This is a genomic window from Stappia indica (assembly GCF_001696535.1).
Taxonomy (GTDB): Bacteria; Pseudomonadota; Alphaproteobacteria; order Rhizobiales; family Stappiaceae; genus Stappia; species Stappia indica.
This window is the reverse complement of record NZ_MBQE01000002.1, coordinates 513,929-567,874: the sequence shown is the minus strand read 5'-3', so window position 1 is coordinate 567,874 and position 53,946 is coordinate 513,929. Positions and strand designations below refer to the sequence as shown.

Annotated in this window: 59 protein-coding genes (1 of these 59 running past the window's edge); 23 read left to right on the top strand and 36 right to left on the bottom strand. The window is 68.2% G+C overall.

What is annotated here, in order from left to right; translation table 11 throughout:
* Positions 1–261 precede the first annotated feature (261 nt).
* The 3 genes from BBX35_RS10545 to BBX35_RS10535 are packed head-to-tail and all read right to left on the bottom strand — an operon-like array spanning position 262 to position 5,145.
* Positions 262–1,617, bottom strand: a complete 1,356-nt coding sequence (locus BBX35_RS10545) for a sigma-54-dependent transcriptional regulator (protein WP_208979813.1) — start codon at positions 1,615–1,617, stop codon at positions 262–264.
* Positions 1,604–3,739 carry an ATP-binding protein gene (locus BBX35_RS10540; RefSeq protein ID WP_083206193.1) on the bottom strand — a complete coding sequence of 712 codons (2,136 nt, stop codon included), beginning with the start codon at positions 3,737–3,739 and terminating at the stop codon, positions 1,604–1,606. The genes BBX35_RS10545 and BBX35_RS10540 overlap by 14 nt, the downstream gene beginning before the upstream one ends.
* 2 nt (positions 3,740–3,741) lie before the next feature.
* Positions 3,742–5,145 (bottom strand): ABC transporter substrate-binding protein, encoded by a 1,404-nt coding sequence (locus BBX35_RS10535; RefSeq protein ID WP_171901431.1) that lies wholly within the window; start codon positions 5,143–5,145, stop codon positions 3,742–3,744.
* Positions 5,146–5,425: 280 nt separating this feature from the next.
* Between BBX35_RS10535 and BBX35_RS10530 the strand changes: the two genes are divergently transcribed.
* The 5 genes from BBX35_RS10530 (at position 5,426) to BBX35_RS10510 (ending at position 10,704) form a co-directional block, all read left to right on the top strand.
* Complete coding sequence (locus BBX35_RS10530; RefSeq protein ID WP_067219543.1) at positions 5,426–6,205, top strand: DeoR/GlpR family DNA-binding transcription regulator; 780 nt, start codon at positions 5,426–5,428, stop codon at positions 6,203–6,205.
* 136 nt (positions 6,206–6,341) lie between these two features.
* Positions 6,342–7,349, top strand: coding sequence for an ABC transporter substrate-binding protein (locus tag BBX35_RS10525; RefSeq protein ID WP_067219542.1), 1,008 nt, complete (start codon positions 6,342–6,344; stop codon positions 7,347–7,349).
* Between the two features lie 170 nt (positions 7,350–7,519).
* Positions 7,520–8,578: a putative 2-aminoethylphosphonate ABC transporter ATP-binding protein gene (locus BBX35_RS10520; protein ID WP_067219539.1), complete on the top strand. Its 1,059-nt coding sequence runs from the start codon at positions 7,520–7,522 to the stop codon at positions 8,576–8,578.
* The gene (locus tag BBX35_RS10515; protein ID WP_067219537.1) at positions 8,575–10,263 is read left to right on the top strand and encodes an ABC transporter permease subunit; all 1,689 of its coding nucleotides are present in this window, start codon (positions 8,575–8,577) and stop codon (positions 10,261–10,263) included. Before BBX35_RS10520 ends, BBX35_RS10515 begins: the two co-directional genes overlap by 4 nt.
* Before the next feature lie 249 nt (positions 10,264–10,512).
* Complete coding sequence (locus tag BBX35_RS10510) at positions 10,513–10,704, top strand: LapA family protein (RefSeq protein WP_067219535.1); 192 nt, start codon at positions 10,513–10,515, stop codon at positions 10,702–10,704.
* Positions 10,705–10,800: 96 nt separating this feature from the next.
* Here the strand turns inward: BBX35_RS10510 and BBX35_RS10505 are convergent, their stop codons facing one another.
* Positions 10,801–11,802, bottom strand: a complete 1,002-nt coding sequence (locus BBX35_RS10505; RefSeq protein ID WP_067219532.1) for a DNA topoisomerase IB — start codon at positions 11,800–11,802, stop codon at positions 10,801–10,803.
* Positions 11,803–11,896: 94 nt separating this feature from the next.
* Positions 11,897–13,540: a sensor histidine kinase gene (locus BBX35_RS10500; RefSeq protein WP_171901430.1), complete on the bottom strand. Its 1,644-nt coding sequence runs from the start codon at positions 13,538–13,540 to the stop codon at positions 11,897–11,899.
* Positions 13,541–13,838: 298 nt separating this feature from the next.
* Here BBX35_RS10500 and BBX35_RS10495 point away from each other — a divergent pair, with 298 nt between their 5' ends.
* On the top strand, positions 13,839–14,810 hold the full coding sequence (locus BBX35_RS10495) for an SDR family oxidoreductase (RefSeq protein ID WP_067219528.1): 972 nt from the start codon (positions 13,839–13,841) through the stop codon (positions 14,808–14,810).
* Positions 14,811–14,880: 70 nt separating this feature from the next.
* Here the strand turns inward: BBX35_RS10495 and BBX35_RS10490 are convergent, their stop codons facing one another.
* The gene (locus BBX35_RS10490; protein ID WP_067219526.1) at positions 14,881–15,315 is read right to left on the bottom strand and encodes a CBS domain-containing protein; all 435 of its coding nucleotides are present in this window, start codon (positions 15,313–15,315) and stop codon (positions 14,881–14,883) included.
* Between the two features lie 253 nt (positions 15,316–15,568).
* Here BBX35_RS10490 and BBX35_RS10485 point away from each other — a divergent pair, with 253 nt between their 5' ends.
* Complete coding sequence (locus BBX35_RS10485; RefSeq protein ID WP_067219524.1) at positions 15,569–16,201, top strand: BON domain-containing protein; 633 nt, start codon at positions 15,569–15,571, stop codon at positions 16,199–16,201.
* 90 nt (positions 16,202–16,291) lie between these two features.
* On the opposite strand, the gene BBX35_RS10480 is transcribed toward BBX35_RS10485, so the two are convergent.
* From BBX35_RS10480 to BBX35_RS10465, 4 genes are all read right to left on the bottom strand, one after another.
* Complete coding sequence (locus BBX35_RS10480) at positions 16,292–17,005, bottom strand: endonuclease/exonuclease/phosphatase family protein (protein ID WP_067219521.1); 714 nt, start codon at positions 17,003–17,005, stop codon at positions 16,292–16,294.
* A 10-nt stretch (positions 17,006–17,015) separates the two neighbouring features.
* Complete coding sequence (locus BBX35_RS10475; protein ID WP_067219518.1) at positions 17,016–18,500, bottom strand: phospholipase D-like domain-containing protein; 1,485 nt, start codon at positions 18,498–18,500, stop codon at positions 17,016–17,018.
* A 148-nt stretch (positions 18,501–18,648) separates the two neighbouring features.
* Positions 18,649–18,870, bottom strand: coding sequence for a hypothetical protein (locus BBX35_RS10470; protein ID WP_067219515.1), 222 nt, complete (start codon positions 18,868–18,870; stop codon positions 18,649–18,651).
* 113 nt (positions 18,871–18,983) lie between these two features.
* Positions 18,984–19,559, bottom strand: a complete 576-nt coding sequence (locus BBX35_RS10465) for a sigma-70 family RNA polymerase sigma factor (RefSeq protein WP_067219513.1) — start codon at positions 19,557–19,559, stop codon at positions 18,984–18,986.
* Positions 19,560–20,004: 445 nt separating this feature from the next.
* Here BBX35_RS10465 and BBX35_RS10460 point away from each other — a divergent pair, with 445 nt between their 5' ends.
* Complete coding sequence (locus tag BBX35_RS10460) at positions 20,005–20,331, top strand: hypothetical protein (RefSeq protein WP_067219511.1); 327 nt, start codon at positions 20,005–20,007, stop codon at positions 20,329–20,331.
* A gap of 7 nt (positions 20,332–20,338) precedes the next feature.
* Positions 20,339–20,602 carry a hypothetical protein gene (locus tag BBX35_RS10455; RefSeq protein WP_067219509.1) on the top strand — a complete coding sequence of 88 codons (264 nt, stop codon included), beginning with the start codon at positions 20,339–20,341 and terminating at the stop codon, positions 20,600–20,602.
* A 71-nt stretch (positions 20,603–20,673) separates the two neighbouring features.
* Here the strand turns inward: BBX35_RS10455 and BBX35_RS10450 are convergent, their stop codons facing one another.
* Positions 20,674–21,189 carry a superoxide dismutase family protein gene (locus BBX35_RS10450; protein ID WP_067219506.1) on the bottom strand — a complete coding sequence of 172 codons (516 nt, stop codon included), beginning with the start codon at positions 21,187–21,189 and terminating at the stop codon, positions 20,674–20,676.
* 210 nt (positions 21,190–21,399) lie between these two features.
* On the opposite strand from BBX35_RS10450, the gene BBX35_RS10445 reads away from it, so the two are divergent.
* Positions 21,400–21,738 carry a hypothetical protein gene (locus tag BBX35_RS10445; RefSeq protein ID WP_067219503.1) on the top strand — a complete coding sequence of 113 codons (339 nt, stop codon included), beginning with the start codon at positions 21,400–21,402 and terminating at the stop codon, positions 21,736–21,738.
* A 44-nt stretch (positions 21,739–21,782) separates the two neighbouring features.
* Complete coding sequence (locus tag BBX35_RS10440; protein WP_067219500.1) at positions 21,783–22,094, top strand: hypothetical protein; 312 nt, start codon at positions 21,783–21,785, stop codon at positions 22,092–22,094.
* 43 nt (positions 22,095–22,137) lie between these two features.
* Here the strand turns inward: BBX35_RS10440 and BBX35_RS10435 are convergent, their stop codons facing one another.
* The 8 genes from BBX35_RS10435 to coxB all read right to left on the bottom strand — a co-directional run bounded on the left by BBX35_RS10435 (position 22,138) and on the right by coxB (position 29,448).
* Positions 22,138–22,377: a DUF2188 domain-containing protein gene (locus BBX35_RS10435; protein WP_067219497.1), complete on the bottom strand. Its 240-nt coding sequence runs from the start codon at positions 22,375–22,377 to the stop codon at positions 22,138–22,140.
* A 32-nt stretch (positions 22,378–22,409) separates the two neighbouring features.
* A complete protein-coding gene (locus tag BBX35_RS10430) occupies positions 22,410–23,138 on the bottom strand; it encodes an alpha/beta hydrolase family protein (protein ID WP_067219496.1) in 729 nt (242 codons plus the stop codon).
* Positions 23,135–24,256, bottom strand: a complete 1,122-nt coding sequence (locus BBX35_RS10425; RefSeq protein WP_067219493.1) for a DUF3182 family protein — start codon at positions 24,254–24,256, stop codon at positions 23,135–23,137. The genes BBX35_RS10430 and BBX35_RS10425 overlap by 4 nt, the downstream gene beginning before the upstream one ends.
* 115 nt (positions 24,257–24,371) lie before the next feature.
* The gene (locus tag BBX35_RS23900; protein WP_244271606.1) at positions 24,372–25,100 is read right to left on the bottom strand and encodes a BON domain-containing protein; all 729 of its coding nucleotides are present in this window, start codon (positions 25,098–25,100) and stop codon (positions 24,372–24,374) included.
* Between the two features lie 236 nt (positions 25,101–25,336).
* Positions 25,337–25,771 (bottom strand): hypothetical protein, encoded by a 435-nt coding sequence (locus BBX35_RS10415; protein ID WP_067219488.1) that lies wholly within the window; start codon positions 25,769–25,771, stop codon positions 25,337–25,339.
* Between the two features lie 103 nt (positions 25,772–25,874).
* Complete coding sequence (locus BBX35_RS10410; RefSeq protein WP_067219486.1) at positions 25,875–26,204, bottom strand: hypothetical protein; 330 nt, start codon at positions 26,202–26,204, stop codon at positions 25,875–25,877.
* Positions 26,201–28,753 carry a cytochrome c oxidase subunit I gene (gene ctaD, locus BBX35_RS10405; RefSeq protein ID WP_067219484.1) on the bottom strand — a complete coding sequence of 851 codons (2,553 nt, stop codon included), beginning with the start codon at positions 28,751–28,753 and terminating at the stop codon, positions 26,201–26,203. The genes BBX35_RS10410 and ctaD overlap by 4 nt, the downstream gene beginning before the upstream one ends.
* Positions 28,750–29,448: a cytochrome c oxidase subunit II gene (coxB, locus tag BBX35_RS10400; RefSeq protein WP_244271605.1), complete on the bottom strand. Its 699-nt coding sequence runs from the start codon at positions 29,446–29,448 to the stop codon at positions 28,750–28,752. The genes ctaD and coxB overlap by 4 nt, the downstream gene beginning before the upstream one ends.
* A gap of 42 nt (positions 29,449–29,490) precedes the next feature.
* Between coxB and BBX35_RS10395 the strand changes: the two genes are divergently transcribed.
* Positions 29,491–29,991 (top strand): DUF2231 domain-containing protein, encoded by a 501-nt coding sequence (locus BBX35_RS10395; protein WP_067219481.1) that lies wholly within the window; start codon positions 29,491–29,493, stop codon positions 29,989–29,991.
* Here the strand turns inward: BBX35_RS10395 and BBX35_RS10390 are convergent.
* The 4 genes from BBX35_RS10390 to BBX35_RS10375 form a co-directional block, all read right to left on the bottom strand.
* Positions 29,972–30,472 carry a CopD family protein gene (locus BBX35_RS10390; protein ID WP_067219478.1) on the bottom strand — a complete coding sequence of 167 codons (501 nt, stop codon included), beginning with the start codon at positions 30,470–30,472 and terminating at the stop codon, positions 29,972–29,974. The genes BBX35_RS10395 and BBX35_RS10390 overlap by 20 nt on opposite strands.
* Positions 30,472–31,065, bottom strand: a complete 594-nt coding sequence (locus BBX35_RS10385; RefSeq protein WP_323133734.1) for a cytochrome c oxidase assembly protein — start codon at positions 31,063–31,065, stop codon at positions 30,472–30,474. Before BBX35_RS10385 ends, BBX35_RS10390 begins: the two co-directional genes overlap by 1 nt.
* A gap of 260 nt (positions 31,066–31,325) precedes the next feature.
* Positions 31,326–31,559 carry a hypothetical protein gene (locus BBX35_RS10380; RefSeq protein ID WP_067219473.1) on the bottom strand — a complete coding sequence of 78 codons (234 nt, stop codon included), beginning with the start codon at positions 31,557–31,559 and terminating at the stop codon, positions 31,326–31,328.
* Positions 31,560–31,930: 371 nt separating this feature from the next.
* Positions 31,931–32,974, bottom strand: a complete 1,044-nt coding sequence (locus BBX35_RS10375) for an AI-2E family transporter (protein WP_083206190.1) — start codon at positions 32,972–32,974, stop codon at positions 31,931–31,933.
* Between the two features lie 258 nt (positions 32,975–33,232).
* On the opposite strand from BBX35_RS10375, the gene BBX35_RS10370 reads away from it, so the two are divergent.
* Together BBX35_RS10370 and BBX35_RS10365 are read left to right on the top strand one after the other, a co-directional pair.
* Positions 33,233–33,421 (top strand): DUF3008 family protein, encoded by a 189-nt coding sequence (locus BBX35_RS10370; protein WP_067219471.1) that lies wholly within the window; start codon positions 33,233–33,235, stop codon positions 33,419–33,421.
* 10 nt (positions 33,422–33,431) lie between these two features.
* Positions 33,432–33,710: a BON domain-containing protein gene (locus BBX35_RS10365; RefSeq protein WP_067219469.1), complete on the top strand. Its 279-nt coding sequence runs from the start codon at positions 33,432–33,434 to the stop codon at positions 33,708–33,710.
* 54 nt (positions 33,711–33,764) lie between these two features.
* Here the strand turns inward: BBX35_RS10365 and BBX35_RS10360 are convergent, their stop codons facing one another.
* Positions 33,765–34,067 (bottom strand): hypothetical protein, encoded by a 303-nt coding sequence (locus BBX35_RS10360; RefSeq protein ID WP_067219466.1) that lies wholly within the window; start codon positions 34,065–34,067, stop codon positions 33,765–33,767.
* A 212-nt stretch (positions 34,068–34,279) separates the two neighbouring features.
* Entirely contained in the window at positions 34,280–34,582 is a 303-nt protein-coding gene (locus BBX35_RS23210) for a hypothetical protein (RefSeq protein WP_067219465.1), read from the bottom strand.
* 189 nt (positions 34,583–34,771) lie between these two features.
* Between BBX35_RS23210 and BBX35_RS10350 the strand changes: the two genes are divergently transcribed.
* From BBX35_RS10350 to ligD, 4 genes are all read left to right on the top strand, one after another.
* Complete coding sequence (locus BBX35_RS10350; protein WP_067219462.1) at positions 34,772–35,008, top strand: hypothetical protein; 237 nt, start codon at positions 34,772–34,774, stop codon at positions 35,006–35,008.
* Between the two features lie 112 nt (positions 35,009–35,120).
* Positions 35,121–36,647: an alpha,alpha-trehalose-phosphate synthase (UDP-forming) gene (locus BBX35_RS10345; protein ID WP_083206189.1), complete on the top strand. Its 1,527-nt coding sequence runs from the start codon at positions 35,121–35,123 to the stop codon at positions 36,645–36,647.
* 31 nt (positions 36,648–36,678) lie between these two features.
* On the top strand, positions 36,679–37,539 hold the full coding sequence (ku, locus tag BBX35_RS10340; RefSeq protein ID WP_067219457.1) for a non-homologous end joining protein Ku: 861 nt from the start codon (positions 36,679–36,681) through the stop codon (positions 37,537–37,539).
* A 3-nt stretch (positions 37,540–37,542) separates the two neighbouring features.
* Positions 37,543–39,999, top strand: coding sequence for a DNA ligase D (gene ligD / locus BBX35_RS10335; RefSeq protein WP_067219455.1), 2,457 nt, complete (start codon positions 37,543–37,545; stop codon positions 39,997–39,999).
* On the opposite strand, the gene ku (BBX35_RS10330) is transcribed toward ligD, so the two are convergent.
* On the bottom strand, positions 39,996–40,844 hold the full coding sequence (gene ku, locus BBX35_RS10330) for a non-homologous end joining protein Ku (protein WP_067219452.1): 849 nt from the start codon (positions 40,842–40,844) through the stop codon (positions 39,996–39,998). The two genes, ligD and ku (BBX35_RS10330), sit on opposite strands and share 4 nt — an antisense overlap.
* A 365-nt stretch (positions 40,845–41,209) precedes the next feature.
* Here ku (BBX35_RS10330) and BBX35_RS10320 point away from each other — a divergent pair, with 365 nt between their 5' ends.
* From BBX35_RS10320 to BBX35_RS10310, 3 genes are read left to right on the top strand one after another with little or no spacing between them, the layout of a single operon-like run.
* A complete protein-coding gene (locus BBX35_RS10320; protein WP_067219447.1) occupies positions 41,210–41,419 on the top strand; it encodes a hypothetical protein in 210 nt (69 codons plus the stop codon).
* A 25-nt stretch (positions 41,420–41,444) separates the two neighbouring features.
* Positions 41,445–41,981, top strand: a complete 537-nt coding sequence (locus tag BBX35_RS10315) for a DUF305 domain-containing protein (RefSeq protein WP_067219439.1) — start codon at positions 41,445–41,447, stop codon at positions 41,979–41,981.
* Between the two features lie 10 nt (positions 41,982–41,991).
* Positions 41,992–42,201, top strand: a complete 210-nt coding sequence (locus BBX35_RS10310) for a hypothetical protein (RefSeq protein ID WP_244271604.1) — start codon at positions 41,992–41,994, stop codon at positions 42,199–42,201.
* A 16-nt stretch (positions 42,202–42,217) separates the two neighbouring features.
* On the opposite strand, the gene BBX35_RS10305 is transcribed toward BBX35_RS10310, so the two are convergent.
* The 5 genes from BBX35_RS10305 to BBX35_RS10285 form a co-directional block, all read right to left on the bottom strand.
* Entirely contained in the window at positions 42,218–42,754 is a 537-nt protein-coding gene (locus BBX35_RS10305) for a hypothetical protein (protein WP_067219437.1), read from the bottom strand.
* Positions 42,755–42,762: 8 nt separating this feature from the next.
* Positions 42,763–44,004, bottom strand: coding sequence for a c-type cytochrome (locus BBX35_RS10300; RefSeq protein WP_067219436.1), 1,242 nt, complete (start codon positions 44,002–44,004; stop codon positions 42,763–42,765).
* Entirely contained in the window at positions 44,001–45,761 is a 1,761-nt protein-coding gene (locus BBX35_RS10295; RefSeq protein ID WP_067219435.1) for a GMC family oxidoreductase, read from the bottom strand. Before BBX35_RS10295 ends, BBX35_RS10300 begins: the two co-directional genes overlap by 4 nt.
* A gap of 23 nt (positions 45,762–45,784) precedes the next feature.
* Complete coding sequence (locus tag BBX35_RS10290) at positions 45,785–46,519, bottom strand: gluconate 2-dehydrogenase subunit 3 family protein (protein WP_171901429.1); 735 nt, start codon at positions 46,517–46,519, stop codon at positions 45,785–45,787.
* A 190-nt stretch (positions 46,520–46,709) separates the two neighbouring features.
* Positions 46,710–47,720, bottom strand: a complete 1,011-nt coding sequence (locus BBX35_RS10285; protein ID WP_067219430.1) for a PRC-barrel domain-containing protein — start codon at positions 47,718–47,720, stop codon at positions 46,710–46,712.
* Positions 47,721–47,934: 214 nt separating this feature from the next.
* On the opposite strand from BBX35_RS10285, the gene BBX35_RS10280 reads away from it, so the two are divergent.
* On the top strand, positions 47,935–48,432 hold the full coding sequence (locus tag BBX35_RS10280; protein ID WP_067219428.1) for a YciE/YciF ferroxidase family protein: 498 nt from the start codon (positions 47,935–47,937) through the stop codon (positions 48,430–48,432).
* Positions 48,433–48,656: 224 nt separating this feature from the next.
* Positions 48,657–49,652, top strand: coding sequence for a lysylphosphatidylglycerol synthase domain-containing protein (locus tag BBX35_RS10275; RefSeq protein ID WP_067219425.1), 996 nt, complete (start codon positions 48,657–48,659; stop codon positions 49,650–49,652).
* Between the two features lie 61 nt (positions 49,653–49,713).
* Here the strand turns inward: BBX35_RS10275 and BBX35_RS10270 are convergent, their stop codons facing one another.
* The 5 genes in view from BBX35_RS10270 to BBX35_RS10250 are tightly spaced (at most 45 nt apart) and all read right to left on the bottom strand, a layout consistent with a single transcriptional unit that may run on beyond the window.
* Positions 49,714–50,028 carry a hypothetical protein gene (locus BBX35_RS10270; protein WP_067219423.1) on the bottom strand — a complete coding sequence of 105 codons (315 nt, stop codon included), beginning with the start codon at positions 50,026–50,028 and terminating at the stop codon, positions 49,714–49,716.
* A 45-nt stretch (positions 50,029–50,073) separates the two neighbouring features.
* Positions 50,074–51,123, bottom strand: a complete 1,050-nt coding sequence (pyrC, locus tag BBX35_RS10265) for a dihydroorotase (RefSeq protein WP_067219421.1) — start codon at positions 51,121–51,123, stop codon at positions 50,074–50,076.
* Entirely contained in the window at positions 51,120–52,403 is a 1,284-nt protein-coding gene (locus BBX35_RS10260) for a Zn-dependent hydrolase (RefSeq protein WP_067219419.1), read from the bottom strand. The genes pyrC and BBX35_RS10260 overlap by 4 nt, the downstream gene beginning before the upstream one ends.
* Positions 52,400–53,344: a dihydroorotate dehydrogenase gene (locus BBX35_RS10255; RefSeq protein WP_067219416.1), complete on the bottom strand. Its 945-nt coding sequence runs from the start codon at positions 53,342–53,344 to the stop codon at positions 52,400–52,402. Before BBX35_RS10255 ends, BBX35_RS10260 begins: the two co-directional genes overlap by 4 nt.
* A protein-coding gene (locus BBX35_RS10250) for a dihydroorotate dehydrogenase electron transfer subunit (RefSeq protein ID WP_067219409.1) crosses the window boundary here: on the bottom strand, positions 53,338–53,946 show its 3' portion. The gene runs 243 nt beyond the window's last position; 609 of the gene's 852 nt are visible here — the last part of the coding sequence; its start codon lies beyond the right edge, outside the window; its stop codon occupies positions 53,338–53,340. Before BBX35_RS10250 ends, BBX35_RS10255 begins: the two co-directional genes overlap by 7 nt.

Below are 53,946 nucleotides of genomic sequence, written 5' to 3'. Positions count from 1 at the left end.
GGACACGCTCGCGAACAGAGCGGCCGCTCCCGCGGCTGCTTTCAGGGCAAAAGAGCTCACTTGTATTCCTCCCAATGGATCCGGCCTTTGCCGGCCGGTGCCCTTTCCCCTCTCAAATGCCGTGCCAGAACCGGAAGTCCGGCCGAGAAATCCGATAATTCAATGATTTCAACCGAATAGAAAAACAATCCGCCGAGGACCGCAGCCAGGACTGTTCCGGAAATGACTCAGCCGGGCGTCAGCAGTTGAGTCGAAATCGACTCAACTGCTGATGCCGCGCTCGGGCAGTTCGATGCCGAGCTTTTCCATCCTGAGATAGAGCTTCTTGCGCGGGATGCCGAGCTGTCGGGCGACCGCCGACAGGTTGCCGGACGAGGCCTCGATGGCCTCGCGGATCGCCGCTTCCTCGAAACTGTCGAGCCGCTCCGGCAGGCTGGCCGCCGCCCCGCTTCCGCCTGCCGGCTGGCGGGAGCCGAGGCCCAGCGCCAGCCGTTCGGCCCGGTTGCGCAGCTCGCGCACATTGCCCCGCCAGCGCTCGCCGATCAGCCCGGCCATCACCGCCGGCGCGATTGCCGGGCATTCGCGCTGGCGCGCGGCCGCCGCCTCGCCCGCGAAATGGCGGAAGAGGACGGGAATGTCCTCCGCCCGCTCGCGCAAGGGCGGGATGCGGATCTCCGCCATGTTGAGGCGATAGAACAGGTCCTCGCGGAACGTGCCCGCATCGGCCGCCTCGCGCAGGTCGACCTTGGTCGCCGCCACCACCTTGACGTCGATGGGCACCGGCTCGTTGCTGCCGACCCGCTCGATGGCCCGCTCCTGCAACGCGCGCAGGAGCTGGGTCTGCAGGTGCAGCGGCATGCTCTCGATCTCGTCGAGAAACAGCGTTCCCCCCGAGGCATGCTCGAACCGGCCGATCCGCCGCTTCACCGCGCCGGTGAAGGCGCCCGCCTCGTGGCCGAACAGCTCGCTGGCGATCAGGTTCTCCGGCAGCGCGCCGCAGTTGATCGCGACGAACTGGCCCTGCCCGCGCGGGCTGAAGCGGTGCAGGCACCGCGCCACCAGCTCCTTGCCCGTGCCGGTCTCGCCGTGGATCAGCGTGTCGACATCGGCCGCCGCCACCGCCAGCACCTCGTCGCGCAGCAGCGCCATCGCCCGCGAGATGCCGATGAGAACGCCGGAGATCTCGCGATCCGCCGCGCGTTCGCCGCGCAGGCGCCGGTTGTCGAGCTCCAGCGCCCTCAGCCGCAGGGCATTGGCGGCGAGCGCGATCAGGTAGTCGGGATCGGCCGGTTTTTCCAGAAAGTCGAAGGCGCCCGAGCGCATCGCCTCGACCGCGCGCGGCACGTCGCCATGGCCGGTCACCAGGATGAAGGGGATCGCCGGATCGATGGCATGCACCCGTGCCATCAGCTCCAGCCCGTCCATTTCGGGCATGCGCAGATCCGAGATCACGACGCCGGCAAAGCGGCTGTCGAGCCCGGCAAGCGCCGACAGCGGCTCGCCATGGGCACGCACGGTGTAGCCCTCCAGCACCAGCGTCTCGCGCATGGCCTCGAGCACCGCCGGATCGTCGTCGACCAGCACCACTGTGCCGCCAATGTCCCTAGATCCCGCCATTCGCCGCGTCCCTTGCCTCCTGCCCTTCGTCCGCCCGGTGCAATTCCAAGATCGCACGCGTGCCGCCGCCCTCGGCGGGAGCAAAGCGCAGGCTCCCATCGAAATCGCGGACGATGTTGTAGGAGATCGACAGGCCGAGACCAAGCCCCCGGCCCGGCCCCTTGGTGGTGAAGAACGGGTCGAACACCTTGGCGAGCACACCTTCGGGAATGCCGCAGCCATTGTCCGCGACCTCGATCTCCACCCGGTCTCCGGCCGCCCGCACCGCGACGGCGACCCGCGGCGCCTCGCTGGCCTCCACCGCGTCGACCGCGTTGCCGATGAGGTTGATCAGCACCTGTTCCAGCCGGTTGGCATCGGCCCGCACCATCGGCCCGCCCGCCTCCTGCGGCAGGTCGAAGGCGATGCGCGCCGCGCCGGGCTGCATGCGGAACAGCTCCGCTGCCCGCAACACGATGGGCGCCGGATCGCAGCTTGCCGCCTCGCGGGTGCGCCGGCGCGCCAGCGTCTTCAGGTGGTTGGACGTGTCGGCCAGTCGCAGCACCAGGCCCGAGACCTGCTCCAGCTTCTCCTGCACCTTGCCCGTGTTGGCCTGATCGAGATAGCGCCGCGCATTGTGCAGGTAGGAGCGCATGGCGGCGAGCGGCTGGTTGAACTCGTGCGCGATGCCCGCCGACAGCTGGCCGAGCGCGGCCATCTTGCCCGCCTGCACCAGTTCCTCCTGGGTCTCCAGCAGCTTGGCCTCCACCTGCCGGCGCTCGCCGATCTCGTGGGTCAGCCGCTCGTTGATCTCCACCAGCTCCAGCCGCCGCCGCCGGGCGAGCTGGCTGCGCCCCTGCAGCGTGCGCAGCGCATCGGCGAGCTGGCCCATCTCGTCCCGCCCGGTGACGTTGACCGGCGCGTCGAGCTCGCCTTCCGCGATGGCCCGCATGGATTTCAGCAGACTGGACAGGCGCGGGATGAACTGCCGGCCGACCGTCAGCCAGCCGACCACCAGCGCCACCACCGCCAGCAAGCCGCCGAGCCCGAGCAGCAGCACCGTGCCGCGCGCCAGCGCATCGCGCGCGGACGCCGCCGCCTCGACCGAACGCCGGCCGGCGGAGGCAACCGCCCCGCTGACGAGGCGCGACAGCCGGTCGAGCTTGTCGCCGGCCTCGTCGACGATCACCGCGCTCTCGCCCGCCAGCGCCGCCTCGCTCAGCTTCAGGTCGAACAGCTCGCCCCCCGGCGCGCCGAGCCTTGCGATATCCGCCAGCGCCTGGCGCAGGGTCACGGTGCTTGCCGCCTGCGCCAGCAGCGAGACCATGTCGCCGGTGCCGGCCACCGCCTCGCCGACGTCCTGGCGCAGCAGCTCGATCACGTCGCGGTCCTGCGCCTGGGCAACGCGCAACAGCTTGCCGATCAGCAGGTTCACGTGGGCATGCGCGCTCCACAGCGTCTCGGCAAAGCTCAGCTCGCCTTCCAGCAGCTCGGTCTGCGGGGCCGCGCCTTCGGCGGCCGGTGCCGCGCCCTCCATCGCGTCCAGCGCAACGCGGATGTTGAAGTCGGTGTCGACGATCAGCGGCTCGATCTCGCGCAGGGCCTCGTCGTGCAGGCGGTTGAGCCGCACGACCAGCGCATCCACCTGCTGGCGGATCTCCAGATGCCGGGCGACATTCCCGTCGATCCGGGCGATGTCGGCGGCGAGCGCCTGCGGCAGGTCGGCGGCCAGGTCCGCACTGCCCGGCAATTCGTCGCTCAGCGTGCGGCCGATGCGCTCCAGCAGATCGGCAAGGCTCGCCACCGCCGCCTCGAGCCGCGCCCGGCTTTCCTGCCGGGTTTCCGTACTGCGGGCGAAAACGAGGCGCGGCATGTCGGCGCGAATGCCCGTCGCCACCTCGGCGAAGCGCGAAATGTCGGCCTGCCGCCCGCTTTCGATGGCGACGAGATCGCTCACCGTCTCGCCGTAGCTGGAAAAGACGTAGACCGAGAGCGCCGCCGTGCCGATGCCGACCGTCGCGATGATCGCCAGCGCCGCGATCAGGCGGAAGCCGATGAAGGAATGCAGCCGCTCCGGCCGCGGGGAAACGCGGTCCTGCCGACCGTCCTGCCCGCCGTCCTGCCCACCGTCCTGCATAGCCATCGTCACTGCTGTGCCGGCGAAACGGCGACAGCGGCCGCCATGCGGCGCTGCGCCTGCTCGACCAGGGCGCCCGCCTCGGCCAGCCGCTCGCGCGTCTCCCGGTGCCAGCTCTCCATCAGCCGCTCGCGAAAGGCGCGGTTTTCCAGCCGTTCCGGGCCGCCGGGCGAGAACACCCGCACCAATGCCGGATCATGCGCCATGAAGGCGCGCACCGGCACGCCGGTCGCCCGGCGATAGGCCTGACCCAGCAAGGCACGCGCCTCGCGCGCAGCATCACCCTCTCCCGAAACCATTGCGCCGACCTCGCGCCAGCGGCGCCAGAACCGCCGGTGCTCGTCGAGCTGGTAGGTCACCAGCTGGTCGAACAGCGCCACCACCACGTCGCGCCGGGTGGAGGCGAGCAGATAGTCGAACCGCTCCTCGAAGGGGGTCGCCTGCCGGGCGGCGGCCAGCGGGATGCGTGCCACCTGCGGATCGGCCAGCAGCGCCTGTCCCGCGTCCCCTTGCAGAAAGCCGACGAAACGGCGCGCGCCCTGCGCATGGCGGGCCGTGCTGAGCGCCGCAACGCCGGCCGGCAGCATCACGTCCTCGGGCGCGGCGAGAAAGGCGAGCTGCTCGCCGTTCGTCTGCTGGGTGCGGGCAAGGAAGCCGACGCCGATGCCGACCGGGAAGCGGCCATGCGCCAGCCCCTCCGGCACGCCGAAGGACCGCGCCGTCACCGTTGCCAGGTTGCCGGCCAGTTGCTGCAGATAGGCCCAGCCCTCGTCCCAGCCGAGCGATTGCAGCACCAGTTCGACGAAGAGCAGCGTCGTGCCCGAACGCGCCGGCGCGGACATCGCGACCATGCCGGCATAGTCCGGCGCCAGCAGCGATTGCAGGTCGGTCGGCACCGGCAGCCCCTTGGCGCGGACGAGATCCGGCCGCCACATGATGCCGAGCTGCGAATAGGCGAAGGCATGAAGCCGCGGTGCCGAAGGCTCCGGCCCGCTCGTCGCCGCCTCGCCCGCCCGCTCCGGCCGCGCCAGCAGCCGCGCGCGCGCAAGCTCGGCAATGGCGATCGGCGAGCTGGTCCACACCACGTCGGCGCGCGGCAGGCGCTCGCTCGTCACATGCTCGATGATCGCGTGGGTCGACTTGTGCAGGAAGCGCAGCTCCTCGCCGGGATGCGTGCGCGCATAGGCGGCCCCGACCGCCTTGGCGAACGGCTCGGGATAGGACGTCAGCACGATGGTCGGCGGCCCGGCCGGAGCTCCGGCGGGCGCACTCGCATCCTGTGCGGCAAGAGGGCGGGGCAGCAGGGCAAGGGCGAGCGCGAGCAGTCCGGCAACGAGTCCGGCAATGCTCGTCCACGGGCGGCCGCCCCCTCCTCCCGGGGCGGACCGGACTGCAAGACGTGAGGGTTTCATTGTCCTTCCTGTGTCCGGTCCGGCGCCGACTGCTCCTCCGCAGGGCCCGAAATGCCGGTCACGGCGATCACGATTGCCGGCATTTGGCCACAAGCAAGCCGGCTCTTCAAGGCATGTCGCCCCGCTCTTCCACCATGGGAATTTTTGCGCAGGCTTGCCTTGTCGGCCGGACCGTGCCCCTATTTGCAACGAGCAAATGTTCGATTTCGAACAAAACAGCGAAACCGAGGGGCGATCGGCGGATCGTCGAGGGACCCGGGGGCGGCAAGAGAAACAGCGGATGCGGACGGACGAAAACCCCAAGAAGAAGACCCTGCGCCAGCAGGAAGTCATGAGCTTCCTGGAGAAATCCGGCTATGCCTCGGTCGAGGAACTGACCCAGCGCTTCGCCGTGACGTCCCAGACGATCCGCCGCGACATCGGCGAACTGGCCGAGAGCGGCCGCGTACGGCGCCACCATGGCGGCGTCGCGCTGGCGAGCCCCATCGACGCCCACACCTACCGCCAGCGCCGTGTCGACCGGGCCAGCGCCAAGCGCCGCATCGCACGGCGGGTCGCCGAGCTGGTGCCGGACGGAGCCTCGGTTTTCCTCGACACGGGCTCGACCTGTGAGGCTGTGGCCGAGGCCCTGTGCGAACGCACCGCTCTGCGCGTCGTCACCTACGGCCTTCGCGCCGCAGTCACCCTGATCGACCGGACGGACTTCACCGTCGCGGTTCCCGGCGGCTTCGTCCAGAACGTCGCCGGCAGCGTGATGGGCGAGGACATCGCGGAGTTCATTCGCCGCTTCCGCTTCGACGTGGCGATCATCGCCGTCAGCGGCATTGCCGAGGATGGCGGCATGGGCGACGACGACCAGAACGAGGTGTCGATCGTGCGTGCGGCCATCGGTCAGGCACGCTCGACACTGCTTGCGAGCGATTCCAGCAAGTTCTACCGCACCGCACTGGTGCATCTGGGACCGGTGACCGAGGTTTCTGACCTCGTGACCGACGCGGCGCCGCAAGGTGCACTGCAACAGATCCTTGCCTCATCTGAGGTCAGGCTGCACATTGCGTGATCGCAAGCTCGCCGGAAATCCGTTCGGCGGCTAAAAAATCTCGAAACTTGTATTTAGACTGTTGTGAAGCCGCGCCATTTGAGCGTTAAATGTCACAAAAAGAAAAATGTTGCCTTTCGAACAGAGGAGAACCGAGATGCACCTGACAAAGAGGTCCGCACTGGCCGCCCTTGCAGCGATCATGCTGTCGGGCACGGCAATGGCCGACACGATCACGGTCTACACGTCCTATGAGGAGGACGAGGCCGCGGCCTTCCTCGAGGAGGCGAAGAAGGCGCTTCCCGATCTCGAGGTGAACATGCTGCGCCTGTCGACCGGCGACCTGGCTGCGCGCATCATCGCCGAGAAGGCCAATCCCCAGCACGACGTGCTGTGGGGCTTTGCCGTGACCTCGATGGTCAATCCGCAGATCCTCGAGGGTCTGGAGGCTTACAAGCCGGCCGGCATCGACCAGGTTCCCGAGCGGTTCCGCGATCCCGACGGCAAGTGGTTCGCGGTCACCGGCTACATGGCCGCGCTCTGCGTCAACAACGAGCGGCTGAAGGACAAGGGCCTGAAGATGCCCACCTCCTGGGCCGATCTGACGGACCCGTCCTTCAAGGACGAGGTGGTCATGCCCAACCCGGCCAGTTCCGGCACCGGCTACATCCAGATCAACTCGCTGCTGCAGCTGATGGGCGAAGAGAAGGGCTGGGAGTTCCTCGACAAGCTCGACAAGAACGTCGCCCAGTACATCAAGTCGGGCTCGCGGCCCTGCAACGCCGCGTCGGCCGGCGAGTACACGGTCGGCGCCTCGTTCGGCCTGCGCGCCGTCAAGAACATCGAGGAAGGCTATCCGATCACGCTCGTCGTTCCGTCCGAGGGCGCCGGCAACGAGATGGAGGCCAACGCCCTTGTCGCCGGCTCCAAGAACAAGGACGCCGCCAAGCGGTTCCTCGACTGGACCCTCAGCGAGCAGGCCGCCAACGCCTATTACGACTGGAAGGCCATCGTCACCGTGCCGGGCGGCAAGATGCCCGAGCGCTTCACCTCTGCCGGCCTGCCGGAAGACGTGTCGAAGGTGCTCTTCCCGGTCGACTTCAAGGCAGCCGCCGAGGAGCGCGCCCGGATCGTCCAGACCTGGCAGGAAAAGTACGAGCGTTGAGAACGGCTTGAGCCGAAACTCGTAAGGGCATTCCGGCGGTCTTGCGCATCACGCGGGACCGCCGGGTAAGCCGCCCCGCCTCGTGATCCGATGCCGCCGGCGCCGCCCCCTGGCGGACGGGCGCCGGCTGCCGCCTTCCTTTGAAAAAACACGCCCGCAGGGAAAGCCCCATGGACCTTTCGATCCACGATCTCGTCAAGCGCTTCGGCAAGCTGACCGCGCTCGACCATGTCTCGCTCGAGGTGGCCCAGGGCTCCTTCGTCTGCTTCCTCGGCCCCTCGGGCTGCGGCAAGACCACCTTGCTGCGGGTCATCGCCGGGCTTGAGGAGGCCGATGGCGGCAGCATTCGCCTCGGCGAGTCCGACCTGTCCTCGATCCCCGCGCGCAACCGCAATTTCGGCGTCGTCTTCCAGTCCTACTCGCTGTTTCCCAACATGACGGCCGCCCGCAACGTCGGCTACGGGCTCGAATGCCGCCGCTGGGACAAGCCGAGAATGCAAAATAGAATCAAAGAGATGCTCGATCTCGTGCATCTCGCCGACCAGGCCGAGAAGCTGCCCTCGCAAATGTCCGGCGGCCAGCAGCAGCGCATCGCGCTCGCCCGTGCGCTGGCACCCGATCCGTCCGCGCTGCTGCTCGACGAGCCGCTGTCAGCGCTCGACGCCAAGGTGCGCGAGGAGCTGCGCATCGAGATCCGCGCGGTGCAGAAGCGCCTCGGCATCACCACCATCATGGTCACCCACGACCAGGAAGAGGCGCTGGCCATGGCCGACCTGATCGTCGTCATGAGCAAGGGCCGCATCGAGCAGATCGGCACGCCGCAGCAGCTCTACCGCGAACCGGCCACCGCTTTCGTCGCCGACTTCATCGGCCGCATGAACGTGCTGCCGCTCGATCCCGGCGCAGCCGGAAGCTACCGTTTCGCCGGCACGCCGCTGGCGGTGGCGACCCTCGCAAACGGCACGGCGAACGCGGCCACCGCCGCCGCGCTCGGCATCCGCCCCGAGGCCGTCGCCTTGCGGGAGCGAGGAGCGAGCGGCGAAAATATCCTCGCGGTGGACGTGCGCTCGGTTTCCTTCCTCGGCAACATCACCCGCGTCGAGCTGGCACCGGAAAACCGTCCGGAAACCGCCATTGTCGCCGAGCTGCACGGCACTGCCACCGTACCGGAAACCGGCACGCGGCTGGCCGTCTCTCTCCCCGCCGATGCGCTGCGGGTGCTGTCATGAGCGTGTCGGCCGCACGCGAGCCGCAACGGGCCGGCAAGGCCGCCGGCTGGGCCAGCGACCGCTCGATCACCATGGGCCTGTCGGTACTCGCCGCGATCCCGATCCTGCTGTTCCTGCTGCTGCCGCTGACCGGCATCCTGCTGCGCGGTTTCGAGACACCGAGCGGTTTCGGCATCGGCAACTTCACCGAAACCTTCGGCGCCGAGCGCTTCTGGCGGCTGGTCCTCAACAGCATTTCCATGTCGCTGACCGCGACGCTGGCCGCCGTCGGCCTTGCCTATTTCTACGCTTATGCCCTGCAGCGCGCCGCTATCCCGTTCAAGCCGTTCCTGCGGATCGCGGTGCTGACGCCGCTGTTCGCGCCCTCGCTGGTGCAGGCGCAGGGACTTATCCTCCTGCTCGGCCGCAACGGCGTTCTCAACCGCTTCCTCGGCTTCGACATTGATATCTATGGCTTTTGGGGAACGGCCATCGCCAATGCGCTCTATGCGTTTCCCTATGCCTACCTGATCCTGTCCGCGGCGCTTGCGGTCGCCGATGCCCGCATCTACGAGAGCGCGGAAACGCTCGGCGCGGGGCCGGCGCGGATCTTCCGGGACGTGACGCTGCCGGCGACGCGCTTCGGTCTGGCGGCGGCGATCTTCGTCGTCTTCACCCTGGTGATGACCGACTTCGGCAACCCGATGGTGATCGGCGGCGACTTCAGCGTGCTCGCCACCGAGGTCTACAATCAGGTCATCGGGCAGGCGCAATTCGGCCTCGGCGCGGTGATCGGCATCGTCCTCCTGGTGCCGGCTATCCTCGCCAAGCTGATCGAGAAGCGCATCTCCAGCCGCCAGCACGCGCTGGTCACCGCCCAGTCCAAGCCCTTGGAAACAAAGCCGTCCCGCGGCCGCGACCTCGCCTTCTCGCTCTATGCCTACACGGTCGTGTCGCTGATCCTCAGCGTCCTTGTCATCGTCGTGGTGGCGAGCTTCGTGCGGCTGTGGCCCTACAACATGAGCTTCACGCTGAAGCACTACGAGTTCGACGTCCAGAACGGTACGGCGCCGCTGTGGAACAGCGTCGGCGTCTCGCTGGCCACCGCCATTCTCGGCGTCGCGATCACCGGTCTCACCGCCATCGTGGTGCAGAAGTTCAAGAACCCTCTCACCGGTCCGCTGTCGCTGCTGGCGATCCTGCCGGCCGCCGTCCCCGGCATGGTCCTGGGCCTCGGCTACGTGCTGACCTTCAACGATCCGGCCAACCCGCTGAACGTGCTCTACGGCAGTTTCACGCTGATCGTTATCCTCAGCGTCTACTACAACCACGCCCACGCTTTCCTCATTTCCTCGACCAGTCTCAAGCAGATAGGCCCGGTCTTCGACGAGGCCTCGACAACGCTGGGAGGCAGCACGCTGACCACCTTGCGCAAGGTGACGCTGCCGCTTTTGTGGCCGACGCTGCTCGGCGTCGGGGTGTTCTATTTCATGCGCACGATGGTCTCGCTCTCGGCAGTTATCTTCCTGGTGACGCCGTCGACGCAGCTCGCCGCGGTCTCGGTGCTGCAGCTCTCCGACCGGGGCGCGGTCAACCAGGCGGCCGCCTTTTCGGTCTGTATCATGGCGATCGTGATCGGCTGCCTCTTGATCGTGCGAACGATCCTGTGGCTGGCCGGCGCCAAGAATGTCACCCTGATCCGCTAGACGCGCGCGCGGGAAAGAGAAACGGACGCAAGGGCTTGGCCTCTTGCGTCCGCAGGCCGGGCACGACTTGTCCCCCTTGCGCAACAAACTTGAGAAATTTCGAGACGGATTTTGCAAAATTCCGCGCTGAAATCGCCGATTTTCGAGAAACCCGTCTCGAAAACGCGTCCTGGCCCGCTCCCCTTGGAAAAATGACGGAACCTCGTGGCTTCCGACCGGTTAGGTCGGTTCCACGACAGGAGTTCCGACATGGCCGAATCCCTCTGGCTGCTTGTTGTCTTCGGCGGGCCCGTGATCATGGGCCTGTTCTTTTTCTATGCCCTGATGCGCCGGCGCAACCGCACCGAGCGGGCCGAGCGCCCGCACGGCGAGCAGGTGACGAAGGAGATGTACCGCAAGGACGCCACCGAAGGCGACCGAACGAAACCGCCGGAATACTGAGCGACGGGACGGCGCGCCCGTCCCTGTCCAGCCCTGCCCGTGCCTGCGCGGGGACGAGTCTCGCGGCGCCCGGGGATAAGCGCATCTCCATCCGCTTCAGGCCGCCTCGTCGAGGAAGGCGAGGAAGCGGGCCTCCGAGGCGAGGAGGCCGGAGCGACCGCGGGCCGAGCCGGCGCGCTGAAGACCGGAGACGATTGTCTCCCGGTCGTCCCCGGCAAGCGACAGCACGGCCGGATGGACGTAGCTGGTGCGGCAGACCGCCGGCGTGTTGTGCAGCACGGAGGCGGCGGCATCGCAGATCGACTTGACCCGCAAGGCCTGGTCCTTGAGCAGGGCCGTCCGCGCCGCCTCGAAGGCCGCGACGCTGCCGCCCCAGGTCCGGAACATCTTGGCGCTGGTGCCGACGCCGGCAATCTCCGACAGATAGGCGTTGAGCCGCCCGGTCTCGATCCGGCAGGTCTCGCCCGCCTCGTCGCGCCAGGCAAACAGCTCCCGCCCCGGGATCTCGGTGAGTTCGTCCAGCGCCTCGAACAGCGCCCGGTCCCGCAACTCGTATTCCTCGACCGTGCCGCCCTTGCCGCGAAAGCGCAGTCGCACGACCCCATCCTCGGCCAGCTCGACATGGTTCTTCAACAGCGTCGCGGCGCCATAGGTGCGGTTTTCCTTCGCGTAGCGGCGCTTGCCGACCCGGATCCGCGTCTTGTCGATCAGCGAGACCATCGTCGCCAGCAGCGCTTCGGCGCTGGGAAGCTCCCGCTGGAGATCCTGGCGGACGCGGCGCCGGATGCGCGGCAGCGCCCGGCCGAACTCCCGGAGACTGTCGTATTTGAGCGCCCGGCGCTCCTCTTCCCAGTCCGGATGGTAGCGGTACTGCTTGCGCCCGCGGTCGTCCAACCCGGTCGCCTGCAGGTGGCCTTGCGGATCGAGACAGATCCAGACCTCGCGCCAGGCCGGAGGCACCGCCAGTGCGGCGATGCGATCCAGCGTCTCCGGGTCCCGGACCGGCGCGCCGTCCGGCAAGGCGTAGGAAAAACCGCGCCCGCGCCTGCGGCGCCGGATGCCCGGCTCCTCGTCGGTGACATATGCGAGGGTGCCCATCGTGCGTTTCCAAGGTGGCCCATCGGGCGGTGTCGTCACGAAAACGACAACGCCGGCGCACCAGCCAGGTTCCGCACCGACCTTTTTCGGCCGGCTATTCCGCCGCCCGGTGGGTGAGGTTCTCGGCAACCGCGTCGAGCGGGTTCGAGCTTCCCTCCTTGCGCAGCGCCGACCAGGGCGCGTGCAGCGACCAGTAGAGGCCGTCCGGCCGGTACTCCAGCGTCACGCTGGCGGAAAAGGCCGCAGCCGCATGACGCTCGATGATCACCGAGCCGAAGCCGGTCCGCTCCGGCTTGATGACGGGCGGTCCGCCCTCCTCACGCCATTCCAGCAGCATGCCCGGCTCGTCGCGCCGGTCGCCGGCAGCGGCCCACGAGATGCGGACGCATCCGAGCGGGCTTTGCAGCGCGCCATACTTGATGGAATTGGTCGCAAGCTCGTGCAGCACCAGGCCGAGATTTTGCACCGCGCTGACGCCGAGGACGAAATCCTCGCCCTCGATCGCCCGCTGGTCGGGCGAAACGCCGACGGTCGTCAGGTGCTGGTCGATCAGGCTGTGCATCGACACGCCGTACCAGTTTTCCTGGGCAAGCAGCTCGACCGACTGGGCAAGGCCCTGCAGCCGGCTGTCCGCCGCCTCCTGGAATTCCTCCTTGGTGGCGGACTGGCGCGCGATCTGCCGCAGGATCGCCTGCACCAGGGTGAGCACGTTCTTGGTGCGGTGGACGAGTTCGCGCAGCAGCAGGTGGACGCGGTTCTCGGCCTCGCTGCGGTCGAAGGAGGCGTTGCACAGGGCGACGGCGATCTGGTTGACCTCGCTCACCCTCGTCTCGAGCGGCGCGACGATTTCGCCGCGCCCCATCCGCTCCGCCATGCGCGAAAGCTGCCGCACGGAACGGCTGAGCTGGCGGGCGACGAGATAGGCGAGCAGCATGCTCATGGCGATGAAGGCGATGCTGCCGAACAGCAGCAGCTTCCAGGACACGAGGGACGACTGAACCGACGCGACGGGACCGGAGACGACAACCACCCAGGGAAAATTCGGCAGCCGGGCGTAGCCGCTCACCATCGCCTCGCCGTCCTGCTCGAACTCCATGGAGTCGCTGAAACCGGCGAACCCGCGATGCAGGGCGTCGGGAAAGGGGATCGCGACCGGCAGGCCATTGGCCCCGCTGGAGGCGATGACCATGTCGTTCTGGTCGATGACGGCGGCGCTCCAGCCGGGCGGGATCATCTCGCGCGACAGGACGGCCTGAACCTGATCGGTGCCCTGGGTCAGGATGAGCGCGGCCGCGACACCGCGCAGAGGCTCAGGCAGCGGCATGGTGACGTTGAACACCCACTCGCCGCTCGTCTTGCCGAAGAAGATGTCGGAGACGGTGGTCTTGCCGCTGGCAAGAGCCTTGGCCAGCGTGTCGGGATTGGAGGTGAGACCAAGCGGCGTGCCATAGGGAACGCGTGTGTTGAGCAGCTGCTGGCCGTTTTCCTGCAGCAGGATGAGATACATGGAATGCGACGACAGGATGTGCTGCGTCCGGTTCTGGAAGCCCTGGAGGTCGCCGTCCTCCAGCTCCGGAAACACCGAAAGCAGCCGCAATGTCGACGTCATGTCCGTCAGGTGACGTTCGACGATGCGCCCGAGCGCACGCGCGTCGGTGGTCGCCCGCTCGCGCAGCTCCTTTCTCTCGTTCGCCTCGACCTCGACAAAGAGGAAGGTTGCGAACGCGATCAGGGGCACGGCGATGGCAGCCGCCAGAAACGTCAGATATGACGTGATGGACGCCGTTGGTGGCGCCAGAGAAAATACAGAAGATAATTTGCGCAAACGTGTCCGATGCCGTCTGCGTCTGCACATGCCCCATGCGCCCGACAGCCAGCACCCCTTTCCGGCTAAACGTTCACCCCCGATCCGTTGCAAAACGTACTAGTAAAATAGCGACTTGACCATATCGGCTTTTTTGCAAGCCTGTGAACAAAGGAACATTCGCCGTCGCCCTGCGGTTCGAGAGGCTCTCCCCCAACCGCAGGAGCACGAAATGGCAACACCTAACCGCAAGGCCACCACGGAGGCGACGGCAGAACGCCAGCGCAAGATCCAGGACGATATCGATACGACCAGCGGCAGGAGACATGAAAACGGCGGCGCCATGCAGGCCGGTGCAAGGACCTATCCCGAGCCGCCGCTGCCGGAGCAGCACCAGCCCAAGCCCGGCGCCGAATGGGCGCTCGATCCCCCGCCCATGTGCGATGCGCCCTATTACGAAGGCTCGCGCAAGCTCGCCGACAAGGTGGCGATCATCACCGGCGGGGATTCCGGCATCGGGCGCGCCGTCGCCATTCTCTTCGCCCGGGAGGGAGCAGATGTAGTGATCTCCTACCTGAGCGAAGACCGGGACGCCAAGGACACCGCCGAAATGGTGGAGAAGGAAGGCCGCCGCTGCCTGATGAGCCGGGGCGACGTGCGCGACCCGGCCTATTGCGCACAGCTGGTGGAAAAGACCGTCGACACGTTCGGCCGGCTGGACGTGCTGGTCAACAATGCCGCCTTCCAGGTCCATGCCGATGCCATCGAGGACCTGACGACGGCGCATTTCGAGGAGACGATCGAGACCAACCTGCACGGCCTGTTCCACATGTGCCGCGAGGCGGTGCCGCACATGAAGTCCGGCGCGGCCATCGTCAACACCGGGTCGGTGGTCGGTCTGGAGGGCAAGGCGCAGCTGCTCGACTACGCGATCACCAAGGGCGGGATCCACGCCTTCACCAAGTCGCTGGCCTCGCAGCTGCTGCCGCGCGGCATCCGGGTGAACGCGGTCGCACCGGGCCCGGTCTGGACGCCGCTGAACCCGTCCGACCAGCCGGCCGACAGGATCGTCCAGTTCGGCGGTTCGGTGCCGATGAAGCGCCCGGCGCAGCCGGAGGAACTGGCGCCGGCTTATGTGTTCCTCGCCTCGCCCCACTGTTCCAGCTACATCACCGGTGAAATCCTGCCCGTGGTCGGCGGCTGAGAACACGAACGCAAACGGGGCGGCCGAAGCCGCCCCGTTCGTTTCGTCCGGACTTCGAGCCGGCGTGGCCTTACCGGGCGGCCTGGTTGTGCGCCCCGCCGGGCCGCACGACGCCGCTGAAGCCGACGCCGGTCATCGCCTGGTCCTGCTGCACGGCATCGGCCAGCGAGACCACGCCGGCCAGCCGCTTGTCGCCGTCGAGGACGACGAGGCGGCGAACCTGGATCTCGCCCATGTTCATCACCACGTCCTCGATCTCGTCGTCCTCGAAACAGTATTTCACGTCGCGGGACATGACGTCGCGAACGCGCCCGGAGCCATCCAGGCCGCGCGCAACGCCGCGCACCGCGATGTCGCGGTCGGTGACCATGCCGACCAGCTGGCCGCTTTCGCCGACGGGAAGCAGGCCGATGTCGCTCGCCGCCATGCGCGAGGCGACGGCTTCCAGCGTGTCGTCGGGGCTCGCGATCTCCACGTCCCGCGTCATGATTTCAGAAATCTTCATCTCGGTCTCCCGATGTCTGGTGCCAGCGGTTCCGCCGCCGCGAGGGCCGCGAACCTGGAAAGGCCGTAACCGCCGGGACCGCCTGTGCGGTCTGCGCCGGCGCGGCACCCTTCGAACCGGGCCGACGCGCCGAATGTTCCCGGCCATAGGGCTGGAACATTCGTGCCCTCTCGCCGGTTGTGCCTCCCGTGAAGAGAAATCCCGAAAGGGACCCCTGAAGAGGATCCGAAACGGACCGACCAAGGAGGCAAGCATGCCGTACAATGACGACATCCGCCGAGACACCCGCATGCGGGAAGAGCGCGCGCGCGAGCGGCTGCGGGACGAGCGGGAGGGGCGCCGTGGCCGCCGCTATCCGGGCGTCGGCGCGCTTTACGGGCCCTATCCGATGATCGGCGAGGGTCTCTATCCCCAGTATCCGGGCTATTACGGCGAGGACTACGATGAATACCGCCGCGACGACCCGTGGCGCGGGGCCGGCTATGCGGAACGCTATGGCGACCGCTATCGCCGCCGCGACCGCAATGAGCGGGACTTCTGGGACCGCGCCAGCGACGAGGTCGCCTCGTGGTTCGGCGACGACGATGCCGAACACCGCCGCGAGATGGACAAGCACCGCGGCAAGGGCCCGCGCGGCTACAAGCGCTCGGATGCGCGCATCAGCGAGGATGTGCACGACCGGCTGAGCGACGATCCCTATCTCGACGCCAGCAACATCTCGGTCGAGGTCAACGACCGCGAGGTGGTGCTGAGCGGGCTGGTCGACCACCGGCACGACAAGCGCCGGGCCGAGGACTGCGCCGAGTCCGTCTCCGGCGTCACCCATGTGCAGAACAACCTTCGCGTCCGTCCGCATCCGGTGCCGCCGCAAAGCGACCTGGCGTGACGGATGCCGCGGCCGGCCTCTCTCCCGTCTCTTCCCCTCCCCGGGAGACGGGAGCGGGAGCCGGCCGCCGGCTTTCTAACGCCGCTGCGCTTAGCCGCGCTCCAGCACGGCGAGCAGCGGCAGGTGATCGGAGGCGATGCGCGACACGGGCGTGCGCAGGGCCGAGCAGTCGAGGCAGCGAAGGCCCTTCGACACGAAGATGTGGTCGAGGCGCAGCAGGGGAAACCGCGCCGGAAAGGTCGGCCCGGCACGCGTGCGGCGAGCGGGGCGTGCAAGATCCAGCACGGCGGCGATCTCGCCGAAGGCGCGCGAGGAGGGAACCGAGTTGAAGTCCCCCATCAGCACCGCATCCTCGCCCCGGCAATCGGGGTGGCCGAGCCAGTCCGGGCCGACCAGCGTACGCGCCTGCGTCAGCCGCTCGCCCCACCACAGGCCGAGATGCGTGTTGAAGACGTTGAGCGGGCGCCCCTCGTGCTCGATCCGGCACCAGATGGCGCCGCGCGGCTCGCCGCGCGAAGGGATCGGCCCGGCCTTGACCACCTGCATCGGCAGCGCGGTGAGGATGGCGTCGCCGTATTTCTCCTCCGCCACATGCATGGCGGGATGGAAGACAGAGGTCATCTCGAGGGCGGCGGCGATCTCCTCGGCCTGGTCGATGCCGCCGCTGCGCAGGCGGCCGACATCGAGCTCCTGCAGGGCGACCACGTCGGGCTTGGCGGCGGCGATCACCTCGACGATGCGCGCGAGATCGAGCCGCCCGTCGCCGCCGACGCAGCCATGCACGTTGTAGGACAGGACTTTCAATGCGCCGGCCCTAGAACCATGCCTTCAGCATCCCGGTCAGGCGCGTCGCCGCGCCCGTGCCGACCTCGCGGAAGCGCTGCAGCGGCCAGAAGCGGCGCTTCGGGTCGACGATGCCCGAGCCCAGATGCAGCAGGCCGGCGCGCTTGCGCGGATTGACCATGTAGGGGCGCAGGCCCCGCTCCTTGACGTTGAGCCGATCGATGACGGCGGTGAGCGAGCCGGTGCGCTCCACCACCTGACCGACCTCGGCCGGATCGGCGTCGAGATGCTCGGCGAGCAGCGAATTGCGCAAGGCCACGATGGCCCGCTGGCAGTCTTCGCCCTGCGCCTCGACCGCCAGGTCGCACTCGCTGTCGAAGCCTTCCGAGCGGTTGTTGAGGTTCGAGGAGCCGACGCGCACGAAGCGGTCGTCGACGATCACCAGCTTGGCATGGATCAGCACTTCCTGCTCGCCGCCCTCGCCGTCGGGAACGACCGCATAGGCGATGCGCAGGCGGCCATGGGTGTTGGCGCGCATCAGCCGGCGGATCGCCAGCGTGCGGCCGTAGCCCATCGTCCACTGCTCCAGCAGGCCGCGCGTGTCGCGGGTGACGAGGATCACCACCTCCGGCCCCTCGGGCTCGCGCAGGCGCGCGACGAGATGGCGGACCACCCGCGTCGAGGCGAGATACTGCGTCTCGATATAGATGTGCTCGCGCGCCGCATCGATGGCATCGCAGGTGAGCTGGATCGGGTCCGTGCGGCGCTTGTGGTCGCGCCCGCCGGCCTCGGCCAGCGCGACGGCGACATCGCAGCCGGTGAGATGCGGCTCAAGGTCGTCGAGCCACGTTTCCTCCGGTGCCTCGGCGGCCGGAAGCTCGTCGGAGACCGCCCGCGCCCAGCGCCGCCGCACCACGTCGGCGATGAGGCGCGCGCCCTCGCCCGACAGTGCCACCTGGATGTCGTGCACGGGGCCGTAGGGGTCGCCGTTCGGCCGGCGGCGCAACGGGTTCTCGGCCCGGTGATCGGGCGTGTCCCAGCGCTGCGAGGTCAGGTCGATGCCGCCGACGAAGGCGAGCTCCTCGTCGATCACCACCAGCTTCTGGTGATGGGAGGCGCGCAAGGGATGCTCGAAATCGTAATGCAGCGCGATGCGCGGATGCTCGCACCAGTCGGTGTCCTGGAGCACCGGGATACGGCCGCTGGAATAGACCGGCCCCTCGCCCCACACGAGAATGCGGATGTCGAGCTCCGGCGTCTCCTCCACCCGCGACCGCAGCAGCGCGCCGAGCGTCATCGCGTTCTCGTTCTGCGGCTGCAGGAGAATGTCGGGGTCGAAGTCCCAGCCGACGATCCAGATGGACCGCCGCGCCTGCATCAAAGCCGCTTCGACGCGGCGGTAATAGGCGTCCGCATCAACCAGGAAGGCGAGGCGATCCGCCTGCGCCATCCGCCAGGCGTTGCGCTCGGTGTCGATGATCGGGGACGGGGCGAGAGAGGTGTCTGCGAGGGTCATCCGGGTGCCGTTGCTGCCTTGGACTGTCAAGAACGGGGAACATCAAGAGCGGGTTATCGCCGAGACGGGAGACGGACGCGCGCGGACCGCGTCCCGTCTTCCGCAACTCGACGTCTTCCGCAATTCGAACTGGATCGGTCCGGCAGCGTCAGCGGTCGCGGACGATCCTGTTCGACTCGTGATCCTGCCGCTGGTCGTTCTGGACGCCCTTGCTGTCGAGGCCGCGCTCCTTGCCGTGGCTGGCCTTGTCGCGGTTGGAAAGGGTCATGTTGTCGCCGAGGACGTCCTTGTCGGCGATGGTGCGCGCGCCGCTGCCGCTGCCCTTGCCCTGCGAACCGGCGCCCATGTGCTTCTTGCTTGCGTTGGCCATCTGGTCCTGTCCTCCTGCTGTGTGCGGTCGGGCATGCGCCCGGATGGCGCCTGCCTCTAGGGATAAGTCGCGAGGCGGCAAATCGTTCCGGCAGGCGTCTTGGCAGGCACCCCTCAGCCCGCCCGCAAGGTCTCGATGGAGGCGACCGGATGGTCCGTGTCGCGCTCCAGGGAGGAGTTCGGCGAGCCCTCGCCCAGCTCTTCGAGCAGGCGGTGGCGCGCCCGGTTCAGCCGGCTCTTGATGGTGCCCATGGCACAGCCGCAAATCTCCGTCGCCTCCTCGTAGGAAACGCCGCGCAAACCGATCAGCACCAGCACCTCGCGCTGCTGCTCGGGCAGGCGGTCGATCGCCGCGGCGATCTCATGCCCGCGATACGACCATTCCTGCGTCGGGTCGGCCGCCGGACGCAGGGAAACGCAGTCGGCCGCCCCCGGGGCCTCGCGCGTGTCGATCTTGATCTTGGTGTAGAAGGCATTGCGCATGATCGTGAAAAGCCACGACTTCATGCTGGTTCCGGGACGGAACTGGTGGATGTTGGCAAGCGCCCGTGTGAGCGTCTCCTGAACCAGGTCGTCGGCATGGGTCGGCTCCCGGTAGAACGTCCTGGCAAAGGCACGCAGGGCGGGGATCAGGTGGACGATCTCGGATTGCGGACCGCTCAGACGGGCGCGTTCGCGTATTCCCGGCATCGGGACTTCTCCTCGATTGCAAGATCTGGCTGGCCCCCGATGCCCCCGACACGGACTCAACTTGTCGTGAGCGGCAATGTTCCCGATCAGCCGCTCTTTCCGGGACCTAAGGGCGATGCTGCCCGAGGTCCGGCGCCCGCAAGGCGGGCCTGCCGTTGAAGTCCGGTCGTACCTACCCAACCCCCGGGCAGCCGGCTTGTTCCATCCCTGCTTTTTCAATCGAGGTGCCGGCCGTTTCCGGCGGGACGGACAGGCGGGAACCGAACCGCAGCCCTGCCGCGGTGGAACACGATTGCCGGTCAAGGGTTTGGAACAATGTGGCCTGCGGCGACAGCGGCGGGTCGCGACGGGCGGAGGGCCCGTTGCGGATCACGGGCCTTCCGCCTGCGGCCCCGGCAAGGTCCGGTGCCGAAACCCTCACCGACCGCCAGCAAGGAGAGATGCCGTGACCCGTCACGCAGCCAATGACAGCCATTCGCGCCTTACCGCGTGCTTCGCCTCGCGCGGGGACGCCGAGCGCGCCGTGGAACACCTCGTGCAGGAGCACGGCCTCGCCCGCGACGCGATCTCCGTCGCCGCCGCACGCCAGGCCAACAGCGCCGGGACGACCGCCTCGGGAGCCGATGCTTCGGCCAATCCGGACGAAGGTTCGGCCTTCGAACCCGCCCTTGGCGGCCCCATCGAGGTGTCGGTCGAGCTGAAGGGCGCGGACGGCACGCGCGCGGAAAAAGCCTTCCGCAGCGCCGGCGCCACCGACATAAGACAAGGATGAGCCCGCCATGTCTCGACTGGAGCCGTTCGAACTGGAAGGCCGTCTCAACGGACTTCGCGACACGCTGGAGATCGTCCTCGTCCACCTGATGAGACAGGCGGGCGCGGAAGATCTGCGCCGGGACCTGGAGGCGCGGCTGAACCTTGCCGACCAGCAGGAAGACCCGGGCGCGGTGCCGCAGGACGCCTTCGCCGTGGAAGCGGCGGCGGCGCGCGAGATCAAGCTGGTGCTGGAACGGGTGGATGCGGCGCTGGACGCGCGCAAGGCGTGACTGGCAAGGGCGTAATGAGCAAAAGCCGGCGGCGGTGAGACCCGCCGCCGGCATGTCTTCAAAAGGGCGGCTTATTCGATGACGGCGCAGGCCTGCCGGTCGCCGGCATCGCCCGACGGCTGGCTGGAATAATCGTCCTTGCCGCCATGGATCATCAGCGCCTTGCCGCGAATGGCCTTGTCGCCGTCCAGCGTCACCATCGAGTTGAAAACCTGCGCCCGCAAGGTACCGGCGCCGTCGACCCACTGGTTCGGCATGTCGCCGGCATGCGGGCCGTTTTCCGACAGATAGCCGTGATCGGCGCTGCCGCCCGGATTGAAATGGCCGCCGGCCGACTTGTGGCCGTCCGAGGCGTCGCAGGTGCCGGTCTCGTGCACATGGAAGGCGACCCACTGGCTGGCCGGAAGGCCGTTCACCTCGAGATCGATGAGCACGCCGGCGGAGGTGCCGGTGAGGGTGGCGCGCCCGGTCTCCTTGCCGTCCTTGCCGATGAAGGTGGCGTTCGCCTCCTGCTGCGCCCCGCCCTGCGCGGAGGCCGGCAGCGCGGCAAGCGCTACGAGGCCGCCGGCGATCATGATTGTTTTCATCCCTCAGTCTCCTGTCTTGCAAATCCTGGCGTTCGAAGATCGCGGGGGCGGCTGGCTAGGACCGCTGTCCGCCCGTCCCTGCCGAACCGGCCAGCGGCCAGCTTGTTCCGCATGCGCTTCGCCCGGTCTTCGGATTGCGCATCTTGCGGGGAACATGAGGCGCCCTTGCGGCGTTGGAAAATCACGATCGAGAGAACCAGGGAGGCCCCCGTGAGACCGAGATCCGCACCCCTTGTCCTTGCCGCGCTGCTGGCCCTTGCCGGGCCGGCGACCGCCCAGCAGCAGGACAGCGAACCGCCGGCCGCCGGCGACGAATGCCGCCTCGCCCCCGATCCGGATGGCGAAGGCCTGACCGGCCAGCCGGGCGCGAAGGGCGAAAACGAGACCCTGTCCGGCATGCTGGACGAGTGCGAAGGCGTGCTGGAGCCGCCGCCCGCAGACAATGGCGAGTTCGTGCAACCGGCGCCCGATGCGGGCGAAACCCCGGTGATCCCGCCCGGCGCCCTGCCCGGACAGCAGACGCCCGGCGGCGAGACCACGACGCAGTAAACCGGCCCCGCAACAGGGCCCCCAAGAGAAAAGGTCGAACGGCCATGACCCGCAGGATCTACAAGCTGGTGCCCATTGCCGCCGCGGGGGACCCGAACTGGGAGCGCGCCGGCGGCAGCGGCATCGTTCTGGTGCGCGCAGACTCTTCGGGCGATGCCAGGCTCGTCGCCAGCGAGGCCGAGCCCGACTTCCTCGACACCGACCGCAAGCCCGCGCATGGCGCCTCGACGCGCTTTGCCAGCGCCTTTCGCGACGAAAAGCTCTACGGGGTAGAGGAGTGCGAGACCTCCCGCCATTCGCCGGACGGGCCGCGCGAAGTGGTGGAAGGGATGATCCGGAACCCGCTGCAAGACTGACGGTAGACGGGAGGGGAGCTTGCCCCTCCCGTCCGCGTGAGCGTCAGCTCTCGACCTCGGTCTGCGGCCGGTCGTTGCCCGGCTCCTGCTCGACATGCCAGGCGCCGGTCTCGTCCTGATACTCGATCCATTCCGGATCGCCAGGCCGGGTCTGCTCGCGTGCGGCCTGGAGGGCGGCCACGCGCGCCTCGTCGGCGGTGGCGAAGGTTTCGGAAAAGACGTCGGCGACCTGGTAGGCCCAGCCTCCGTCATGCTCGACGACGTGATAGACGACCTTGGTCATGGGGAGCTCCTTTTTCGCGGAAAATCGTAGGGTCAGCGGGCGCTGAGCACCATCTCGCGCACCCATCTGATCAGCAGCTCGTCATAGGAGCGCCGGCTTTCGGCATCCGAAAGCGCATGGTCGGCGCCCTTGATGATGCGGTGGGTGATCGAGCAGGCATTGCTGAAGGCGGCGAGATAACTGGCGATGGTGGGATGCGGGACGAGATGGTCGTTCTCCGATTCCACCACCAGCACGTCGCCGGCAAAATCCTGGCAGTGGCGCAGCGCCCTGTTGGCGTCGCGCGCCACCTGGCGGCTGCGGTATTCCTGCAGCTCGCGCCGGTCGAGCGAGATCTTGGGCGTGTCCCAGTCCTCGTCGCGATAGAGCGCCGGCACGCGAAGCGCCAGCCAGCGCACCCGGCGCGAGGTCGCCAGGAACGTGCTGAGATAGGCGCCGTAGCTGCTGGCGATGACGGCGATCGACGAGGTGTCGACCGCCGGATGCGACGCCAGCTTGTCGTAGGCGGCGCAGATATCGGCGAGATTGTCGGCGCGGCTGACCTTGGCCTTGTCGGAATCCATGGCGCCGTGGCCGCGCATGTCGAAGGTGAGGCAGATGCAGCCGAGCCGGGAGATGGCGCGCGAGCGCTTTTCGTCGCGCTTCTGGCTGCCGCCCCAGCCGTGGACGAAGAGGACCCCCGGCCAGCCGGTCTGCGGCTCGAAGAACTGGCCGGCGAGCCGGGCTCCGCCGACGTCGATATGTGTGTCGGACTTTCTCAAGGCGCATCCTGCACGGAAGCATATTTCAGGATCGGCCCGACCTCGGCATCCGTGCCGTGGAAATAGGGCCGGGCGTTCTCAGGGAGAACGGCCGCGGCGCCGTATCGTTCCACGGAGGCCGCGATAACGTGGCGGCGGGCGGGATCGCGGTCGAAGACCTCGAGGGCGGCGAGCTCCGCCGGGCTGGCCCCGCCGACACGCCAGGACTGTTCCAGCACCGCGCTGCGCTGCTCGCCCGCATGGTCGGTGCCGACGATGATGTCGTAGTTGCGCCGCGAGGCGACGAGGCCGAGCTCGCGCTCGGCGAGCTGGTCGAAGCGCATGGCCATGGCGCAGAGTTTCGCCACTTCCGGCGGCACCAGTTTCAGCAACTCGGGATAGCCGCCGCGCACGACGAACAGGCGCGAGCCGCCATAGACCTCCTCGCCGGCATTGTTGGAGGTGAGGTCCTGGGTGCCGACATAGGCCGCATGCAGGTCGCCCAGCATCACCTCGCCGACGCTGTAGGTCTTGACGTTCTCCAGATGCTCTTCCAGCACCAGCCCCCCGTCGAGCAGGCCGATCTCCGCGGCCCGTTCCAGCACCCGGTCGAGCTCGTCCTGCGAGCGGGCGACGAACTGGCCGACGCCGCCGCTGGCGCCGACCGCCTTGATCCGCACCGGTCCGCGGTCGAGCAACCGGCGGCCGGCCTGCGCCGCGCCCTCGAGGGTGAAGGCGCTCGCCCCGACCAGCGCCACGTCGCAGGCCGCAGCCGCAAAGCCGGCGGGCCAGCCCTCCGGCGGGGTTTCGCCCGGGGCCAGCGGATGCACGATGGCCTTGGTCGCGAGAAGGCCGGCCGGCACCCAGCCGCCGAAGAAACGCGCGGGATCGGGCCCGGCCGCGCCGAACACCACGGCGCCGTCCTCGGCAAAGAGCGTGCTGCGGGGAATGCAGTAATGCGCGCCGTCGCCGCCGGCAGCATCCTCCAGCCGGCCGCCGAAGCGGCGGCGCAGCAGCTCGGCCGCGTGGCGGGCGAGCGCCATGTGGGTCTGCGCCTGATGGGTCGGCGCGTCCTCGCACCCCCAGGTGACGAGCAGACCCTGATCTGAAGATCCGCGATCTTCGGTGCTGGAACCCATCGAACACTCCCGACGTGGCGTTTGGGGACGGTGGCTTTTCGGGGGACCCGCCTCGGCGGGCGGCCCGTGCCGGCGCCCTCTGCAAGGCGCCGGCGCATGAGCCTCAGACCCGGCTTCAATCCTGGGGCTGCACGTCCGTCACAGGCCCGCCCGAGACAACGCGCAGGTTGTTCTGGCAGTTCCGCACGCCGGACATGCGTTCGGCGAGATCCTCCGCGTGCCGCTTGGCGAAGCGCGAGGACACCGTGCCGGAGAGCGTCACCTCGCCGTCCCGTACTTCCACCTCGATGTCGGAGGCATCGATGTGCCCGTCGTCGGAGAGGATGTCGTTCACATCCTCCAGGATGCGGGCGTCGGAGCGGGTGTAGTTCTTCGGCCCGCGGCCGCGATGGTCGGCCCGGCGCAGACCCGGCGCATCGCCGCGATAGGCCTCGCGGAAACCGTAGCCGCGCAGGCCCGGGTCACCGCGGTTCACGGGACCGGCCTGGCCGTAAAGGGGTGTGCCGGGATAGCGCTGGCCCGAATAGCGATAGCCGGGGCCGGAGCGGCGCAAGCGCATCTCGTCCGGATGCGGCACCGGCGCGCGCGCCTGGCGCTCGTCGCCGTCCCAGGGGTCGCCCTCGGGATAGCCGTAGTCGAGGTCGCGCCGGTCGCGCGGATAGCGCGAGGGGCCGGCGGCCGCCTCCAGCCCGCGCAGGAACTCTTCCTCGTCGTGGAAGGCATCCTCGCGCACGTCCGGGCGGGCGAAGCGGTCCTCGCGGCGGTGTCGCCCCCGGCTGTCGCGGTCGAAGCGATCATCGTAGCGGTCGTCGAAATGCCGGTCGCGTTCCCAATCCATTGGCATGACGTCAGTCTCCTCGGGGTTCGGCCCGGATGCGGGCCGGCGGACACTGGCTGCCCGCATTCGTCCCAACTCCGGCCGGCCGCCCGGTGTTCCCGCCCCGTGCGCTGTGCGTCGCTTTTTGTGCGAGGAAACTTAGTCGGCTGAAGACAAGAAACCCGAGCGCGGACGGGCCGCACTCGGGTTTTGGCCGGGAGGCACCGCAAGGGCGCCTCCGCAGGTCCTGCGGTCGGCAGCGGTTACTGCTTGATCCAGCCGCACGCCTGCTGGATGGACGCGGTGTGGTCCATCTTCGGGCTCGGCAGCGACGTGCCGCTGGTCGAGCCGGTGGCACCGGTGGACCCGGTCACGTCGCTGTTGGCACCCGGCGTCGTGGTGACGTTGCTGGCCGTGTCGACGCTGGCGCAATGGGAGCGCACGCGGGCCTGCTGGTCGCTGGTGAGCGTATCCCAGTTGGCGCGCACCTCCTGCTCGGAGCGCAGCGTGCCGGCATCCTGGTCGCTGAAGAAGGCATCGCCGATGGCACCGTCCCAGCCCATCGGCAGGCCAGAACTGGTGCTGGTGCTGGAGCCGGCGGCCGCCGGATCGGTGCCGGTCTGAGGCGCGGTCTGGGCCACGGCGCCGGTGGCAAGACCCAGCGAGAGCGAGGCGGCGATCAGGAACTTGTAAGTCATGGACAGTCCTCCTGTTGTGTGGAGCCCTGCCAACAAGCGGGACGAGGTTATGTTCCGCAGGATCCGCCTCGGGACGATTTTATTTGCCCTTCGATGCATCGGTTCACTGGCAGGCGGACAGGAAAAAGACGCCGGCAAAGGAAAAGACGCTGGCACCGAGCGCCGCGATCGCCGCGAAATAGGCGAGCGGGTAGAGGAAGCCCTCGCCCCGCCGGCGGCGCAGCAGCATGACCACCGCCGCGCCCGCCGCCAGATGCACCAGGAAGATCGCGATCAGCTGCAGGCGCTGCAGCGACAGCCCGCCGGCCATGTCCAGCGCCGTGTCGTCCCAGCCGAAGCGGCAGCCGACCGACAGCATGGCGTAGAGCGCGACGAAGGCCATCGCCCACACCGTGAAGCCGGCGCCGAGAAGAAGGAGGCTGCGCGGTCTCACGAGCCTGTCCCTCCGGTTGTCGCGAGCCAGGCGAAGACGAAGGCGGCACTGATCCCGATGAGGCCGGTGGCGGCGGCATAGTCGTGCCAGACCCGGCCGATGCGAAGATCGAGGCTGCGCGCCGCCGACAGGAAGCCGGCGTGCCAGCGCCAGAGGCCGTAGGCCGCCAGCAGCGCGCCGAAGCCCGCGCGAAGACCGCAAAGGGAAAGCAGCACCAAGGCAGTGGCGTTGTGCGCATGGGCGGTCGGCACCGGCACGCTTGCCGCCATCAGCGCGAACAAAAGCGCCGCCCCGCCATGGGCGCCCGCACAGACGCCGAGCCGAAGGGCGGGCGAGCGCTGCTGCAGCAGCGCGGCAAGACCGCCGCGACCGGCGAAGGCGGCGAGCACCAGGAGCACGGCGCAGGCGCCGGCAAGCAGCGGATCCGGCAGGGCCGGACGGGCCGGCGGCCATTGCGGCGCGACCAGCCACAGGAACAGCCCGCCGAACAGCAGCGAGGAGAACAGCGTCGCCTCGGCGGCGCAGGTCATCACCATCGCCCACCACGAGGGCGGCGCCTCGGTCTCCCAATGCGGGCGGGCGGACGCGCCGTTGCCGATGGGAAGCGCGCCCATGTCCTGCCGCGCGCCGGTGGCGCCGGTCCAGGCCAGCAGCGATACGACGACCGCGAGGAAGGCGAAAAGCGCCAGCCAGTAGATCTTGGCGAGGAGGCAGAGGACCATGGCGGCAGTGAGGAGCCCGCTCCACAGCGGCAGGAAGGTCTGGCGCGGCAGGACGATCAGCTGGTCCGGCCGACCGCCGACCATGTCGACGCCGAGCGTCTCCATCCAGCCGTTGCGGGTGAAGCCGAGATAGCCGCGCCCGGCGGCGAGCCGTGCCCCCTCCGCATCGGGCGCCAGTCGGTCGCCGCGCTCCTCGATATGCGGCAGCGAGGCGAAGGCGTAGGAGGTCGTCGGCGTCGGCATCGCCCATTCCAGCGTGCGCGCGGCCCAGGGATTGCGCCGGAACCTGCGCCCGAAGCGCATGTGCACGACGAGATCGACGACGAACAGGGCAAAGCCGATGGTCATCACGAAGGAGCCGACGGAGGACAGGAGGTTCAGCCAGTCGAGCCGCGCCTCCACAGGGTAGGTGTCGATCCGGCGCGGCATGCCGCGCAGGCCCGTCAGGTGCATGTGGAAGAAGGTCAGGTTGAAGCCGAGGAAGATCAGCCAGAAGGCCGGCTTCGACACCCGGTGCTCGGCCAGCCGCCCGGTGAAATGCGGCAGCCAATAATAGGTGGCGGCCATCATCGGGAAGACGAAGCCGCCGACCAGCACGTAGTGCAGATGCGCGACGACGAAATGCGTGTCGTGCGCCTGCCAGTTGAACGGCACCATGGCCAGCATGACGCCGGTCAGCCCGCCGACCACGAAGATGAAGAAGAAGCCGCCGAGATAGAGCATCGGCACGTCGAAGCGCGGCCGCCCCGCCGCGAGCGTCGCGATCCAGGCAAAGATCTGCACTGCGGTGGGGATCGCCACCAGCCCGCTGGCGGCGGAGAAGAACGCCAGCGCCAGATGCGGGATGCCGACGGTGAACATGTGGTGGACCCAAAGGCCGAAGGACAGGAAAGCCATGGCGATCACCGCGACGATCACCGCGCGGTAGCCGACCAGCTCGTGCCGGGCGAAGGTCGGGATCATCATCGAGATCGCCCCGGCCGCCGGCAGGAAGATGATGTAGACCTCCGGATGGCCGAACAGCCAGAAGAGGTGCTGCCACAGCAGCGAGTCCCCGCCCCTGGTCGGATCGAAGAACGGCAGGTCGGCGGCGCGCTCCAGCTCCAGCAGGATCGAGCCGAGGATCAGCGGCGGAAAGCCGAACAGCATCATCAGGGCGGTGATCAGCAGGTACCAGGCCATGATCGGCATGCGGGCAAGGCTCATGCCGGGCGCGCGCACCTTCAGCACCGAGACGGTGATCTCGACCGCCGCCGACAGGGCCGAGATCTCCACGAAGGTGATGCCGAGCAGCCAGACGTCGGCATTGATGCCGGGCGTGTAGGTGGAGGAGGACAGCGGCGTGTACATGAACCAGCCGCTGTCCGGTGCAACACCGGCGATCATGGCGCAAAGCAGGATCGAGGCGCCGAAGATGTAGCACCAGAAGCCGTAGGCGGTGAGCCGCGGGAAGGCGAGATCGCGCGCGCCCAGAAGCTTGGGCAGCAGGTAGATCGCGAAGCCCTCGAACATCGGGATCGCGAACAGGAACATCATCACCGTGCCGTGCATGGTGAAGAGCTGGCCGTAGATCTCCGGTCCGACGAAGGCGGTGCCGGAGGTGGCGAGCTGCACGCGGATCAGCATGGCGAGCAGTCCGCCGACGCCGAAGAAGAAGAAGGCGGCGAGGATGAACCGCTTGCCGAGAATGGTGTGGTTGACGGCGCCGAGCTGCTGCCAGCCGGCGGGCGTGTCCCACAGGGCGGCGAGCTCCCGGTGCAGGCGGATCGGGTTGACGGGAGGCGCCGCGGCGGCGCCCTGCCGGTCCTGCGGTGTCTCGCGGCTCATCGTGCGCCCTCCCCGCCCACAGCCGTATCCGAAGCCGCGGCAAGGCCGACGGCTTGCGCGAAGGCGTCTTCCTCATGCGCCTCGACGGAGAAGCGCATCGGCGCATGGCCGATGCCGCAATATTCGGCGCAGACCCCGCCATAGGTGCCGGGTCGGTCGGCCCTCAACCGGATGACGTTGACATGGCCGGGAATGGCATCGAGCTTGCCGCCGAGCCGCGGCACCCAGAACGAGTGGATGACGTCGGCGCTGGTCAGGACGATGTCGACGTCGCGCCCCACCGGCAGATGCAGCAGGTCGTCGGTCTCGTAGCCGCCCGGATAGCGGAAGCGCCAGGTCCACTGGCGCGCCATCGCCTCGATGCGCAGCGCCTCGCCCTGTCCGACCACCAGCACCCGCTCGCCGAGCGCAAGCGCCGCCGTCACCAGGCCGGAGAGAATGACCAGCGGAACGACCAGCCCGCCCCACAGGATCAGCCGCGTCTCGCCGAAGCGGCGCAGCCAGGCGGGACGCACGAAGGCCAGCATCAGCACCGCGGCGACTGCGAGGAAGATCGCCGTTCCGGCGAAGAGCATGATCCACCACAGCGTGCCGGTGCCGCGCGCCGCCGGCCCCTCGGGCTGCAGCGCCGACAGCGGGCCGGTACAGGCCGACAGGAGCAGGCCGCCGGCCAGCAGGCAGATCGGGCGGAACAAAACGCCGCTTCGGAACCTTTCCCTCAAAACGGAAGGACCCCCATGAACGAAATGGAAGACACCGACAGCCCGGTCATCGAGGAAGTGGCGGACGAGCCCATCGCCTCCGCCGTGGCCGTCGCCGGACATCCGCTGCATGCGATGAGCGTGCATTTCCCCATTGCGCTGGTGGTCGCGACGCTGGGCTGCGACGTCTTCTACTGGTGGTCGGGTGATCCGTTCTGGCTGCGCGCCGGCCTGTGGTCCGCCGGTTTCGCCTTCTTCGCCGGTCTCGGCGCCGGCATGGTGGGAACCGCCGAACTGCTGTTGGTCTCGGGCATCCGCGTGCGCGCGGCGAGCTGGACCCACGCGGTCGCCGCGATGATGCTGATCGCCACCATCGGCACCAACTGGGGCCTGCGCCTGACCGAACCGGACGCGGTGCTGCCGCACGGCCTGATGCTGTCGGTGCTGGCGAGCATCTTCACCGGCCTCGCGGGCTGGCATGGCGGCAAACTCGTGTTCGATCACGGCATCGGCCTCATCATCTCCGAAAAGGATTGAACTCGCCCACAAGGCGCTTAAGGGCGCCGGGCTCCGACAGGGCCTGCGGCAGCAGGCCCTGAAGGTCGGGCTTGGCCAGCACCACCACCAGAATGACCGCGGCGGTGGTGATCACCGCCGTCATCGCGACCAGGCCGCGAGACAGCGAATACTCGCCGCCGCGCCGGAACAGGCCGATCACCACCGCCCCCGTGAGAATGTGCAGGACCACCAGCACGCCGACGAAGACGAGCTTGAGCTGGAACCAAGGCGCAAAGGCCTGCTGCAGGAAGATCAGCGCCGTGCCGCTGCCCACGGCGATGAAGGCCGCCGGCGAGACGATCCCCACATAGAGGTAGCGCACCGTCGCATGCAGGGAGTGGAACGCCGCGTCGTGGCCGACCCGGGCGCGCCTCAGGTAGAGGCCGGGCAGGCAGACGAGCCCGGCGACCCAGACGGCGATGGCGGCGATGTGCAGCCCCTTGACCCACAGCATCAGCATCAGCGAACGCGCCGCGACGAGGCCGGTGCCAGCTGCACCGAGAGCAGCAGCAGCGCCGCCACCAGATAGGGCAGCGAGGCGGGGACCCACATGATCAGCCCGGCGAGCTGCTGGTCGGCCAGCGGCGACAGGCCGAAGGCCTGGGTGGTGCCGAGATGCGGGACGTAAAGCGGGGAGCGGGCGAAGGTGAGCAGGGCGCCGAGCATGCCCATCTGCACCATGGTCGCCAGCAGGGCGAAGATCGCCGAGCCCGGATGGGCGGCAGGCGCGAGCGCCGCGCGCCACAGGGCGAAGGCGGCACCCAGCAGGCTGAGCTGCATGGTCCAGTAGGGCAGCGCACCGACGATGGCCACCTCGTAGACCTGGGGCACGTGCCAGAACCAAAGCAGCAGCGCGTTGAGCCCGGTCAGGGCGCTGAGCGGCAGGGAGGGCGCAGGGAAACGAACCCCGCGAAAGGCCAGCGCCAGCAGGGGCGCGACAACGCCGATCAACAGGGCGTGATGGGCGACGCGGGCGGAAAACAGCGAAACGGTGAGCGCGCAGAGAGGCGAGAGAAACAGCAAGGCCAGCACGCCGGTGCCGGCAAGGGCCATCGACCGGCAGTCCCTCCGATCACCCCGCTGGCCATCCCGCCGACCGGATGCCGCGTGGATCCCGAGGATCGCCGCGCAGAGCGCCAGGGCGAGCGGATCGAAATTCCACGCGAGCAACAAGGTTTGCGGCGCTGGCGCCGGTCCGCAATAGACGTCTGGCATGTCGGTTCCCCTCGCGATCGAAACCGAAACGCCTCGCGGGCCGGATTGTTCCCGAAACGGGGGCAGAACGCGGAACGGGCCTCAAGGCCCGCCCCGCTTCATCTCTCGTCCGACCCGCCGCTCTCCTTGCCGGGCTTGTCGCCGCGCTCGGCGAGCGCCTGCTCCAGCTGCCTTGCAAGGTCGAGCAGCCGGTCCGGCACGGGCTCGTTCTCGACGTTTTTCAGCAGGTCGGCGAAATACCGCCCGCCGAGCGGGCTGGGTGGAGCCCCCCTGTGAGCCCCCCTGTACTGGCCGGACTGGCCCTTTCTGGAATTCTCGTCATCAAAGGTCATGTCGGTCCTGCATTCCTGTGCGCCCTTTCCGGCGCCATGCTCAGCCGCCATAGCGGGGAGCAGATGATGATAGGGCTGCGTCGGCGGACGGGGATTCCCCGCGCCTCATCTCACGCATGCTGCGGCGGATTGTCGGTTTCGTCCGGGTTGGGCAAGGGATCCTCGTCCGGCAGGCGGCCGGGATCCGGCTCGCGCACCGGGGGCGGGGGAAAGGGCGTCGGCGATGGTGGCGGCCCCGGCTCGGGACGCGGGGTCCCGGGACTTCCGGGGCTGGGATTTCCAAAACTGGAATTTCCGAAACTGGGATTTCCGGTGGTCATGGCTGCCTCCTCCTGCATAACCCTGTCGAGCTCCGCTTGTTCCCGCGTCTCTCACTCTTTTCCCGGAAGGGAGACGGGCTCCCCCAGCACGCGGCCGACCCAGACCTGCTTGACCACGACCAGGCAGACGACGGCAAGCGGGGTCGCCAGCAATACGCCCAGAGGCCCGAACAGAACGCCGAAGGCGAGCAGCGCGAACATCGTCACCGCCGGCGGCAGCGAGACCGCCTGCTGCTGGATCAGCGGGTTGAGCACGTTGCCTTCGAACTGCTGGACCGCGAGATAGAGCAGCAGGACCCAGATCGCCGTCGTCGTGTCGACCGCAAGGGCCAGCGCGACGGCCGGCGCAAGCGCCAGGACCGGGCCGAAGAAGGGGATGAACTCCAGGATGCCGGCGATGAAGGCGAGCGCCAGCGCCGCCTCGATCCCGATGGCCCACAGGCCCAGGAAGATCAGCGTGCCGACCACCAGCATGGAGGCGAGCTGCCCCATCAGCCAGCGCTGCAGCGCCGAGCCCAGCGCATCCATGGTGACGGCGGCGCCCTGGCGCGAGCGGCGCGGAAACAGCATCAGCAGCCCGCCGCGGTAAAGATCCGGCCGGAAGCCGATGTAAAGCCCGGCCGCCGCGACCAGAACCACGTTGGCGAGCAGGGTAACGGCCCAGCCGGAGAGGCCGGCGATGCGGCTCATCACCGCCCCTTCCGAGACCATCGCTTCCGCGCGCTCGACCAGCCATTCGCCAACATCGCCGCTGCCGAGCCAGTCCTCCACCGGCGCCAGCAGCTCCGGCAACCGGTCGCGCAGTTCCAGCAGCTGCGCCTGCAGCTGGGTGCCGAGCACCGCGACGAAGAGCACGATGGTCAGCATCGCCGCAACGGTGGCGACGACGAAGGACGAGCCCTCGCCGAGGCCCGTCGGCCGCGCCAGGAGATCGGCGAGGCTGCGCAGGACGATGGCGAAGAGGATGGCGGCAAAGACCAGAAGGACCAGGCTGCGCAGGTACCACAGCGTCAGGGCGGCAACGACAAGGAGGGCGACCGCGATCAGCCGCTGAGCGAAACTGCCGAGGGCAATCGGAGAGGAATGCACGGTCATCGGCAGGTGTCCCTCCGCCGGGATCCGTCCTGGCGAAGCGGCGGCCCTGCCCGGTGCGGGCGTGTGTTGACGATGCGCATGGCGGCATCCCCCGTATGTCCGGTTGCGTCTTTGCGGCTGCGGCTTTGCAGCTGCGGCTTTGCGATTGCATCGGGGACCACAACTGCCGGGACTGCCAAATGTTCGCCTGCCGCATCCGGGAACATTCCCGCCCGAAGGCAGTTGAAAGGCTGTCACAAATCGGATGGGAGACGACAGATGCCCGCGAAATCCAAGTCCCAGCAGAAGGCTGCCGGTGCCGCCCTTTCGGCGAAACGCGGCGAGACCGACAAGAGCGACCTGAAGGGCGCGTCCCGGGAAATGGTGGACTCCATGACCGAGAAGGAACTCGAAGAGCTGGCGTCCACCTCTCGCAAGGGGAAGCCCGAACACGTGTCCAAGTCCTAGGAGACGGGGCATGGTTCAAAAGGACAGGCGTTTTTTCGGGAAGCCTCCCGAATTCCTCTCCCAGCGCTCGGCCTCGACCGAGCTGGAGGCGGAAGTGGCCTCGGCCCTGGCGAATGACGGGACCGTCGACGCCTCCGACGTGGTGGTGACCGCCGACCATGGCGGCGTCACCCTCGCCGGAACGGTGGCGAGCGCACAGGAAATCACCCGCTGCTCGCAGATAGCGCGCGGGATTCCGGGCGTGCGCCACGTTCGCAATATCATCGGCGTGTGGGGATCGAAAATATAGCCAGCGGCGGGTTTCCCGCCGCCGGCCTGCCGGAAGTGCCAGAGAAAGGGCGACCTATTCGGTCGCGCCCTCCGGCTCGCGCCTCAGCGTTTCGTCCGGCAGAACCGGAGACGAGGGCTCGTAACGCTCACCGCCGGATGTCGCCTCGGCCGCCGGTTCGTCCGGCGCCAGAGCGGCTTCCCGATAGATGTCGAGGCCCCACCAGGCGATCAGGGCCAGCACGAGCGACACCACCAGCAGGATCAGGATGCGGGGAGAGCCCGTGCCCTGACGCGCCCTGCCCGGCGCCACTTCGATCGGTTCGGTTCGTCTCTTCTGGTCCTCGTCCATCCTGTTTCCTTCGTTGACGGTGGTCATGTCCTCTCCGGCAGCCGCGCAGGGGCGCCGAAAGGGGCTGGCGCGCGCGTCCGGCCTCAGCCGAGGCCGAGGAAGGAGAGAATGGCGACAACGACCACGACAAGGCCGACGAGATAGATGATGCTATGCACGGAATGTCTCCTCGTTGCTGGAACTGACCACTCAACGCGGCAACGGGCCGGGTTGTTCCATCGCGGCTGAACGCTGGGCGCTCAGACCTCGTCGAAGCGCCCGCCCTCGCGCGAGGGATTGCGGCGCAGAACCGCCTCGGCCTCGTCGTCCGGCAAGGCCTCGTCGCTGCGCTGGTAGGGGTTGTCGGCCTCCTCGCCCGGCAGCTCGCCGTCCGGCTCGTCCAGCGGCAGTTCGGCAAGCGGGCGGCCGTTCGGATCCGCCGGCACCCGGTCGGTGAAGGGCGCCGCGCCTTCCAGCTCCTCCCAGTCCTGCTGCTCGAGCCCGGGTGCCTCGTCGGCAGCATCCTGCTCAACCGGGCGGGCGGGTTTCTTCAGCGGATCCATGTCGCGTCTCCTCAAGACTGTTGGCGAAAACGACCGGCCCGGCGAACCGCGCCGCCGGGCCTTTCTCTCTATCAACCGCCGGGGCCGGACAATGTTCCACCGGCGGTCGGACGGGTTTTTCTCGCGGTAACCGGAACCTCGCGGCGTGCCGCCTGTTCGAAAGGCGACAAGCGAGAAAAGGAGACCCCCATGGGCACGTGCCACCAATGCGGAAACGAGTACGACAAGTCGTTCGAGGTGACGATGGCGGGCAAGAGCTACGTCTTCGACAGCTTCGAATGCGCCGTCCAGACGCTCGCGCCGACCTGCGCGCATTGCAGCTGCCGGGTGATCGGCCACGGCGTCGAAAAGGACGGCACGATCTATTGCTGCGCCCATTGCGCCGGCCACGACGGCGCGACCGGCCTCACCGACAGGGTGCCCTGACCGCACCCGAAAGGCGGCCGCCGAAGGCGGCCGACGGCCGGAACAAATCGGCCGCCGGCGGCGTTGGTCGTGCGACCAGACATCCGCCAGCTCCAGCAGGAAGCTCCGCTCCATGACCCATCTTTCGAGCCCGACATCGCCCGTTCCCCCGGGCGGCCTTCCCGCGGCCCTTGCCGGCGCTGCCGCCGCGCCCGATGCGCCGCCCCGCCTGGAAGAGATCGGCGACGACGCGGGGAGCGGCCGGCTGGTCGTCGTTTCCAACCGCGTCGCCAATCTGCGCAACACCGGACAGGCCGGCGGCCTCGCCGTCGGGCTGGCCGAGACGCTGAAGGAGCGCGAAGGCATCTGGTTCGGCTGGAACGGCGCCCCGGACGGTGTGACGGGGGGCGAGGTGCAGGTGGAGCGGGTCGGCCCGGCGGAGCAGGTGACCGCGCCGCTGTCGCCGGAGGACGTTGCCAACTACTATCTCGGCTATGCCAACAGCGTGCTGTGGCCGCTGTTCCACTACCGGCTCGATCTCGTCGACTACCGGCCGGCCTTCTACGAGAGCTATCAGCGGGTCAACGAGACCTTCGCGCGCCAGCTCAGCCCCTTCCTGAAGGACGACGACCTCGTCTGGGTGCACGACTATCACCTGATCCCGCTGGCCGGCTTCCTGCGCAAGGTCGGCTGCCGCCAGCGGATCGGCTTCTTCCTGCACATCCCCTTCCCCTCGCCCGACATCCTGTTCGCCGCACCCAACCATGCCGAACTGGTCGAGGCGCTGCTGGATTACGACGTGATCGGCTTCCAGACCCAGGCCGATGCGAGCAACCTGAAGGCTTATCTCGCCGAGCACAGCGCCGCGGTGCAGCTCGACGACATCCACTTCCGCGTCGGCGACCGCACGGTGACGATCGACCGCTTCCCCATCGGCATCGACGCCAAGGGCTTCGCCGCCATGACCCGCGAGGCGGACGACGAGGTGCTGATCGACCTGATGCGCCGGCAGGTGCTCGGCCGCCGCCAGATCATCGGCGTCGACCGGCTCGACTATTCCAAGGGCCTACCGGAACGGCTGAAGGCCTTCGACAAGCTGATGGCGCAGCATCCGGAGCTGGAAAAGTCGGTGACCTATCTGCAGGTCGCCCCGCCGACCCGCGAGGAGGTGGACGCCTATGGCGACATCCGCGCCGAGCTGGAGGCGCTGGTCGGCTCGATCAACGGCCGGCTCGCCGACTTCAACTGGACGCCGATCCGCTACATCCATCGCAGCGTCGACCGCGCCAAGCTGGCCCCGCTGCTGCGCGGCAGCCAGGTCGGTTTTGTCACGCCCTTGCGTGACGGCATGAACCTGGTCGCCAAGGAATATGTGGCGGCGCAGGACCCGGAGGATCCGGGCGTGCTGGTGCTGTCGCGCTTTGCCGGCGCGGCGGAGGAGATGCGCGAGGCGCTGATCGTCAACCCCTACGACATCGACGACATGGCGCATAAGCTCTACCAGGCGCTGACCATGCCGCTCGACGAGCGACGGAGCCGGCACGAGGCGCTGCTCGACCATGTGATGCGGCACGATTCCCGCGCCTGGCTGGAAGCCTTCCTCGCGGCCCTCGGCGATGAGGGAAACAGCGCCAGGCGCCCGCAGCAGGCGCCCTCATGAGCGTACCCGAAGCAATCAGGGAGAGCGGCACATGACGGGACGGGCCATCTGGAAGGGGCATCTCGGCGTCGGCGAGCTGTCCTGCGGCATCGCGCTCTATTCCGCCGCGACGACCTCCGAGCGGATCTCGTTCCACTACGTGAACCGCAAGAGCGGCAACCGCCTGCGCCGGGAATTCGTCGACGAGGAGACCGGCAAGCCGGTGGAGCGCGACGACCAGGTGAAGGGCTACGAGACGGCGAAGGACACCTATGTGGTGCTGGAGCCGGACGACATCGCCGGAGCCGTGCCGAAGGGCGACAAGACGCTGGAGATCTGCGAGTTCATCGCCTGCGACGACGTCGACACGGTCTATTTCGACAAGCCCTATTTCCTGAAGCCCGCGGACGAGGCCGACGAGGAGGCCTTCGCGCTGATCCGCGAGGGCATGCGCCGCAAGAAGGTGGCGGCGCTCGCCCGGGCGGTGCTGTTCCGGCGGGTGCGCACCATGCTGATCCGCCCGCGCGGCTGCGGCTTGCTCGGCCATACCCTGCATTTCGACTACGAGGTGCGGTCGGCAGACGAGGCCTTCGACGACCTGCCCGATGTCACCATCAAGGGCGAGATGCGTTCGCTGGCAAAGCACATCATCGAGACCAAGACCGGCAGTTTCGATCCCGCCGCCTTCGACGACCGCTACGACGCGGCGCTGGCCGAGCTGGTCAAGGCCAAGGCCGAGGGGCGCGAGATCCCGAAACCGAAGGCCGAAGCCAAGGGCAAGGTGGTCGACCTGATGGAAGCGCTGCGCGAAAGCGCGGCCGCCGCCGACAAGCAGAAGACGGCCGGCCAGAAGAAGCCCGGAAAGAAGCGCGGGGCGAAGCGCGCCGCCCCACAGAGGCGAAAGGCGGGCTGAGCCATGTCTCTCGAAACCTACCGCCGCAAGCGGGATTTCGCTGCGACACCGGAACCAAAGGGGGAGCCGAAGGGAAAGGCTTCCAAGAAGGGAGGCACCGAACACAGCTTCGTCATCCAGGAGCACCACGCCCGGCGGCTGCACTACGACCTGCGGCTGGAGCTCGGCGGCGTCTACAAGAGCTGGGCGGTGACCCGGGGCCCGAGCCTGGTCGCCGGCGTCAAGCGGCTGGCTGTCGAGGTGGAGGACCACCCGCTGGCCTATGGCAGTTTCGAAGGCACGATCCCTAAGGGCGAATACGGCGCCGGCACGGTCGCGATCTGGGACAAGGGGAGCTGGACGCCGGAGGGCGATGCGGAGAAGGGGCTCGCCAAGGGGCATCTGGAATTCACGCTGGAAGGCGACAAGCTGAAAGGCCGCTGGCATCTGGTGCGCATGGCCCGCAAGGGCCGGGAAAAGCGCAACAACTGGCTGCTGATCAAGAGCGAGGACGAACACGCGCGGGACGAGGACGAACCCGACATCCTGAACGAAGCCGGCAAGGCGGAGATGGGCGGTAAGGAAACGGGCGGGCGGAAACCCGACGCCCCCCTCAAGGGCTCGAAAAAGGCCAAGATGCCGGATTTCGTGCCGCCGCAGCTGGCGACGCTGAAACGGCATGCCCCGACGGCAAAGGGATGGATCCACGAGATCAAGTTCGATGGCTACCGGCTGCAGGCGCGGATCGAGGACGGCAAGGCCGTGCTGCTGACCCGCAGCGGCCTCGACTGGACGGAGCGGTTCGGCCCGGACGTGGCCAAGGCGCTGGCCGCCCTGCCCGTGCAGCAGGCTGTGCTGGACGGGGAGCTGGTGGTCGAGGCCTCGGGCGGTGCCTCGGACTTTTCCGCGCTGCAGGCCGATCTCAGCGCCGGACGCACGGACCGGTTCGTCTATGTCGCCTTCGATCTTCTGCATCTCGACGGCCGCGACCTGACCGGCGTGCGGCTCGACACGCGCAAGGCGGCGCTGCAACGGCTGCTGGCCAAGGCGCCGGAGGTGCTGCGCTACAGCGAGCATTTCGAGGAAGACGGCGAGATGGTGCTGCGCCATGCCTGCCGGCTGAGCCTGGAAGGCGTCATCTCCAAGCGCGCCTCCGGCCCCTATCGCTCCGGCCGCAGCAAGGACTGGATCAAGTCGAAATGCGGCGAACGGCAGGAAATGGTCGTCGCCGGCTATATGCCCTCCTCCGTGTCGGACGAGGCGATCGGCTCGCTGGTGCTCGGCATTTACGAGGACGGCGAGTTGCGTCATGCCGGGCGGGTGGGCACCGGCTTTTCCCGGGCGGTGGCCGAGGATCTCTACGAGCGGCTGCACGCGATCGAGCGCAAGACCTCGCCCTTTGCCGGGCGGCTGGATGCCACCGCACGGCGCGGAGTGCGCTTCGTCAAGCCGGAGCTGGTCGCCGAGGTCGAGTTCCGCAGCTGGACGGCGGACCGGCGCGTGCGCCACGCCTCCTTCCGCGGCCTGCGCGAGGACAAGGCGGCGCGCGACGTCACCCGCGAGGCGCCGACGGACAAGGACGATCCCCCGGCGCAGCCGCGGCCGAGCATCAAACTCACCCACCCGGACCGGGTCTACTGGGCCGATGCAGGCGTCACCAAGGAAGGGCTTGCCGACTATTACACGCAAGTCTGGCGCTTCATGGCGCCGCTGGTCGTCGCGCGCCCCCTCGCCCTGCTGCGCTGCCCGCGCGGAACGGCGCAGAAATGCTTCTTCCAGAAACATGCGTGGAAGGGGATGAACGGCGAGATCCTGACCCGGCAGGACCCGCTCGGCGACGACGGCGACAGCCTGATCGCCATCGACTCGCTCCACGGGCTGATCGGCCTCGTCCAGGGCGCGGCGCTGGAGATCCATCCCTGGCAGGCCTCGCTCGACGATCTGGAGCGGCCCGACCAGGTGGTAATCGACCTCGATCCGGGCGAGGGCGTCGACTGGCCGGTGATGCTGGACGCCGCCCGCCAGGTGCGGGACCGGCTGGAGGATGCCGGCCTCGTGCCCTTCGTCAAGACGACCGGCGGCAAGGGCCTGCATGTGGTCGCGCCGTTGAAGCCGAAGGCGGGCTGGGACGAGGTGAAGGGCTTTGCCCGCGACATTGCCGAGGCGATGGAGGCGGACGATCCGGAGCTCTTCATCGCCAGGTCGACCAAGGCGGCGCGCAAGGGGCGGATCTTCGTCGACTACCTGCGCAACGGGCGCAACAACACCGCCATCGCCCCCTATTCGTCCCGCGCCCGCGAGGGTGCGACGGTCGCCATGCCGCTCGCCTGGGACGAACTCGACCCGTCCATCGGCTCCGGCCATTTCACGGTGGTGAATGCGATGGCCCGGCTCGACAGTCTGGACGAGGATCCCTGGGCGGATTTCCGCAAGGCCGAAGCCGTACTGAAGCCGAAGGCGGCGACGAAGCGAAAAAGCTAGCGTCGGGATTTGCCGGAGGATTTCTTGTCCGACGCCTTTTCCGCCGCAACGCTCTTGCGCAGGGCGTCCATGATCGACACCACGTTGCCGGATGTCTCCTGCGGCGCATCGCCCTCGTCGTGTTTTGCAGACTTGCGCGGCGCCTTCGGTTTCTGCTTGCGCTTCTTCGCCGCGATGATCGCCTTCAGGCGCTTCTGCACCGGGTCGGTGACCATCTCGCCGGACCAGTCGGCCGTGCGCTCCTCGATCAGTTTGCCGATCAGCTTCAGCGCCTTCGGCTCGGGCTGCGACGTGTCGATATCGGCGAAATAGTCCTCCGCCTCGCGGACCTCGTCGCCGTAGCGCAGCGTCCACACGACGATGCCCTTGCCGCGCGGCTCCAGCATCACCGCCCGCTCGCGGCGATAGAGCACCAGCCGGGCGATGCCGACCGTGCCGGTGGCGGCCATCGCCTCGCGGATGACGGCGAAGGCCTCCTCGGCGATCTTGTCGTCCGGCGTCAGGTAATGGGCGTCATCCAGGTAGATCCAGCCGATATCATCGCGCGGGACGAAGGTCTCGATGTCGATCATGCGGGTGCTGTCGAGCGCCACTGCGTCGAGCTCGTCCTCCTCCATCACGATCAGCTTGTCCTCGGAAATCGGATAGCCGCGCCGCTGATCCTGCTCGCGCACCGGCTTGCCGGTCTTTTCGTCGACATAGCGGCTCTCGACCCGGTTGCCGGTGTCGCGGTTCAGCGTATGGAAGCGGATCTTCTTGCCGGTGGTGGTGGCCGGCATCATCGCCACCCGGCAGGTGACGAGCGAAAGCCGCAGATAGCCCTTCCAGAAGCTGCGCGGTGCCATGCCGTTCTCCCCTCTCGCCTGCCGAACCGGTCCCGGAGAACCCCGGTTCCAGAGAACCGAACGCATCGGGGCGCGATCATGTTCCCTGCCGCGCCTTGCACGGAACACGCAGGCTCCTGCCGTGTTGGGATCGACAGGAGGACCGACAGATGTGGAACCGACTGCAAGGCCTGATGGCCGAACTGCTGCCCGGCTGGGCCCGCGACCATGCCCTGCGCCGCCAGCGCCGACGCGCGCTCCGCGACGCCGCCTACCCCGCCGCCGACGAGGCGACGGCAGCGCGCCTCACCGCGCCAGCGCCACGGGCAGAGGATCGTCCGGGGGACGGGCACGGAACATAAGGCCGCCGGGCCGGTTCGTCCTGCATGACCCGGCTCAACCGATTTCTCCTCGTCGACCTGACGACCGGCCTCCTTGCCGGATGCGCCGCGGCTGTCGGCTATCTCCAGTCGATCGGCGAGCTGGGCCTCTTCATCCGCGAACCGCTGGCCGCAGCGATGGTGGCGTGGGGCTTTGCCGCCAGCACCGGCACCGGTGCCATCGGCACCGGGCTGGGCCTGCTGGGGCAGGAGTGAGCCGGCGGCCAACCAGGGAGCAGTCATGTCCTATCGCCGGTTTCTCGCGATGATCGCCACGTCGACCGTGGTGATGTTCGTCCTGATGTATCTCAACACCTACGCGCTCGACCACATCGCCTACAGCCAGACGCGCACCTGGATGGCCCTGCTGATGGGCGCGGTGATGGCGGTGGTGATGATGGGCTTCATGTGGCCGATGTATCCGCGCAAGCAGCTCAACGCCGCGATCCTGGTCCTTGCCGCCGGCATCTTCGCGCTGTCGCTCTGGCTGGTCCGCAGCCAGGCCACGGTCGACGACGTCAGCTACATGAAGGCGATGATCCCGCACCACTCCATCGCCATCCTGACCAGCGAGCGCGCCAATATCCGCGATCCGCGGGTGCGCAAGCTGGCCGACGGGATCATCGAGGCGCAGGTGCGCGAGATCGACGAGATGCAAGAGCTGATCGAGGAGCTCGAAGCCGATCCGCCTGCCGCCGACGCGCCGGTGCTGCCGTCCTATCGCGCATCGGGCCGCGATGCCCCGGCCGACAGCAACCCCAACCCAAGCGCAAACTGAGGAGATCGCCATGACTCCGGACGAGACCCGGCATCCAGACGCTCCGGAGCTGACACCCTCCGCCCGGAGCCGCAAGGCCGAGACCGAAGCGCCGACCGTCGCGGCCGAGGACGCGCGCCAGGGCGAGATCATCCTGCGCACGCGCCGCAGGCGCATCGTGTTCATTTCCGGACTTGTCGGATTTGTCGTGCTGGTCCTCGTGATGAGGATCCTGGCGTGACCGGCCCTGTTGCCCGTCAATAGACGAGGCCGGCCTCCTTGCAGGCCTGCAGGGTGACGGACGCCATTGCCCCATCGTCTCCTGCCGCGGCGTCGCTCGCGCCCTCTCGGCTTTCGCCCTCGCCGCTCTGGTCGGGCTCTGCGGACGTGCCGGGCGGGCGGGTGCCGCTGCCGCCCCCGTCGCCGGACGCGACGCTTCCCTCGCCGGAGGAGGCGAGCGCATCGACGGACAACGACAGGGCGTCGCGGTCGACGGGGTCTTCTGCTGCCGGCGTTTCGTCCGAAGAAGACTGCTGCTCTTCCGCGGGCGCGGCCGGCGCCGCATTCGAGGGCTGCGGGGTTGCCGAACCGCGGGTGAAGGAAGCCGCCTGCTGCGCACCCGGCGCGGCCGCGGCCAGCGCGGCGCACCGCTCGATGGCCGCGCGAACCGCACCGCGATCCGCGGTGTCGACCTCCTGCTCGCCGAGGTAGATCGTCTGCGCCGCCGCGGGGGCGGCCAGCAGCAGGGCGAGAGCGGGGACGCAGAGCGCCGGGCCGGAGAGCTGGCGGATCATCGGTGGCCTCATTTTTCCTGGAGATAGGTTCGCATGTCCTCGACCGCGCCGGCCGAGACGGGGCTGGCCTTGCGATCCGAGACGGCGCGCAGATAGGTGACGACATCGGCCACCTGCTGGTCGGTCAGCTTCCAGGCGAAGGGCGGCATGGCGATCTGGCTCGGCACCGCCTCGGTCTGCTGCGCCCGCGCGCCGGCGAGAATGATGCGGATGGCCGTCGACGGGTCTTCCGCCGTCACCTTGTTGGAGCTTTCCAGCGAGGCGAAGATGTCGGGAACGCCCGAACGGTCGGCCGAGTGACAGGCGGCGCAATTGTCGAAATAGATCGCCTCGCCGGTGTCGAGACGCGCCTGCGTCGGCGCCTCCGCCTCCTCGCGCGGTTCGTCGTCGAGGCTCTTGAGATAGACCGCGATCGCCATCAGGTCCTCGTCGCGCAGATGCTGCGTCGACAGGCCGACGACCTCGCCCATGCGCTGCATCGGCGCGGTGTGGCGCGAGCGCCCCTCCCCCAGAAAGCGGACGATGTCCTCCGCCTCCCAGTCGGCGAGCCCGCCGTTGATGCCGCCGCGGATGTTGGGCGCGTACCAGTTGTCGAGGGTGCCCCCGCGCAGATACTGGTCGTCCTTGTCGGCGCCCAGCGCGTTCTTGCCCGTATGGCAGGCGCCGCAATGGCCGAGCGCATCGACGAGGTAGCGGCCGCGGTTCCACTCCTCCGACTGGTCGGGATCGACCGCGAAGTCCACCTTGTCGAAGAACAGCAGCTTCCAGCCGGCCACCGACATGCGGATGCTGAGCGGGAAGGGAAGCTCGTTCTCCGGGATCTCCGCCGTCACCGGCTCCAGCGAGCGCAGATAGGCGAAGATCGCATCCGCATCCTTGCGGGACATCTTGGTGAAATACGGATAGGGCATCGCCGGATAGAGATGCGATCCGTCGCGGCTGAGCCCCTCGTTGAGCGCCCGGTAGAATTCCTCGCGGCTCCAACGCCCGAGGCCGGTGGTCTCGTCCGGCGTCAGGTTGGTGGAATAGATGGTGCCGAACGGCGTCGCCAGTCCGCGCCCGCCCGCATAGGGCTTGCCGTCTTCCTCGATATTGGTGTGGCAGGCGACGCAGTCGCTGGCGGTCGCAAGGTAGCGGCCGCGCTCCACCTGCGAGAAGGAGAGCTCCTGCGCCATCGCGGCAGGAGCGATCCCAAAGCCCAGCGCGCCGGCGAAGGTGCCCGCCAGCAGGGCGCCGCGAAGCCGGCTCATGAGCGCACCAGCGGGCCGGGGTCCGGCAGGTAGCGATTGATGATGGCATCGACCGACCAGTAGGCAAGCGCACCGACCGAGCCGGTCGGGTTGTAGCCGGCATTCTGCGGGAAGAGCCCGGCGCCGGTGACGAACAGATTCGGCAGATCCCAGCTCTGGCCGTAGCGGTTGACGACGCTGGTCGCCGGATCCGTACCCATGATGGTGCCTCCCGTGTTGTGCGTCGTCTGATAGGGCTTGCTGTCGTAGGAGCCGCGGCGGTTGTTCACCTTCACATGCGCGCCGCCCATGCCGCGGGCGATCTCCTCGGCAATCGGCGTCAGGTGCTCGGTCAGGCGGCGGTCGTTGAGCGTGAAGTCGTAGGTCATCCGCAGCAGCGGGCGGCCCCACACGTCCTTGTAGGTCGGGTCGAGGTCGAGATGGTTGCTGCGATGGGCCATCGACGAACCGTGCACGCCGACGCTGGTGGTCTTCAGGAAGTTCTCCCGCACCGCCTTCTTCCAGGCGGAGCCCCAGCGCGGCACGTCCTCGGGCACCGGGTGGCTCTCGATCGGCCGGGCATTGGTGGTGCCGCAGGCGATATAGCCGCCGCCGATGAAGCCGAGGCCCGAATGGTCGAAATTGTCGCCGTTGTAGTCGTCGACGACCATGCCGAGCGCGCCCGCCCCGACGAAGCCGTTGGTGTATTCCTCCTCGAAGAACACCGTCGCCGAGGACATCACCTGGTAACAGTAGTTCTTGCCGACGACGCCTTCGCCGCTGCGCGGATCGTAGGGCGTGCCGATCTCCGACAGGAGCAGCAGCCGCGTGTTCTGCAGCGGATAGGCACACAGGATGACGATGTCGGCGGGCTGGAACCAGACCTCGCCGCTGGTGTCCACATAGGTGACGCCGGTCGCATGCTTGCCGTCGGGCGTCTTTTCCACCGACAGCACCTCGGAATTGGTGCGCAGGCCGAAATTCGGCCGCTGCATCAATACGGGAATGATCGTCGTCTGCGGCGAGGCCTTGGAATAGTTGCCGCAGCCGTGCTTCTCGCAAAAGCCGCAATAGGTGCAGGGCGCGAGCTGCATGCCGAGCGGATTGACATAGGCGCGCGACATGTTGGCGGAGGGAACGGGAAAGGGATTGAGCCCCAGCGCCCGGGCGGAGGCGGCGAAGCGGTCCTGCGAGAAGGTCATGCGCATCGGCGGGTTGGGATACTGGTCGCTGCGCATGCCCTCGAACGGGTTGCCGCCCTCGATGGTCTCGCCGTTGACGTTGCCGGCCTGGCCGCAGATGCCGCAGATCTTTTCGAAATAGTCGAAATGCGGCTCCAGCTCGTCATAGGTGACGCCGTAGTCCTGCACCGTCATGTCCTCGGGCAGCGGGCCGTAGCGCTCCTCGTTATGGCTGCGCGCGACGAAGTCGGAAGGAAGGAAGCGATAGGTCTGGCCGTTCCAGTGGACGCCCGCGCCGCCGACGCCGTTGCCGGGCAGGAACGACCCCCAGCGCCGCATCGGCAGCGCCGTCTGGGCGCTGTTGTTGCGGAAGGTCAGGGTGTCCTGCGCGGCCTCCTGGAACATCCCGTGCCGCCAGTAGTAGCGCAGCTCGTCCTGGGCGAAGGTGGTGGCGAAGTCGGACGGCGTGTCGCGCCAGGGCCCGCGCTCCAGCGCCAGCACGTCGAGGCCGGCGGAGGTGAGCTTTTCGGCGAAGATCGCCCCGGTCCAGCCGAAGCCGACGAGAACCACGTCGACGCGCGGAAGGTGCTTGGTCATGGGTCTCCCTCTGGCGATTGGGGTCAGGGCTGCGACCAGCCCGGCCGCCCCTGCAGGCTGACGGGCTCGAGCGCGATGGCGGCGCCGTTGTGGTCGATGAAGTCGCGGTAGTCGTAGCGGGTGCCGGGGAAGCCGACATAGCGCCAGCCGACCATGTCGCGGTTGCCGCCGTAGATCGGGTCGGCAAAGAAGCCCTCGACGGTGTTTTCCAGGACGAGGTCGAAGAAGGCCTTGGCGGAGACGCGCTCGAAGGTGATCTCCTCCTCGTCGAGCCCGGTGAGGACCGCGTCCTGGTCTTCCTCGGTCAGCTCGGCGAAGGCGCCGCCGCGCTGCGCCCGGCAATGCTCGTCGAGCTCGGCAAGGGCGAGGCGATAGAGCATCGCCGGGGGATGTTCGCTCTGATAGCCCTGCGTCGAGGTGCCTTCCGCAAAGGGCCCCTGCATGTACCAGTGCTGGGCCCGGCCGTAGAAGCCGGCCATCTGCCGGTCGATGAAGGTGACGACGTCGGCCTCGGTCGCCCCCGGCCCATCCTCGTCGCTGGGGATCAGCCTTGCGCAGATCGCAGCGACCGCCAGCCGCTCGTCGCGGCTGAAGAAACGGTCCGCTCCAGTGCCGTAATAGGGCACCTCTCCCGACATCGGCGACCAGGGCATGCCCGCCCCGCGCCCGTATTCGGCGGCAAGCACGCGCGAGGCCGCAAGAGCCGTGCCCGCCATCAATATCAGTCTCAGCGTCTGTCGCCGCGTGTAATGCGTCACGGGTGCCCTCCAGGTTGCTGCCCTGTCCGAACAGGCCGGCCCGCCCGATGTTCCCCCGCCTCCCTGCATTTTTTGCCAAGCCCCTGCCCGGCCCTGCCCTGTCGCGACCGGGCCGGGGGCGCAAGACGGCAAGGGCCGCGACGTTGCCGCCGCGGCCCCCGGTCTTCTTCGAAAACGTCGTCAGGTTTCGTCAGCGGGTCTCCATGCCCGACCAGAAGTCGTCGACCGGCCCGCGGGCGTCCTGCCGCATCTGCGGATTGCGGAACTCGTCGGGATCGATGGTCGGGGCCTGCTCGAGCTCCTCCTGGCTGAGCGTCAGCACGATGGTCTCAAGACCCGGCGTCGCATGCAGGCGCTCCCAGGGAACGGCCACATATTCCTCGCCGAGACCCAGGAAGCCGCCGCGCGCGACCAGCACGTAGGACACGGTGCCCGATGCCGGGTCGAGGATCACGTCGTGCACGCTGCCGAGATTCTCGTCCTCGACGTTGCGCACGTCGGTGCCGGTCAGGTTGTCGATGCGGTAGGAGCGCATGCCTTCGACCTGATCGATCGGCTGCGCGAGAGCGAGCTGCTCCTGGCGCCAGTCTGTCACCTCGTTCGGCTCGACGCCTGCCGAGGTGAGCTGGCTCGTGTAGTCGTCATAGACCGCATCGAGCTGGCTGGCGACATATTCACAACCCTCCTGCTCGCCGCGCTGGGAGAGGATATGGGCGGCGAAGTAGAGCGTGCGGATCTGCTCGCGCGGCGAATAGGCGCCTTCAACCGTGCCGCGCGGATCGCCGACCATCGGCTCGTCGCGAACACCCGTCGGCGAGGCCGGCGTTTCGGCGCCCGGACGCGCTGCGCCGTCCGGGGCGGCAGTGGGCGTGCCGACGGGCCGCGTGCCGTAGCCGGCGCCCCAGCCCGTCAGCCAGAACTGATCCTGGCGCATGCGCTCGGCCGACTGCTCCAGACGCTCCTGGCACTGGCCGGCGACCTGGGCATTGGCCTGCATGCCTGCAGCGTTCTGGCCGGCAGCGTTCTGGCCAGCGGCGTTCTGGCCGGCTGCATTCTGGCCCTGGTTCTGCTGGCGCATCTGCTGCTCCTGACCAGCCGGCGCGGCTCCCTGCCCCTGCTGTGCGAGTGCTGCATGAGGCAGCAGCGACAACGCGGTGGCGGTAAGCAGGACGCCGGCGGTCTTCGTTGCATAGCGGGTCATTCGTTACCTCCTTGAATTCGTTTCCCCCAGCGCACGGCATGGCCGCGCCGCCCGGGCTGTCCTGCCAACAGCTCGCCGGAGCGAATGTTCCGTTTTGTCTTCGAACCGGTCTTTCGCCAGCAAACAGGCACGGGGAGAAGGGAACAAAGACCGCGGCGAGACGTTCGCACACCGCACCGCCCGGCGGTGACCAACTCACGAAAGGGACATTGACATGGCCAAGGAAAAGACCCTCGAAGACCTGTTTCACGACACGCTCAAGGACATCTACTACGCCGAGCGCAAGATCCTGAAGACGCTGCCGAAGATGCAGCGCGCGGCGCAGTCCGAAGACCTGAAGAAGGCCTTCGAGAAGCACCGCGAAGAGACCGAAGGTCACGTCGAGCGCCTGCAGCAGGTGTTCGAGATCCTCGGCAAGGCCCCGCGCGGCAAGACCTGCGATGCCATCGAGGGCATCATCGCGGAAGGCGAGGAGATCATCGACGAGTTCAAGGGCACCCCTGCCCTGGACGCCGGTCTCATCTCCTCGGCGCAGGCGGTCGAGCACTACGAGATCACCCGCTACGGCACGCTGCACCGCTGGGCCAACGAGCTGGGTCTCAAGGATGCGGCCAAGCTGCTTCAGGACACCTTGAAGGAAGAGGCGAAGACCGACGAGAGCCTGACCAAGCTCGCGGACGCCTCGGCCAACGAGCGCGCCAAGGCAGCCTGACCGACCGCCCGGACCTGCCGGGGATCGAAGCCCGGCGGGACAGGCGACCGGATCGCCGGCGAGACGAGCGGCTTTTCCCTCCGCCGCTTTTCGGGAAGGGGAAAGATGCGCAAGGGGTGAGCGGCATGGCCGCCGCCCCGCTCGCGGCGCCGGCCGGCCGAGGATCCCGCCCCAGACCCCGGCCAGGCTCCCCACCGGTCAGGACCCGCCAGAAAGAGACCTGAATGTCGATCTACAAGTTGTTTCTTCGTGCCGTGATCGTGGTGGCCATCGGCGTTGCGGCCTATTTGCTCTGCCGCACGCTGAGCCAGTACTCGCTTAACGAGATCATGGACTCGGTGCGCGCCATTCCTGCCGCATACCTTGCCCGCGCCTTCGGCTTTGCCGCCGCGTCCTATCTTTGCCTTACCTTTTTCGACTGGCTGGCGGTGCGCTATGCCGGCAAGCCGCAGCCGTGGCGCCGCACCGCCCTCGCCTCCTTCACCGCCCTGTCGATCGGCCACAATGTCGGTGTCGCGGCCCTGTCCAGCGGCGCGATCCGCTACCGCTTCTACGCGCGCTGGGGCCTCAGGGTCGGGGACGTCGCCAAGGTGATCCTGTTCTGCGGCATCACCGTCGGCCTCGGACTTGCCACCATGGGCGGCATTGCCCTCTTGCTCTATCCCTCCACGGCGGAAGGGTTGATGGGCGTCAACGGCCCGGAGCTGAAGGGCATGGCGATCGTCTGCCTGTCGCTGCCGGTCGCCTGGATCGTCCTCTCCGCCTTCGTGCGCGGCGAACTGACGGTCCGCAAATGGTCGCTGACGCTGCCGCCGCTGCCGCTCGCCATCGGTCAGGTCGCGGCGGGCGCCGCCAACTATGCCTGCGTCGCCGCCTGCCTGCACCAGCTGCTCGCCGCAACGTCGGAGGTGAACTATCTGGAGGTGGCGGCGATCTATGTGATCGGCATCCTCGCCTCCTTGATCAGCCACGTGCCCGGCGGGCTCGGCGTGCTGGAGGCGACGGTGCTCTATCTGCAGCCGGGCGCGGAAGCGGTCGGCGCGCTGCTGGTGTTTCGCCTGGTGTATTTCCTGGTGCCGCTGGCGCTGGGCCTGCCGACGCTGCTGGCCTGCGAGTATTTCCTGCGCTCGCCGGAGAAGCGCAAGCGGGAGAAACGCAAGCAGGACGAGGATGCGGATGTCCCCGCGGACGCAGCGCCTGCCGCCGACGGCCGTTCCTGATACGCGGGTGCGGAAAAAGCGAAAAGAGATCGGGCCGGCACGAACGGCCGGCCCGTCAGGATCACATGGCGTTGAGACGCAGCGCGATCTTGTTCAGCGCGTCGACCTTGGCCTCGGCGGAGCCGCCGGCATAGGCGGTCTCGAGCGTCTGCAGCAGGTCGCGGAACTGCTCCAGCGCCTGGCCGGCGACATCGAGCGTCAGCGGCTGGTCGTCATAGGCATCGACGAACGCCTGGGCCGCGCGCGACACCAGCAGCCAGGCGACGGCATGCTCCGGCTCGCCGGCGATACGCTCACGGGCCTCGCGCGCGCACGCCTCGAAGCTCCGCACGCTCGCGCTGTGCTCGTTCAGACCGTTGGCAACCTCAATGAACATTACGCTCTCCCTTGAAGAGGACTGTGGCCGGCGTCGTGCCGGCCGTTACGACCTGCGGGCCGCGACCGTCCAGCGGACGGGCACCATCGGATCGAAAACCGTGACCGTGCCGTCGCCCGTCACCACCTTGTCCGGAACCGGGACCGGCTCCTCGCGCTTTTCCAGCACCAGCTGGCCCTCGTTCGGCGGCAGTCGGTAGAAGGCCGGTCCGTTGAGCGAGGCGAAGGCCTCGAGCTTGTCGAGCGCGCCCTCCTCCTCGAAGACATGGGCAAGGCAGGCCATCGCGTTCGGCGCGGTGTAGATGCCGGCGCAGCCGCAGCCGCATTCCTTCGCCGGATCCACATGCGGAGCCGAATCGGTGCCGAGGAAGAAGCGCGCATCGCCCGAGGTCGCCGCCTCGCGCAGCGCCAGCCGATGCTCCTCGCGCTTGGCGACGGGCAGGCAGTAGTAATGCGGGCGGATGCCGCCGGCGAAGATGGCGTTGCGGTTGATCATCAGGTGGTGAACCGTGATCGTCGCGGCGAGATCCTTCTCCTGCGAGCGCACATACTCGATGCCGTTGCGCGTCGTCACATGCTCCAGCACGACGCGCAGGCCCGGAATGCGGCGGCGCAGCGGATCGAGCACCTTTTCCAGGAACACCGCCTCGCGGTCGAAGATATCGACGTCGGGATCGGTCACCTCGCCGTGCACGCAAAGCGGCAGGCCGATCTCGGCCATGCGCTCCAGCACCGCGGTGACCTTGGAGAAGTCGCGCACGCCGCCATGCGAGTTGGTGGTGGCGCCGGCCGGATAGAGCTTCACCGCCTTGACGAGACCGCTGCGAAAGCCCGCCTCGACATCGTCGGCCTCGGTGCCCTCGGTGAGGTAGAGCACCATCAGCGGCGTGAAGTCGTGCCCCTCGGGCAGGGCGGCGAGAATGCGCTGGCGATAGGCTTCCGCCTGGGCGGTGGTGACCACCGGCGGCACGAGATTCGGCATGATGATCGCACGCGCGAAATCGGCGGAGCTGTGCGGCAGAACGCCGGCGAGCATCGCCCCGTCGCGCAGGTGGAGATGCCAGTCGTCGGGCGTCCGGATCGTCAGCTGTGTCATGGCGCAACCATAAGATATTGATGGACGATATCGGTGGCGGAAAGGAGATCGGGCAGCTCCATCGCCTCCTGCGGATTGTGCGAGCCGTTGCGATTGCGCACGAAGACCATGCCGGCCGGCACGCCGGCGGCCGAGAAGACCGCCGCATCGTGTCCGCCGCCGCTCGCCATCACGAACGGCTCCTGGCCGACTGTCTCCATGGCCTTGCTCAGGCGCGCGACGAGACCGGCATCGCACAGGGCGGGGGCAACGCGCAACTCCTCGTCGAGCTCGAAGCGCACTTTCCGGTCCCGCTCGATCTGCGCCATCTCCGTCTTCAGCAGGTCGCGCATCTCGTCCAGCACCCGGGCGCTCTGGCTGCGGATGTCGAGACTGAAGGACACCTGGTCGGGAATGCGCGTCATCGCGTGCTTTTCCGGGTCGGTGCCGACGATGCCGCTGGTCAGCACCAGATCGTCGCCCTTGGCGAGAATCGTTGCCCAGCTTTCGTCGAGCCGCACCAGGAGATCGGCCATGGCCAGCACCGGATCGCGGCGGAAGGCGCGCGGCACGGCGCCCGAATGGCCGGCCTCGCCAATGCAACGCAGGGAGCGATAGCGGATGTTGCCGCGAATGCCAGAGACCACGGCAGCCGGAACCGCCTTGCCGATCAGCAGCGGCCCCTGCTCGATATGCAGCTCGAGATAGGCCTCGATCCGCGACAGGTCGATCAAGGGTTTGCCGGCGCGCACCGGTTCCATGTCGATGCCGATCGCTTCCATATGCGCATCGAGCGTGCGGCCGTCGCCCTTGTGGCGGGCGGCGAGCTCGGAGGCCGACAGCGTGCCCGTCAGCGCCTTGGAGCCGATGTAGCACGGGCCGAACCAGGCGCTTTCCTCGCCGCGCATGGCAAGCACATGCACCGGGAAGGCGAACTTGCCCCCCTCGCGCCGCGCCCGCACCAGGCACAGCAGACCGGCGACGACACCGGCGAGGCCGTCGAAATTGCCGCCGAAGGGAACGCTGTCGACATGCGAGCCGATGACCGTGTAGCGCTCCGCATCGTGGTCGCCCGGCAGGCAGAAATTGGCATTGAGCCCGGCGTCGTACCAGACCTCCAGCCCCTCGCGGCGGGCAAAGTCCTCCAGGAAGGACAGCGTCTTCGTCTCGATGTCGGAAAAGGCCGGACGGCTGACGCCTTCCACATCCGGCGACATGCGTGCGATCTCGTCGAAGAGGAAGCCGGCAAGGCGCAGCTCCTCGGCGCGGTCGTAGGCCCCGGACTTCCTCAGCGCGGTCACGGCGCCGCCTCCATGAACACGACGCCCTCCTTCTGCTCCTCGTCGATCAGCGTGCCGATCAGGTCGCGGACGGACGAGAGCTTCTCGCGCTCCAGATAGCGCTCCAGCTCGGCGATGACGGTGACCATCGCGGTCGGGTTGATGAAGGTGGCGGTGCCCACCTGCACGGCGGTGGCGCCGGCGATGAGGAACTCGATCACGTCGTCGGCGGTGGAGATGCCGCCGCAGCCGATCACCGGGATCGTCGTCGACTTGGCGCACTGATAGGCCATGCGCAGGGCGATGGGCTTCAGCGAGGGGCCCGACAGGCCACCCATCAGGTTGCCGAGCTTCGGCCGGCGGGTGCGGATGTCGATGGCCATGGCCAGCAGCGTGTTGGCGACGACCAGCGCGTCGGCGCCGCCTTCCTGCGCCGCGCGCGCCACTTCCGGCGTCTCGCCGGTGTTCGGCGTCAGCTTGGCCCAGAGCGGCAGATGCGTCGCCGCACGCAGCTTCTGCATCACGTCGTAGGTCGAGGAGGGACGGATGGCGAAGGCCTTGCCGTCTTCCTCGATGTTCGGACAGGAGATGTTGACCTCGATGGCGGCAACGCCCTCAACGGTCACTTCCGAGCACAGGCGAGCAAACTCGTCCGCCGTGTTGCCGGAGATCGAGACCACCAGCGGCGTCTCGTAGGCCTGGTAGAACGGCACCACCTTGTCGAGGAACGCGCCGACGCCCTTGCTCGGGATGCCGATGGAATTGAGCATCGACGAGCCGACCTCGCACACGCGCGGCGTCGGGTTGCCGTCGCGCAGGCCCCGGGTGATCGTCTTGGTGACATGGGCGCCGAGGCACTCGATGTCGAAGACCTCGGCCAGTTCCTCCGAGAAGGTGCCGGAGGCCGGCATGATCGGGTTCTTCAGCGTCAAGCCGGCGATGTCGACGGACAGGTCTACCATGGCATGGCCTCCTGGATATCGAAGACGGGACCTTCGCGGCACACGCGCAGCTGCACGGTCTTGTCGCCCTTGCGGAACGGCCGGACGCAGCAGTGGCACATGCCCAGGCCACAGGCCATCTGCTGCTCCAGCGCGATCTCGCCCGGAATGCCGTGGCGCTTGCCGATGCGCTGCAACAGGGTCAGCAGGCGGTTGGAGCCGCAGGTGTAGAAGGCATCGATGCCGGGACCTGCGATCCGCTCCTCGATCACCTGTTCCAGGTTCTCGAGCGACGAGGTGCCTTCCGCGTCGGTGACCGGGATGATCTCGGCCCCCAGCTCGCGGAAATAATCGATGGACATCAGCAGGTCCGGATGACGGGCGCTGCAGATCGCGGTGAGATGGCGGCCGAGCCGGTTGGCCTCCAGCGCCAGCGGCGCGAGCGTCGCTAGGCCGACGCCGCGGGCGACGAGCACCAGCCGCTGCCAGTCGTCGTCGATGCGGAAGCCCTGGCCGAGCGGGCCCATGACGTTGAGCGCATCGCCCGCGACAAGCTGAGCCAGCGCCCGGGTGCCGGCACCTGCCACCTTGTAGAGGAAGTGCAGCTCGCCGCGCTCGGGATA

Bases quoted from the DNA above. Each gene is read 5' to 3' on its own strand.
- BBX35_RS10315 (WP_067219439.1), top strand. From the start codon at position 41,445: ATGTCCTATCGCCGGTTTCTCGCGATGATCGCCACGTCGACCGTGGTG.
- BBX35_RS10255 (WP_067219416.1), bottom strand. From the start codon at position 53,344: ATGGTAGACCTGTCCGTCGACATCGCCGGCTTGACGCTGAAGAACCCG.
- BBX35_RS10270 (WP_067219423.1), bottom strand. From the start codon at position 50,028: ATGTTCATTGAGGTTGCCAACGGTCTGAACGAGCACAGCGCGAGCGTG.
- BBX35_RS10490 (WP_067219526.1), bottom strand. From the start codon at position 15,315: ATGAAGATTTCTGAAATCATGACGCGGGACGTGGAGATCGCGAGCCCC.
- BBX35_RS10465 (WP_067219513.1), bottom strand. From the start codon at position 19,559: ATGCCGGGAATACGCGAACGCGCCCGTCTGAGCGGTCCGCAATCCGAG.
- BBX35_RS10285 (WP_067219430.1), bottom strand. From the start codon at position 47,720: ATGACCCGCTATGCAACGAAGACCGCCGGCGTCCTGCTTACCGCCACC.
- BBX35_RS10530 (WP_067219543.1), top strand. From the start codon at position 5,426: ATGCGGACGGACGAAAACCCCAAGAAGAAGACCCTGCGCCAGCAGGAA.
- BBX35_RS10305 (WP_067219437.1), bottom strand. From the start codon at position 42,754: ATGATCCGCCAGCTCTCCGGCCCGGCGCTCTGCGTCCCCGCTCTCGCC.
- BBX35_RS10350 (WP_067219462.1), top strand. From the start codon at position 34,772: ATGGGCACGTGCCACCAATGCGGAAACGAGTACGACAAGTCGTTCGAG.
- BBX35_RS10515 (WP_067219537.1), top strand. From the start codon at position 8,575: ATGAGCGTGTCGGCCGCACGCGAGCCGCAACGGGCCGGCAAGGCCGCC.
- BBX35_RS10510 (WP_067219535.1), top strand. From the start codon at position 10,513: ATGGCCGAATCCCTCTGGCTGCTTGTTGTCTTCGGCGGGCCCGTGATC.
- BBX35_RS10520 (WP_067219539.1), top strand. From the start codon at position 7,520: ATGGACCTTTCGATCCACGATCTCGTCAAGCGCTTCGGCAAGCTGACC.
- BBX35_RS10505 (WP_067219532.1), bottom strand. From the start codon at position 11,802: ATGGGCACCCTCGCATATGTCACCGACGAGGAGCCGGGCATCCGGCGC.
- BBX35_RS10545 (WP_208979813.1), bottom strand. From the start codon at position 1,617: ATGGCGGGATCTAGGGACATTGGCGGCACAGTGGTGCTGGTCGACGAC.
- pyrC (WP_067219421.1), bottom strand. From the start codon at position 51,123: ATGACACAGCTGACGATCCGGACGCCCGACGACTGGCATCTCCACCTG.
- BBX35_RS10440 (WP_067219500.1), top strand. From the start codon at position 21,783: ATGACCCGCAGGATCTACAAGCTGGTGCCCATTGCCGCCGCGGGGGAC.
- BBX35_RS10385 (WP_323133734.1), bottom strand. From the start codon at position 31,065: ATGGCCCTTGCCGGCACCGGCGTGCTGGCCTTGCTGTTTCTCTCGCCT.
- BBX35_RS10435 (WP_067219497.1), bottom strand. From the start codon at position 22,377: ATGACCAAGGTCGTCTATCACGTCGTCGAGCATGACGGAGGCTGGGCC.
- BBX35_RS23210 (WP_067219465.1), bottom strand. From the start codon at position 34,582: ATGGATCCGCTGAAGAAACCCGCCCGCCCGGTTGAGCAGGATGCTGCC.
- BBX35_RS10425 (WP_067219493.1), bottom strand. From the start codon at position 24,256: ATGGGTTCCAGCACCGAAGATCGCGGATCTTCAGATCAGGGTCTGCTC.
- ku (WP_067219457.1), top strand. From the start codon at position 36,679: ATGACGGGACGGGCCATCTGGAAGGGGCATCTCGGCGTCGGCGAGCTG.
- BBX35_RS10395 (WP_067219481.1), top strand. From the start codon at position 29,491: ATGAACGAAATGGAAGACACCGACAGCCCGGTCATCGAGGAAGTGGCG.
- ligD (WP_067219455.1), top strand. From the start codon at position 37,543: ATGTCTCTCGAAACCTACCGCCGCAAGCGGGATTTCGCTGCGACACCG.
- BBX35_RS10365 (WP_067219469.1), top strand. From the start codon at position 33,432: ATGGTTCAAAAGGACAGGCGTTTTTTCGGGAAGCCTCCCGAATTCCTC.
- BBX35_RS10495 (WP_067219528.1), top strand. From the start codon at position 13,839: ATGGCAACACCTAACCGCAAGGCCACCACGGAGGCGACGGCAGAACGC.
- BBX35_RS10525 (WP_067219542.1), top strand. From the start codon at position 6,342: ATGCACCTGACAAAGAGGTCCGCACTGGCCGCCCTTGCAGCGATCATG.
- BBX35_RS10390 (WP_067219478.1), bottom strand. From the start codon at position 30,472: ATGCTGATGCTGTGGGTCAAGGGGCTGCACATCGCCGCCATCGCCGTC.
- ku (WP_067219452.1), bottom strand. From the start codon at position 40,844: ATGGCACCGCGCAGCTTCTGGAAGGGCTATCTGCGGCTTTCGCTCGTC.
- BBX35_RS10485 (WP_067219524.1), top strand. From the start codon at position 15,569: ATGCCGTACAATGACGACATCCGCCGAGACACCCGCATGCGGGAAGAG.
- BBX35_RS10275 (WP_067219425.1), top strand. From the start codon at position 48,657: ATGTCGATCTACAAGTTGTTTCTTCGTGCCGTGATCGTGGTGGCCATC.
- BBX35_RS10310 (WP_244271604.1), top strand. From the start codon at position 41,992: ATGACTCCGGACGAGACCCGGCATCCAGACGCTCCGGAGCTGACACCC.
- BBX35_RS23900 (WP_244271606.1), bottom strand. From the start codon at position 25,100: ATGCCAATGGATTGGGAACGCGACCGGCATTTCGACGACCGCTACGAT.
- BBX35_RS10375 (WP_083206190.1), bottom strand. From the start codon at position 32,974: ATGACCGTGCATTCCTCTCCGATTGCCCTCGGCAGTTTCGCTCAGCGG.
- ctaD (WP_067219484.1), bottom strand. From the start codon at position 28,753: ATGAGCCGCGAGACACCGCAGGACCGGCAGGGCGCCGCCGCGGCGCCT.
- BBX35_RS10470 (WP_067219515.1), bottom strand. From the start codon at position 18,870: ATGGCCAACGCAAGCAAGAAGCACATGGGCGCCGGTTCGCAGGGCAAG.
- BBX35_RS10540 (WP_083206193.1), bottom strand. From the start codon at position 3,739: ATGGCTATGCAGGACGGTGGGCAGGACGGCGGGCAGGACGGTCGGCAG.
- BBX35_RS10295 (WP_067219435.1), bottom strand. From the start codon at position 45,761: ATGACCAAGCACCTTCCGCGCGTCGACGTGGTTCTCGTCGGCTTCGGC.
- BBX35_RS10370 (WP_067219471.1), top strand. From the start codon at position 33,233: ATGCCCGCGAAATCCAAGTCCCAGCAGAAGGCTGCCGGTGCCGCCCTT.
- BBX35_RS10380 (WP_067219473.1), bottom strand. From the start codon at position 31,559: ATGACCTTTGATGACGAGAATTCCAGAAAGGGCCAGTCCGGCCAGTAC.
- BBX35_RS10360 (WP_067219466.1), bottom strand. From the start codon at position 34,067: ATGACCACCGTCAACGAAGGAAACAGGATGGACGAGGACCAGAAGAGA.
- BBX35_RS10475 (WP_067219518.1), bottom strand. From the start codon at position 18,500: ATGACCCTCGCAGACACCTCTCTCGCCCCGTCCCCGATCATCGACACC.
- BBX35_RS10455 (WP_067219509.1), top strand. From the start codon at position 20,339: ATGTCTCGACTGGAGCCGTTCGAACTGGAAGGCCGTCTCAACGGACTT.
- BBX35_RS10345 (WP_083206189.1), top strand. From the start codon at position 35,121: ATGACCCATCTTTCGAGCCCGACATCGCCCGTTCCCCCGGGCGGCCTT.
- BBX35_RS10535 (WP_171901431.1), bottom strand. From the start codon at position 5,145: ATGAAACCCTCACGTCTTGCAGTCCGGTCCGCCCCGGGAGGAGGGGGC.
- BBX35_RS10320 (WP_067219447.1), top strand. From the start codon at position 41,210: ATGACCCGGCTCAACCGATTTCTCCTCGTCGACCTGACGACCGGCCTC.
- BBX35_RS10280 (WP_067219428.1), top strand. From the start codon at position 47,935: ATGGCCAAGGAAAAGACCCTCGAAGACCTGTTTCACGACACGCTCAAG.
- BBX35_RS10300 (WP_067219436.1), bottom strand. From the start codon at position 44,004: ATGAGCCGGCTTCGCGGCGCCCTGCTGGCGGGCACCTTCGCCGGCGCG.
- BBX35_RS10450 (WP_067219506.1), bottom strand. From the start codon at position 21,189: ATGAAAACAATCATGATCGCCGGCGGCCTCGTAGCGCTTGCCGCGCTG.
- BBX35_RS10415 (WP_067219488.1), bottom strand. From the start codon at position 25,771: ATGACTTACAAGTTCCTGATCGCCGCCTCGCTCTCGCTGGGTCTTGCC.